Source organism: Flavipsychrobacter stenotrophus, assembly GCF_002954265.1.
Lineage (GTDB): Bacteria > Bacteroidota > Bacteroidia > Chitinophagales > Chitinophagaceae > Flavipsychrobacter > Flavipsychrobacter stenotrophus.
The window spans coordinates 977,390-1,035,060 of sequence record NZ_PPSL01000002.1 but is presented as its reverse complement, the minus strand read 5'-3'; the positions used below and the strand labels follow the sequence as shown (position 1 = coordinate 1,035,060).

General features: G+C 44.0%; 47 protein-coding genes and 1 tRNA gene (2 of these 48 running past the window's edge). 20 read left to right on the top strand and 28 right to left on the bottom strand.

Features of this window, described 5'->3' with window-relative positions; translation table 11 throughout:
• Nucleotides 1-140, bottom strand: partial view of a dihydroorotase gene (locus tag CJD36_RS09725; RefSeq protein ID WP_105038936.1) — the 5' end (the start) only. The gene continues 1,192 nt to the left of window position 1, outside the view; the window shows 140 of its 1,332 coding nt (coding positions 1-140); its start codon is at nt 138-140; its stop codon lies off the left edge, out of view.
• Between the two features lie 81 nt (nt 141-221).
• On the opposite strand from CJD36_RS09725, the gene CJD36_RS09720 reads away from it, so the two are divergent.
• Complete coding sequence (locus tag CJD36_RS09720) at nt 222-1,994, top strand: hypothetical protein (RefSeq protein ID WP_105038935.1); 1,773 nt, start codon at nt 222-224, stop codon at nt 1,992-1,994.
• 39 nt (nt 1,995-2,033) lie between these two features.
• Here the strand turns inward: CJD36_RS09720 and CJD36_RS09715 are convergent, their stop codons facing one another.
• Both CJD36_RS09715 and CJD36_RS09710 read right to left on the bottom strand, forming a co-directional pair.
• Nucleotides 2,034-2,441: a hypothetical protein gene (locus CJD36_RS09715; RefSeq protein WP_105038934.1), complete on the bottom strand. Its 408-nt coding sequence runs from the start codon at nt 2,439-2,441 to the stop codon at nt 2,034-2,036.
• A complete protein-coding gene (locus CJD36_RS09710) occupies nt 2,431-3,030 on the bottom strand; it encodes an archaeosortase/exosortase family protein (RefSeq protein ID WP_161499263.1) in 600 nt (199 codons plus the stop codon). The genes CJD36_RS09715 and CJD36_RS09710 overlap by 11 nt, the downstream gene beginning before the upstream one ends.
• Before the next feature lie 139 nt (nt 3,031-3,169).
• On the opposite strand from CJD36_RS09710, the gene CJD36_RS09705 reads away from it, so the two are divergent.
• Nucleotides 3,170-3,823, top strand: a complete 654-nt coding sequence (locus CJD36_RS09705) for an NUDIX hydrolase (RefSeq protein ID WP_105038932.1) — start codon at nt 3,170-3,172, stop codon at nt 3,821-3,823.
• Here the strand turns inward: CJD36_RS09705 and CJD36_RS09700 are convergent.
• Nucleotides 3,807-5,495, bottom strand: a complete 1,689-nt coding sequence (locus tag CJD36_RS09700; protein WP_105038931.1) for a S41 family peptidase — start codon at nt 5,493-5,495, stop codon at nt 3,807-3,809. The genes CJD36_RS09705 and CJD36_RS09700 overlap by 17 nt on opposite strands.
• Before the next feature lie 164 nt (nt 5,496-5,659).
• Between CJD36_RS09700 and CJD36_RS09695 the strand changes: the two genes are divergently transcribed.
• Both CJD36_RS09695 and CJD36_RS09690 read left to right on the top strand, forming a co-directional pair.
• Nucleotides 5,660-6,313 carry a hypothetical protein gene (locus CJD36_RS09695; RefSeq protein WP_133162581.1) on the top strand — a complete coding sequence of 218 codons (654 nt, stop codon included), beginning with the start codon at nt 5,660-5,662 and terminating at the stop codon, nt 6,311-6,313.
• A 68-nt stretch (nt 6,314-6,381) separates the two neighbouring features.
• The gene (locus CJD36_RS09690) at nt 6,382-7,326 is read left to right on the top strand and encodes an isoaspartyl peptidase/L-asparaginase family protein (RefSeq protein ID WP_105038929.1); all 945 of its coding nucleotides are present in this window, start codon (nt 6,382-6,384) and stop codon (nt 7,324-7,326) included.
• A gap of 132 nt (nt 7,327-7,458) precedes the next feature.
• On the opposite strand, the gene CJD36_RS09685 is transcribed toward CJD36_RS09690, so the two are convergent.
• From CJD36_RS09685 to CJD36_RS09660, 6 genes are all read right to left on the bottom strand, one after another.
• On the bottom strand, nt 7,459-9,855 hold the full coding sequence (locus CJD36_RS09685) for a TonB-dependent receptor (RefSeq protein WP_105038928.1): 2,397 nt from the start codon (nt 9,853-9,855) through the stop codon (nt 7,459-7,461).
• Nucleotides 9,856-9,955: 100 nt separating this feature from the next.
• The gene (locus CJD36_RS09680; RefSeq protein ID WP_105038927.1) at nt 9,956-10,669 is read right to left on the bottom strand and encodes a head GIN domain-containing protein; all 714 of its coding nucleotides are present in this window, start codon (nt 10,667-10,669) and stop codon (nt 9,956-9,958) included.
• Between the two features lie 563 nt (nt 10,670-11,232).
• Nucleotides 11,233-12,438, bottom strand: a complete 1,206-nt coding sequence (locus tag CJD36_RS09675; protein WP_105038926.1) for a hypothetical protein — start codon at nt 12,436-12,438, stop codon at nt 11,233-11,235.
• An 875-nt stretch (nt 12,439-13,313) separates the two neighbouring features.
• Nucleotides 13,314-15,089: an STN and carboxypeptidase regulatory-like domain-containing protein gene (locus CJD36_RS09670; RefSeq protein ID WP_133162580.1), complete on the bottom strand. Its 1,776-nt coding sequence runs from the start codon at nt 15,087-15,089 to the stop codon at nt 13,314-13,316.
• A 36-nt stretch (nt 15,090-15,125) separates the two neighbouring features.
• Nucleotides 15,126-16,112: a FecR domain-containing protein gene (locus CJD36_RS09665; protein ID WP_161499262.1), complete on the bottom strand. Its 987-nt coding sequence runs from the start codon at nt 16,110-16,112 to the stop codon at nt 15,126-15,128.
• 10 nt (nt 16,113-16,122) lie between these two features.
• A complete protein-coding gene (locus CJD36_RS09660; RefSeq protein ID WP_105038923.1) occupies nt 16,123-16,689 on the bottom strand; it encodes an RNA polymerase sigma-70 factor in 567 nt (188 codons plus the stop codon).
• A 340-nt stretch (nt 16,690-17,029) separates the two neighbouring features.
• On the opposite strand from CJD36_RS09660, the gene CJD36_RS09655 reads away from it, so the two are divergent.
• Nucleotides 17,030-17,863 carry a hypothetical protein gene (locus CJD36_RS09655; RefSeq protein WP_105038922.1) on the top strand — a complete coding sequence of 278 codons (834 nt, stop codon included), beginning with the start codon at nt 17,030-17,032 and terminating at the stop codon, nt 17,861-17,863.
• Between the two features lie 70 nt (nt 17,864-17,933).
• Complete coding sequence (gene alaS, locus CJD36_RS09650) at nt 17,934-20,558, top strand: alanine--tRNA ligase (RefSeq protein WP_105038921.1); 2,625 nt, start codon at nt 17,934-17,936, stop codon at nt 20,556-20,558.
• Between the two features lie 593 nt (nt 20,559-21,151).
• On the opposite strand, the gene CJD36_RS09640 is transcribed toward alaS, so the two are convergent.
• On the bottom strand, nt 21,152-21,946 hold the full coding sequence (locus CJD36_RS09640) for a class I SAM-dependent methyltransferase (protein ID WP_105038919.1): 795 nt from the start codon (nt 21,944-21,946) through the stop codon (nt 21,152-21,154).
• A gap of 306 nt (nt 21,947-22,252) precedes the next feature.
• On the opposite strand from CJD36_RS09640, the gene CJD36_RS09635 reads away from it, so the two are divergent.
• The 7 genes from CJD36_RS09635 to CJD36_RS23230 all read left to right on the top strand — a co-directional run bounded on the left by CJD36_RS09635 (nt 22,253) and on the right by CJD36_RS23230 (nt 30,376).
• Nucleotides 22,253-22,414 (top strand): lmo0937 family membrane protein, encoded by a 162-nt coding sequence (locus CJD36_RS09635; RefSeq protein WP_105038918.1) that lies wholly within the window; start codon nt 22,253-22,255, stop codon nt 22,412-22,414.
• A 117-nt stretch (nt 22,415-22,531) separates the two neighbouring features.
• Entirely contained in the window at nt 22,532-23,653 is a 1,122-nt protein-coding gene (gene dnaN, locus CJD36_RS09630) for a DNA polymerase III subunit beta (RefSeq protein WP_105038917.1), read from the top strand.
• A gap of 112 nt (nt 23,654-23,765) precedes the next feature.
• On the top strand, nt 23,766-25,466 hold the full coding sequence (locus CJD36_RS09625) for a hypothetical protein (RefSeq protein WP_133162579.1): 1,701 nt from the start codon (nt 23,766-23,768) through the stop codon (nt 25,464-25,466).
• Nucleotides 25,467-26,836: 1,370 nt separating this feature from the next.
• Nucleotides 26,837-27,133: a hypothetical protein gene (locus CJD36_RS22990; protein WP_133162578.1), complete on the top strand. Its 297-nt coding sequence runs from the start codon at nt 26,837-26,839 to the stop codon at nt 27,131-27,133.
• A gap of 466 nt (nt 27,134-27,599) precedes the next feature.
• A complete protein-coding gene (locus CJD36_RS09620) occupies nt 27,600-28,730 on the top strand; it encodes a hypothetical protein (protein WP_105038915.1) in 1,131 nt (376 codons plus the stop codon).
• Between the two features lie 345 nt (nt 28,731-29,075).
• A complete protein-coding gene (locus CJD36_RS09615) occupies nt 29,076-30,041 on the top strand; it encodes a hypothetical protein (RefSeq protein ID WP_133162577.1) in 966 nt (321 codons plus the stop codon).
• 188 nt (nt 30,042-30,229) lie between these two features.
• A complete protein-coding gene (locus tag CJD36_RS23230) occupies nt 30,230-30,376 on the top strand; it encodes a hypothetical protein (RefSeq protein WP_161499261.1) in 147 nt (48 codons plus the stop codon).
• Between the two features lie 380 nt (nt 30,377-30,756).
• On the opposite strand, the gene recJ is transcribed toward CJD36_RS23230, so the two are convergent.
• From recJ to CJD36_RS22985, 4 genes are all read right to left on the bottom strand, one after another.
• Nucleotides 30,757-32,466 (bottom strand): single-stranded-DNA-specific exonuclease RecJ, encoded by a 1,710-nt coding sequence (recJ, locus tag CJD36_RS09605; RefSeq protein WP_105038912.1) that lies wholly within the window; start codon nt 32,464-32,466, stop codon nt 30,757-30,759.
• Nucleotides 32,466-33,836: an FAD-dependent oxidoreductase gene (locus CJD36_RS09600; protein ID WP_105038911.1), complete on the bottom strand. Its 1,371-nt coding sequence runs from the start codon at nt 33,834-33,836 to the stop codon at nt 32,466-32,468. The genes recJ and CJD36_RS09600 overlap by 1 nt, the downstream gene beginning before the upstream one ends.
• 187 nt (nt 33,837-34,023) lie before the next feature.
• Nucleotides 34,024-34,494, bottom strand: a complete 471-nt coding sequence (locus CJD36_RS09595; RefSeq protein WP_105038910.1) for a hypothetical protein — start codon at nt 34,492-34,494, stop codon at nt 34,024-34,026.
• 300 nt (nt 34,495-34,794) lie between these two features.
• The gene (locus tag CJD36_RS22985; RefSeq protein ID WP_133162576.1) at nt 34,795-35,259 is read right to left on the bottom strand and encodes a hypothetical protein; all 465 of its coding nucleotides are present in this window, start codon (nt 35,257-35,259) and stop codon (nt 34,795-34,797) included.
• Nucleotides 35,260-35,352: 93 nt separating this feature from the next.
• Here CJD36_RS22985 and CJD36_RS09580 point away from each other — a divergent pair, with 93 nt between their 5' ends.
• Complete coding sequence (locus CJD36_RS09580; RefSeq protein WP_105038907.1) at nt 35,353-37,455, top strand: ComEC/Rec2 family competence protein; 2,103 nt, start codon at nt 35,353-35,355, stop codon at nt 37,453-37,455.
• Here CJD36_RS09580 and CJD36_RS09575 read toward each other — a convergent pair.
• The 4 genes from CJD36_RS09575 to CJD36_RS09560 form a co-directional block, all read right to left on the bottom strand.
• Nucleotides 37,436-38,419, bottom strand: coding sequence for a cytochrome-c peroxidase (locus tag CJD36_RS09575; protein WP_240609329.1), 984 nt, complete (start codon nt 38,417-38,419; stop codon nt 37,436-37,438). The two genes, CJD36_RS09580 and CJD36_RS09575, sit on opposite strands and share 20 nt — an antisense overlap.
• 75 nt (nt 38,420-38,494) lie before the next feature.
• Complete coding sequence (gene gloA2 / locus CJD36_RS09570; protein ID WP_105038906.1) at nt 38,495-38,884, bottom strand: SMU1112c/YaeR family gloxylase I-like metalloprotein; 390 nt, start codon at nt 38,882-38,884, stop codon at nt 38,495-38,497.
• A gap of 38 nt (nt 38,885-38,922) precedes the next feature.
• A complete protein-coding gene (locus tag CJD36_RS09565; RefSeq protein ID WP_105038905.1) occupies nt 38,923-39,600 on the bottom strand; it encodes a hypothetical protein in 678 nt (225 codons plus the stop codon).
• 28 nt (nt 39,601-39,628) lie between these two features.
• Entirely contained in the window at nt 39,629-41,353 is a 1,725-nt protein-coding gene (locus tag CJD36_RS09560) for a tetratricopeptide repeat protein (protein WP_105038904.1), read from the bottom strand.
• Between the two features lie 304 nt (nt 41,354-41,657).
• Between CJD36_RS09560 and CJD36_RS09555 the strand changes: the two genes are divergently transcribed.
• A complete protein-coding gene (locus tag CJD36_RS09555; protein ID WP_105038903.1) occupies nt 41,658-42,788 on the top strand; it encodes a GEVED domain-containing protein in 1,131 nt (376 codons plus the stop codon).
• A gap of 70 nt (nt 42,789-42,858) precedes the next feature.
• On the opposite strand, the gene CJD36_RS09550 is transcribed toward CJD36_RS09555, so the two are convergent.
• A complete protein-coding gene (locus tag CJD36_RS09550) occupies nt 42,859-43,887 on the bottom strand; it encodes a dipeptide epimerase (RefSeq protein WP_105038902.1) in 1,029 nt (342 codons plus the stop codon).
• 79 nt (nt 43,888-43,966) lie between these two features.
• Between CJD36_RS09550 and CJD36_RS09545 the strand changes: the two genes are divergently transcribed.
• Nucleotides 43,967-45,616, top strand: coding sequence for an ArnT family glycosyltransferase (locus CJD36_RS09545; protein WP_105038901.1), 1,650 nt, complete (start codon nt 43,967-43,969; stop codon nt 45,614-45,616).
• 61 nt (nt 45,617-45,677) lie between these two features.
• On the opposite strand, the gene CJD36_RS09540 is transcribed toward CJD36_RS09545, so the two are convergent.
• Both CJD36_RS09540 and CJD36_RS09535 read right to left on the bottom strand, forming a co-directional pair.
• Nucleotides 45,678-45,905, bottom strand: a complete 228-nt coding sequence (locus tag CJD36_RS09540) for a hypothetical protein (RefSeq protein WP_105038900.1) — start codon at nt 45,903-45,905, stop codon at nt 45,678-45,680.
• A 115-nt stretch (nt 45,906-46,020) separates the two neighbouring features.
• A complete protein-coding gene (locus tag CJD36_RS09535; protein WP_105038899.1) occupies nt 46,021-47,682 on the bottom strand; it encodes a DUF349 domain-containing protein in 1,662 nt (553 codons plus the stop codon).
• A 214-nt stretch (nt 47,683-47,896) separates the two neighbouring features.
• On the opposite strand from CJD36_RS09535, the gene CJD36_RS22980 reads away from it, so the two are divergent.
• The gene (locus CJD36_RS22980; RefSeq protein ID WP_133162575.1) at nt 47,897-48,397 is read left to right on the top strand and encodes a hypothetical protein; all 501 of its coding nucleotides are present in this window, start codon (nt 47,897-47,899) and stop codon (nt 48,395-48,397) included.
• A 52-nt stretch (nt 48,398-48,449) separates the two neighbouring features.
• Here CJD36_RS22980 and CJD36_RS09520 read toward each other — a convergent pair whose 3' ends face one another.
• From CJD36_RS09520 to CJD36_RS09505, 4 genes are all read right to left on the bottom strand, one after another.
• On the bottom strand, nt 48,450-49,880 hold the full coding sequence (locus CJD36_RS09520; RefSeq protein WP_105038896.1) for a glycine--tRNA ligase: 1,431 nt from the start codon (nt 49,878-49,880) through the stop codon (nt 48,450-48,452).
• Between the two features lie 72 nt (nt 49,881-49,952).
• Entirely contained in the window at nt 49,953-50,987 is a 1,035-nt protein-coding gene (locus CJD36_RS09515; protein ID WP_105038895.1) for a CgeB family protein, read from the bottom strand.
• Entirely contained in the window at nt 50,969-52,312 is a 1,344-nt protein-coding gene (locus tag CJD36_RS09510; RefSeq protein WP_105038894.1) for a hypothetical protein, read from the bottom strand. The genes CJD36_RS09515 and CJD36_RS09510 overlap by 19 nt, the downstream gene beginning before the upstream one ends.
• A 210-nt stretch (nt 52,313-52,522) precedes the next feature.
• Nucleotides 52,523-53,494, bottom strand: coding sequence for a DUF4476 domain-containing protein (locus tag CJD36_RS09505; protein ID WP_161499260.1), 972 nt, complete (start codon nt 53,492-53,494; stop codon nt 52,523-52,525).
• A gap of 203 nt (nt 53,495-53,697) precedes the next feature.
• On the opposite strand from CJD36_RS09505, the gene CJD36_RS09500 reads away from it, so the two are divergent.
• Both CJD36_RS09500 and lpxB read left to right on the top strand, forming a co-directional pair.
• Entirely contained in the window at nt 53,698-53,988 is a 291-nt protein-coding gene (locus tag CJD36_RS09500) for a hypothetical protein (RefSeq protein ID WP_105038892.1), read from the top strand.
• A gap of 3 nt (nt 53,989-53,991) precedes the next feature.
• On the top strand, nt 53,992-55,089 hold the full coding sequence (gene lpxB, locus CJD36_RS09495; protein WP_105038891.1) for a lipid-A-disaccharide synthase: 1,098 nt from the start codon (nt 53,992-53,994) through the stop codon (nt 55,087-55,089).
• A gap of 61 nt (nt 55,090-55,150) precedes the next feature.
• Here lpxB and CJD36_RS09490 read toward each other — a convergent pair.
• Nucleotides 55,151-55,226, bottom strand: a tRNA-Ala gene (locus CJD36_RS09490).
• 64 nt (nt 55,227-55,290) lie between these two features.
• Between CJD36_RS09490 and CJD36_RS23405 the strand changes: the two genes are divergently transcribed.
• Entirely contained in the window at nt 55,291-55,461 is a 171-nt protein-coding gene (locus CJD36_RS23405; protein ID WP_170067822.1) for a DUF6728 family protein, read from the top strand.
• A gap of 68 nt (nt 55,462-55,529) precedes the next feature.
• Here the strand turns inward: CJD36_RS23405 and CJD36_RS09485 are convergent, their stop codons facing one another.
• Nucleotides 55,530-57,671, bottom strand: partial view of a DUF7619 domain-containing protein gene (locus tag CJD36_RS09485; RefSeq protein WP_105038890.1) — the 3' portion only. The gene runs 606 nt beyond the window's last position; 2,142 of the gene's 2,748 nt are visible here — the last part of the coding sequence; its start codon lies beyond the right edge, outside the window — the gene reads right to left on this strand; the stop codon is at nt 55,530-55,532.

The window sequence follows — 57,671 nt, the reverse complement described above, 5'->3', positions numbered from 1 at the left end:
CCATTTATCTCCTTATAGTTGCCTGCAGGTGTGATGTTGGTGTCAATTTTATCTATAAGACCATCTTTCAACAGAATGTCTGATACCTTGCTGATACCTTCGTTTACTATGGTGACGTTTTTTATTAATATCGTTGTCATGTTGTTATATGCGGCGTATTAGTGAATAACGCTTAATTTTACCACGCAAATCTACAATTTACATATCTGTAAAACGCCTTTATGCAGAAAAAAGCCTACCTCGCTCTTGCCCTTGCTTTATCAACTTACTGTTCTACTGCCCAAACGACCTATATAGCCACCGGATCTGACAACTACCTGCTGCTGGATAGGTTGGAAACAAGGTCGGGGAGGCTATGTGATAGCCTGAACTTAAGTGACAAACTGGAGTCAAGGAAGAATGCAGTCCATTTTGCCGAATCTATGCAGAGCTGGGCCGCCGACACTACCCGCAAAAACCCATTCAGCAAAATAGACCTGTATAATATGCGTATGCTTGTTGCCGAGCATGGTGAATGGGCGGCTGATGAGAATGGATTTATAAAAGGAAAACATACCCTGTGGGGCAAGATATACAAAGACCGTTACAACATGGGCTATGTAAAGACCAAGGACTTTTTACTGATCATAAACCCGGTGCAGAATTATGTTTCTACACAAGAGGCCAACAGTGGCGGGGGTAGCGTATCGGTAAAAGGACTGAGCGGATATCACCTTTACGGTAGCTATGACCTTGAATTTCGCGGATGGTTCGGTAAGCGTATAGGTTTCTATACTATGCTGACTGACAACATAGAATCTATGCCGGGATACGTATATAATTATGCTATGAAAGATGGCAAGTACATGGCAGTGCCGGGTGCCGACTACTTTTTTGTGCCTAAGTCAAGAGGTGCAAACTTCTCTTACTTCAATGCAAGTGGTTACGTAGACTTCGCTGCTGTGAAGGATAAGGTGAGTGTTACCTTCGGGTCGGGTAAAAACTTTATAGGCGATGGTGTTACGAGCCTTTTCCTGAGCGACTTCTCATCTAACATGACCTTCCTGAAGTTGCGTGCAAGAATATGGAAACTTAACTATGAGAGCTTGTACCTGCAGCTAACGGGACAATACAATAAACAGGCAGGCGATCAGCTATATGCGCACAAGTATGCCACCATGCACTTCATATCATTTAATGCAAGGCCATGGCTGAATCTAAGCTATTTTGAGTCTATCATATTTGACCGTGCTAATGGCTATGAGCTCAACTACCTTAATCCGGTAGCGTTTACGCTTGCGGCTAATAATTTTAATGGCAGTGCAGACAAATCGCTCATTGGCTGGTCTTTTAAAGCCATAGCAGCAAAGCATCTGCAGTTTTACGGGCAGTTCATGCTCAACGAATTCAAGGCATCGGAACTTGTATCAGGAAAGGGATGGTACGGTAATAAGTACGGTTATCAGCTGGGTGCCAAATATTTTGATGCGTTGGGCGTAAAGAACCTGGACCTCCAGGCCGAACTGGATGCGGTACGCCCTTATGCATATGCTGCCAAAGACACTATTGCCAACTATACCAACTTCAACCAGCCATTGGCCGATCCTCTTGGATCGGGCTATATAAAGATGATAGGTATCGCCCGCTACCAACCCGCAAAAAACCTGATGGTAACACTTAAAGGCATGTACTACGTGCATGGCGTAGATACAGGCGGTGCAAACCTGGGTAACGATGTATTCAAAACATATACTTCACGCCCTAAAGACTATGGGATAAAGATGGTTAACGGACCAAAGAGCCAGGTAATGAGCATTAATCTGAACCTGTCTTACCAGGCATCGAGAAACCTGTTTATTGACCTAGGTACTGTTTACAGGAAATTCGATAATGCCTCGAAAGTGTATAACGGTTATTCTTCTGTAGGTTACGATCCTGCCGGGCCACTAACTACCAGTTATGTGTACCTGGGCATAAGGCTTAACTCCGCCAGACGAGATTATAACTTCTTCTAATAAAATTTTGGCAAATACTAAAAGGGCTGATCACCATGATCAGCCCTTTTTATTGTGTGTATCAGTGGTTCGGGATAATTGTTTGGACAACACCGTAAACAGGTAAAAAACAAGAAAAGGGAGCGGCTCTGTAAACCTGTTGCGCAGGCCTGCACCTGTGCGTTTGATCAGCTCATTGTGGGTGAAGTGAAATAGCACACCGCTGGCCAGGAACAATAGAAGTACTAATGCATATAATCCCAACCATAGGCTATTGACCCACTTATCATGTTGGCGCCAGTTAATATAGCCTATACCCGCTGTTAGTAAAAATGCTATGATATGAACGATCTGGTTAACCGTTGGGCCAAAGGCATTGTTATGCACAGAGCCAAAATAATCAACATTGGCCCAGCTGAATAAGATGATAACAATAAAGGAAATGATAAATAGCGCTCTACCCCGCATGTACAGTTGCTCTTTTCGTTTTGGTATATTCCATCCAAAGGTAGAACACAAGAAGATATACAGCCGCAGTAAAAATATAGTGGTGGCTGATATCTACCCAACCCCTGTGCGCTATATTCAGCCAGCCTATCAAGGCACAACGGATAGTATTGATGATATAGATGTAAGGTAGGCCCATTAAAATGAACAATCCCCGCCTTTTGGCTGTGCCGGGAAAGCAGAATAAAAAAGAAATAAAGAGCACATAAATATCCAGTCCGTTGCAGGGATCGAGTATACCCAATACACCACGTCCGTTTATAGTAATAATGGCAGATGCGGTAGCATTGTTGTGTGTATAGACAGCACCAACATTGTCATAAAATGCGGACATAAACTTCGCAGTAGAGTAGGCTGTTGCATTGGTCAATTGCCTGTCTGGAACTCTGATCGGATCGAGCACAAAATTATACAGCAGCTGCCACACTATAAATATAAGCGCGGCCTTTAGTAAGAATGACCTTACCAGTGGTGGAACCTTGTTGTATAGTGTTTTGATGTCGGCCAATGAATAACATAAGAAAGAATTTACCCTTTCATACGACTGCAAAGGTATTATGTTTTGCTCTATTATTTTGTGAACCTACCCTTATACTACATCTACCTACGTGTAAAGGTTACAGAACGGGCACTTCTGATCAGAAAAAAACATGAATATATTGACTAGTTAATACCTTTGACAATAGAACGTGGAAGAACAGCAGATAGACCAAATAAAGAAACGCCTGAGGGAATCCCTGCCGGGCAGTAAAGCCCAGGAATTGATGATGGGCCGTGTAAGGCCCATGCCTATGGCAGTGCCCGCTAATGCCCGACCCAGTGCGGTGTTATGTCTTATTTTTCCACTAAATGGTGAGCCTCATATTCTATTCATGAAACGCAGGGAGGATAACACCCCGCACAGCGGCCAGGTGAGCTTTCCGGGTGGCAGCTATGAGCAGAATGATGCCGACTACCGGGCAACCGCCCTTAGAGAAGCAAATGAGGAAGTGGGTATAATGGCGGCCGATGTAGATATTCTTGGCGCGCTTACCTCGCTCTACATACCTGTGAGCAATTTTAATGTATATCCCTATGTAGGCTTTTCGGCACAAAGGCCAGCCTATAACCTAAGCCAGGCTGAGGTATCTTATATTCTTGAAGTTCCGGTAAGTGATCTGTCCCATCCGTCGAGAAAGGAAGTAACGCACGTCACCTCACCCGCCATGCCCGATGTAAAGCTTAAGGTAAATGCCTATGTACTGCAAGACAGCACAATAATATGGGGCGCTACAGCTATGATATTATCAGAGCTGGAAGCGGTGTTGCGCGATGCTGGCCTTCTGCCTATTTCTTCACTTTAAGTAAGGCGTCAAATTCGGCACTTGATGCTATTAGCGCAACTGCCTTATCCAGTTCTTTATCGTGCTGCATATTTTGCGCTATGCGGCCTTTGCTGAAGTAATAGCGGGATACGATCTCGTTCTCCAGCATTTGCTTTACTGCCTCTTTGTTCTTCTGCAGGTCTTGCTTTTTATCGTGAGATAGTTTAGCCTTCAGTGCATCAAATTCAGCCTTGGTATCGTCGTAGTACTTTTCTTTTACCGCTATCGCTTTTAATGAATCCAGTTCTGACTCGGTCTCTGTTTTATAAGAATAATCTTTCTTGTCCAGCCATTTTGTAAAGTCGGCGAACTCTGCTTCGGTTAATGAGAATTTTGTTGGGTCCGCAATTGATTTATGCTTGCCGGCATAGTCGGTTGCGTAGTCAAACAGGTAATTCTTTACGTAGAGTGTAATAGCTAGCTGACTGGTAGGATCGTCTTTGATCTTCACGTCTGGCTCTATGCCTCCGCCGCTAAGCACGGTACGGCCATTGCGGGTTTTGTATGATTTCTTTAGGGAGTCGGCAAACGTACTTACAGAGTGGTCTGCATTGCGGTGAGTATAGTCGAGCGCCTGTATACAACGGCCACTGGGCGTGTAATAGCGGGCAATGGTGAGTTTAAGATGCGCATTGAAACCCAGAGGACGGGTTACCTGCACAAGCCCTTTGCCATATGAGCGCTCACCAATGATCACGCCCCTGTCGAGGTCTTGCATAGTGCCTGCCACGATCTCTGACGCTGATGCAGAAGACTTATTGACCAGTACCGTGAGCGGAAGATCTTTGTTCCAGACCGTACCTGCTGTTTTATAGTCTTTGTCCATATCGGGTATCTTGCCACGCGTGGTTACCACTGTCTGGTCGCGGTCTACAAATATGTTGCAGATATTCACGGCTTCATCTACCAATCCGCCCGGGTTATTCCTTACATCCAGCACAAGGCCTTTCAGAGCAGGTTGTGCTTTCTTCAGACTGTCGTAAGCATTTCTTACCTGGCGCGCACAACCCTGCGTAAACTGAGTGAGCTTCACATAAGCAATATCTTTACCCGGACCAATGAGCGAGGCGTAAGGAACACTGGATATTTCAATTTCACCGCGGGTAATGATCTTGGAAGATTCTACACCGGTGTAAGCATCTTTGATCTTTAAGGTAAGTTGAGTGCCGGGAGATCCTTTTAATAGAAGACTCAGATCATCTACGCTCTTTCCTTTTACCTGTTGATTGTCTACCGATATCACCACATCGCCGGGATGCAGACCTGCCTTTTGTGCCGGGCTGTTCTCGTAAACATCGCCTACAAATATATCATCGCCCTTGCGGTGCATATTAGCGCCAATGCCACCATACTTACCCGTGGTCATGAATTCATAATCCTCCACATCAGACTCGGTAATGTAGTTGGTATACGGGTCCAGGTCATCCAGCATAGCGTCAACCCCCGTTTTTACCAGTTTGCCCGGTTCAATAGGATCAACATAATAGGTGTTCAGCTCCTTGAAGAGGTTGGTGTAAATATCGAGATTCTTGGAAATTTCAAAATAGGGATCATCTGCCGAGCGGGCATGTATAAAAAAGAATGCAGTTGCCGATAGGGCAGCACCCGCAATAAATCCGTTTGCTTTAGTCAACTTCTTCAAAAAAATCATGGCACCAAACTTGTTATAATATCAACAAGCAATGTACGAATTCTACAGCTTTAATGGTCGGAGTGTAAATATAATTTAACCAAAAGTGTTGTGAATAAAGCAGATTGCGTAAATTGTATCCATATTTTCTATATCTCAATTGCCCTGAATTACCAAGACAAACAATGAAAAACAAAGTACTCTTTTTACTGTCATTTCTTCTCCTTTCTGTGGTCGTTGCCATGGCACAGTGCCCGTTTACTGAAGGGACTGTAAAGTATAAAGTGGAGTTTAAGAACAAGGCCGAAGCAACGTTTACCGGTACTTACATATTCACGTTCAAGAATGGCTTTATTAGAAAGGAACTGAAACTGAGCAATGGTTTTGAGAATGTGGAGTTGATCAACACCAATGACAATACCGTCTATTCGCTGAGATCTAATAATGGCAGGAAATACGCCATACAGCTATCTATGGACGAAATGAGCAGCAGGCAGGAACCTTATAAAGGATTTACTATGCTGGAAGATCCGGACAAGGAAAAGGTTATTGCGGGCAAGAAGGCCATGAAAACAGTATTGGTCTATAAAAACGGATCGAAGGCTAATTTATATGTTAGCCTCGATTGGTACCCTGACAAAACTATCACCTATGAACGCTTTCCCGATTCCCGCTTTATGCCATTAGAGTACACTTACTCCGATGACGTAAAAGGGTTTACCATGCACATGGTGGCTGAATCGGTAAGTCAGTCGCCGGTAGAGAACGCTGTCTTTCGTATTCCTGCCGACTACAAGATGATCTCTAATGAGGAGTATAAGTTGCTGAGTCAGCAATAGGCGATTTTTCAATTTCCTTCCACAGATAAAAACACTACTTTTATCTTCTTACACAGAAATAAAGGTATATGACACAAAAATATTGCATTGCCATACATGGCGGTGCGGGCACCATTTTACGCAGCACAATGACCCCCGAACTGCAATTGCAGTATGAAACAGGCTTGCAGAATGCCATAGATGCAGGTTATAAGATACTGGAAGCCGGCGGTAGTGCCGTTGATGCAATAGAGGCAGCTGTCACCAGCCTTGAAGATTTTCCATTGTTTAACGCCGGCAAAGGCAGCGTATTTAACAACAAGGGTATGCAGGAAATGGATGCAGCGCTAATGGATGGTAAAACCCTGGCTGCGGGCGCAGTATGTGGTATAGCACATGTAAAGAACCCCGTACAAGTGGCCAGGGCTGTGATGGAGCATAGCGGCCATGTAATGCTGGCCGGTGTGGGAGCAGAAGAATTCGCAAGGGCACAAGGCATGGCTATGGAAGAGGATGCCTACTTCTACACCGAGCAACGCTACCAGCAGTGGCAGCAGGCACTGAAAGATGATGTAGTGCAACTGGACCACACCGTTAAGGAAGAAGAAAAAACGGACAAGAAATTTGGCACAGTAGGAGCTGTAGCCCTCGATATGAATGGCAATCTGGCCGCAGCAACCAGTACCGGCGGATTGACCAACAAAAAATTCGGACGTATAGGAGATAGCCCCGTAATAGGTGCAGGCACGTATGCCAACAACGATACCTGTGCCATATCCTGCACCGGTGTTGGCGAGTTGTTCATCCGCTCGGTAGTGGCATATGATATCTCCTGTCTTATAGACTACAAAGGCCTTTCATTGAAAGAAGCCTGCGACATAGTAGTGCATGATAAGCTGGTGGAAATAGGCGGCGAAGGCGGCCTTATAGCCTTGGACAAACATGGCAATATTGAAATGCCTTTTAATAGTGAGGGTATGTACAGAGCTTGCAAAACAAGTGAAGGCAGGAATGAGGTATTGATCTATAAATAATTGAAATTGTCAGTGAATTACAAAAATAGCCGTCACACATGTGGCGGCTATTTTAATGACAGGGGCTATAGATCTCTTTGACTAATGTTGATAGGGCGTAGGTCACCAAATATGTCCACTATTTAGTTGCTTTTAGAATGTATACCTGATCATAGGAATAGGGAAGAAACTCTGCTGATACACGGTCACAATTTTACCTGCTTTTGCGTCATATCCCTTGGTAAATACGTTCTGGTTGTTGGTGATGTTCTGCATATCCAGGGCTACTTCCAGTGTACTCTTTTTGTATTCCTTGCGGTAAGCGATCTTTACGTCTGCCCTCAGGTACGGAGATTGTTTTTCTGAAAATGCCTGCTCTACTTTATATACAGCCTTGCCTTCTATACGCGACTGGTCAAGGTCTATAGGTGTAAGGTACCTGCCGCCAACGGTAGTTAGCTTAAGATTGAGTGCTAATACGCTTCCTTTAGTGCCCAGCTTAAACTCTTTACCTGCCAATGCATTGAACACATAATTGGTATTAAAGGCTGTATTGCGCTCTACACCATCGCTGCCCTTGTAGTAAGACTGAAACAGTGACGTGGTAAACAGGAAGTAGTATCCCTTGTTAAAGAAACGCTCAAGTGTTATCTCCGCACCATAGTTACGACCGGTGCCTTTATTCGCCAGGCTATCTGCAAATGAGTTATTGAAATTAGCACCTGAATTCACTTCTGAGTATGCTGATGAAGTACGTTCAACCGGGATATTTGCCAATGCCTGGTAGTAGGTCTCTGCTTTCAGTCGCAGGTTTTGGGTTATGTTCCAGTCGTAAGTAAGCACAAAATGATTACTACGCGTAAAGCCAAGATCTTTGTTGGTATAGGTGATGCCGGTTGCTGTTTCAGTCTGTGCATAATAGGTGTACAGATTCTGCGCCTGGTGGTGCAATCCATAGCTTGCACTTAATGCCTGCTTACTGTTGAATGCATACCTAAAGCTAAGGCGTGGCTCAGCGGCTATCGAATTACTTATAGTAAGGTATTGGAAGTGCATACCGCCTACTGCTGCAAAATTGTTGGTAAATCTGTGTTTCCATTGTGCATATGCCTGCGCCAGTCCATAGTTGCCTTTATTGTCCACGTATACTTCATCGGGGCTGCCAGGGTGCAGTTGCTTGTCGTTAAGGAAGAAGTTGGTGTGGTCATAGGTTATACCAGCTTCCACATTATCCTTTGCACTCAGCTTATGTGCTATCATCCATATAGCCGACATTTTACCGGTGGTGAATTTATGATAGTAGGTTGGCGTAACAGAGTTACCTATGTAGCTAAGCGAATCTTCATTGTACTTTTCGTAAGTAGAGGAATACCCAAGAGTAAGGCGGGTAAAGGTTTTCGACGACAGACGCTGCTCATAGCTGAGTCCTGTTATTGTTGTAGCATACCTGCTCATCTGGTTGGCATAAGGATCGCCGCCATAAAGTTCTGTTTTTGTGCTGTCTACATCTTTGCCCAGGAAATCTATCGAGCTTAGTCCGGCAATACCGAACAGACTCACCTTGGCGGTCTTGCTTACTTGTGTTGTTATTTTATAGTTCAGATCCTGGTAGAAGGGTGTCGCAGAGCCTGTGCCAAAATTGATACCCAGTGTCTGGAACAACCCTAGTGTCGAATACCTGTAATTGATAAGATATGATGTGTTCTTCTTCTTGCCCAGTGGCCCTTCCGCACCCAGCTCAAAACCATTGAAACCTACCTGCGCCATAAACTCCTTCTTATCCTTATTGCCGTCTCTTAGTTTGATATCAAATACCCCGGCTACCGCATTGCCATATTGCGCTGGAAATGCACTGGTGATAAAGTCAGACTTATCGATGTTATTGTTGTTGATCATGCTTACCGGTCCGCCCGTACTGCCCAATGATCCGTAATGGTTAGGATTAGGAATGTTCAGTCCACCCAACTGCCACAGCATGCCTGATGGAGAATTACCTCTCACCACTATGTCATTAGTAGCATCATTGCCAGATGCTACACCGGCAAAGTTCGCCGCCATACGCGATGGGTCACCCAGTGCACCGGCATACTTTTTGGTTTCTTCTACGTTGAATGAGCGGGCGCTTACCTGCGCCATATCATTGTTGGTGCGCGTTTTGTCTTTGGCCTTGTTGTACACTACCGTTACTTCGTTCAGTTTATGCAGGGCCTCCTGCATGGCTATGTTCAGGTTTACTTCCTTGCCTGCAGTAACGATCACGTCATTGATCACGCGGCTCTCATAGCCCATATAGGTAAGCTTGAATGTTTGCCTGCCAATTGGCACGGCAATCTTAAAGTGTCCTGCTGAGTCAGTAACGCCTCCATTGAGTGTGACACCTGTATTCAGTTGCAGAATAACTACACCCGACAGTGGTGTTCTCGATGCTTCATCGTATACGTTGCCCGTTACATTTTGCATGGTGGGTGCCGGTGCATCCTGCGCTATTGACACGTTGGTATTAGTGCATATAGCTATAAGGAAGAAGATATAAATGCTGATCTTATTCATGGTAGTGTGTGCTTTTTAACAACCTGCGATACCTGTAGTATTGCAGGCTGTCTATTATGTCTTGCTTGTAAGACAATATGTTTTCGATGATGAAGTGTTTTCAGTAGTGAACTACTTTACCTGATCCTGAAATAGAAGAATGTACACTTGGATTGCCCATGCAATATACATCACCGCTACCGGAAATATTTACTGTAAGGTCATCATTTACATTCACCTTTGTAGTACCCGATCCGCTTGTGCGGGAATCAACCGTTCTCGCATAGATGTTAAACAGGTCAATTGTGCCGCTGCCACTAATCTGTAGTGATTCGTTTCTTACACTACCTGCACCAATGTTGATATTGCCCGATCCACTGATGTTGCCATATAGATTGGTGCCGGTAAGTTGTGCCACATATATATCGCCCGATCCGTTTACTTTCAGACTTAAGTCGCTGGAGATGATTGGCTGTAGTACCTTTAAAGTGCCCGATCCGTTAATACCCAGGTTGTAAGCCGATGGCGCGCTTACATACGCGGTCACGCGTGTGTGTCTGCCTATATTGGCCAATGGTTCAAAGTGCATCTGTAGCACACCGTTCTCTACATAAGTTTGTATGTGGCTGATGATGTTCGACTGTCCTACTATTTCTACTTTAAATACAGAATCCTGGGTGAAATAAACATCACCATCTATGCCTGCGTATATACCGGTAAAGCCGGTGATATTAAGCTTCTGTGATACTACAGGACCGTCGCCTGAAATTTTGTTGCATGATGGGGTTACGAAAAGCACTGCTGCGCAAAGGAGAGAGAAAATTACTGTTTTCATTGTTACTTGTTTTAAGCTGTTTTAAGTTGTTTAAGTGTGTATAATTTGTTGTTATGTATAGATGACAATTGTTGAGAGAGATACCCCTATTTACTTTAAAAATTATTTCTGTTTTTCTTTTGTATCCAAATCCTCATCTCTAACCGGCCATTGCAAGGCACGAAGTAATCTCACGCAAGGACGTATTCGTTTTACATTCCCAACACCAACTAATCGTGTCATTGCGAGGAACGAAGCAATCTAGTATCGGGACGTATTCGCTTTACATTACAACACCACCCCCATCGGGTCATTGCGAGGAACGAAGCAATCTAGTATCGGGACGTATTCGCTTTACATTACAACACCACCCCCATCGGGTCATTGCGAGGAACGAAGCAATCTCAGGCAAGGACGTGTTCGTTTTATATTCCCAACACCACCCTCATCGCGTCATTGCAAGGATTGAGTTTATCCCGCAGAATTGCGGGAAAGCAATCTCACGCAAGGACGTATTCGTTTTGTGCCCACAGCACCACCCCGGGAGTAAACCAAGCATAGGTATTTATGCAACCACCTTTTACTTATATATGTACCTGCACGCCGCCAACAACACCAAAATGAAGATCTTGTTTATAGCTGTAATAGTTGCTCGACCATATGGTATTGCTTACGCCATAATTGTCAAGACGGCGGGAGTAAGCACCATAGTTGATAGAGGGTCCTCCGTATAATTCTACGCGGGCAATTTTAAAAGATGGGTATATACGCACTCCTGTATTGATGAAGTACTTGTTGTTAAATCCCGAGAGGGTATTCACTGCTGCTTCCACATTTATCCTGAAGTGTTTGGTCATGAGCAGATGGGCGCCTAGTCCTGCGCCTATTGCGTAAAGACCATCACTCTTATAATTGTTGATACCCGCACCTACCATGCCGTACAGCACCCTGCCGCCTGATCTGAATGTAGCCATAGTAGTGCCCGTTTCATCAACACTTACACCTATTGCCTTCTCGCCTTTCTTTATCAGGTTGATGAGACCAATAGGATAATCGCTGCTATCTGCAATATTCATAAATCCCGATAGCTGCACACCTTTTACTTTTTTCGCTACGTTTATAAAACCGGCTATTTGCGCACCTTCCACATTGCGTGCGGTGTTGATGAATCCCGAGATCTGGGTGTGTACGTTCTGTGCTTCATTACTGAATCCTGCCACCTGCACACCATTTACCGTACCCAAAGCTGTATTGTTGAAACCGGCAAACTGTCCGCCGCGCACAGAGTCGGCAATGTTGGTGAACCCCGCATACTGCACATTTACATTCCTTGCCTTGTTCACAAATCCCGCATACTGTAAGCCATTTACATTGCCACGAGCTACATTGCAAAACCCTGCTGTTTGCATGCCATTTATGTTGCCGCACACATTGACAAACCCTGATGCCTGCATGCCCGTTACCTGACCTTTTACTATGTTTACCACACCCGCTGCCAGCACACCTTTTGCATTACCACCAACAACATTTACCACGCCGGCCGCAACCATTCCACTGGCACTATCTTTAATGGTGTTCGATACGCCTGCAAGGCACAGCCCATTCTCTGAAGCGGACACCCCGGCTATAGCATTAAGAGAAAGTAGGTTGTTATACTGCCCCGCATGAACACCATTAGTGCTCAGCGGATATACCAGCCCTATATTTACATGTTGATGTGCTGTTTGTGCGTACGGTGTTTGCGTAAAACCAAGTATAAATGCTGCAAGGGTTAAGATCTTCGATGTCATAATTTCTGTTGTTTGAAATATGACAGCCAACAGTGTTTATACCCCTATGCAGAGAATTAAATTACTTGTTAATAGAGGCGGGTATTATAGCCACAACTAATAGATTTGACAACTTTTTTAAAAGTTGTCAAATCTTGCGCTCTGTAACTGTAGTAATGCCAAATAGACCTTACATATCGGTATCGGCTAATGTCATTGCTCCTTTGCGTAGGTGAATGTCATTGACCTACGCAAAGGAGCAAGCTCTGAAAGAGCGTCCTCAATAGCGTAGGGCGTTTTAGCCCTACGTCAGAAACCACCACAACATAAAAGCTCTGAAGGAGCGCAATCGGTATAGAAGAACCCTTAAGTCAATGTCATTACGCCGTTAGGTGCAAAAGCTTTGTAGCCTATATCTTTACCTTTTACACAGCACCCCGTAGGTCCGCAACAATCGTAACGGTACCGACTTCTAATATCTGAGCAGTATGGGTAGGCACTCGTAATTGCGTCTCCGCATAATCCCAATTATACATTAAAGGGCAGCATTCAATACATGTCATTGCGCAGTAGGTGCAAAAGGTTTGTAGCCTCACATATCCCCTCCATTACACGCGAGCCATAGTTTCGCGCCCGATCAAATCAATTGCGTTTTTTTAATGGCAGAAATTTAAAGCTTTTGGTCAAGCTCTTAATGCCCGCCTACCGTTAGGCAGGAACGGCATAAATAGCGATGGGTTTCAACCCCCTCCATTTTGTGTGGCGCTAAAAACTTGTCATGATGCCGAAGGTATCATATGTCTATAGAAAAATCAGATTGTAATTGGGGTCGATGCCGAAGGTATCGCATATCTGATTAAGCGAATTTCTTTAAACTATAGAATTTCACCTTCACCCTAAAAAATATTGATCCCAGCTTGCCAGCCTATCCACGAAGACACCTTGGTACCTTTGTATACTTCATACAATTTATCATCAGGACTGAGCGTCTGATACCCCGGCTTATACGGACCTCTAAATGGAACACCGAGTGATATAGATGGTCCAAAATGAACGGAAAGCTTTTTCGTGATTTCGAATATAAATCCTGTGCGGAATTTAATGATGTTTGGAGTTGTAGTATCGGCCGTGTACATAGCAGCTGTTGTTAATTCTGCAAGGAATGCTGTCTTTGGGGTTATGCGCCTTTGCGTTCCTATACCATAGCCCAACCCAAAAGCCTTTCTGTCGGGGTTAATATTAAAGCTCACCGTGTAGATTCCATATAGCTTCTTATTACCGCCCTGGAAAGATATGTTCGTGTTGAATACTTCATTGGTAGACAAGCATAAGGTATGATAGCCCTTCTTTACGATGTTCACAAACCCTATGCAGTAGCCATCTACCGTATCGGCAATATTCACAAATCCTATCTGCACACCCTTTACCTTTTTAGCGCGGTTGAAGATAGCAGATGCCTGCACTCCGTTCACATCTCCCTTGGCCACGTTGATGAGGCCCGCCATTTGCAGCCCTTCCACATTGCCATAGGTTTTGTTTCTTATGCCCGATAGCTGAAAACCTTCCATAGCCATGCTGTCTTGCTGGTCGTTTTCAATAGTGTTAGCAATACCTGATAACTGGAATCCCTTATAGCTCCCATCAACGTAGCTCTTTATGCCGGCCACCGTCATACCTTTTACACTACCCTTTATGCGGCTGTGTATACCCGAAATTTGCAGACCATTCACGGAATCATTTACCCTGTTGGTTATCCCCGCTATCTGCACGCCATCAGTGTTGCCGCTTACTACATTAAATAGCCCCGCTACCTGCACATATTTTACATCCTTCTTGTCAATGTTAAAGAGTCCACCCAGTTCAAAGCCATCTACGCCCGCAGCATAACCGCCAAGAGCATTGAACGAAAATGTATTCACCACCTGCCCGCTCAGTTTGCCATGAGAACCCAGACCCGGAGTCAGCGAAAATTGAATGGGCTTATCGACAAAGAACTTACCCAGATTGGCGCTCTGCTTACGCAGCTTTGTGGAGAACAGGTGTTTTCCCAGCCATGATCGCTCCACGCCCGTATACCTGTTGATCTCCACTTCCTGCAATGAATGATTGGACGGCGGCAATGATATATTCAGTTGCTGGTCATAACCCTGTGTAAATAGCATGGTAGTGTCTTCATAAAAAGAGCCCATGGTCACGGTCACCTTAGCTACAGGGTATCGGTCGCTTTCCTTTATCAGCAGCCTGAAATGACCATCGGCTGCCGAAAGGGTAGAAGCAAGTGTTTGTCTTTCAAATACACTCACATCACTTATCCCTATCCCTGTAAGCCTGTCCGTTATATACCCCGAAATGGCGTACCATTTCTCTTTGGCCGAAGGCTGTATAATAATGTGGTTGTCACTCTCTTTATACTGGCACTTCTCTCCGAAAATAAGATCGAGTGTTTGCTTAACTGTTTTGTTATGAACAGCAATACTGATAAGGCTATCATTGTTAATAGTGGTACTGATGTAAGAAAAATAAAAGCCTCCCTGGTTGCTGATCGTGTTCAGCACTTCCTTCACCGGCTTTTTGGTTAGTGTTAGCGTTACTTTTTTATCCAGCAGTCCCTGCGCATAGCTATACTGATGGCTAAGTATAGCCACCAGTATAAATAAAAGTAGGTTTTTCACGGTAAGGCGCATGTGCGAAAGGTACGGCAGATGAGGCTATTTTAATATTATTTCGCTGCCGTTTTTTTCCACGGTTGCCCCTGTCAGCATTTTTATATTCTCTAATATAGCATCCAGGCTTTGCTCGTGGTAGGTACTATTAATAGGTATGTTTTTCAGTGTTGGCGTTGCTATAACTATATGCACATCGAATGCCTCATTAAGTATATCCGTTAGTTTATACAATGGAGTGTGATCGCAAACAAACTCCTTTGTTCTGTAGTAGTTGTACAATACGTCAGTGCTGTTTTCCATCACCGGCTTTTGTTCTTGTTTCAGCACTATCGCTTTCTGGTGTGGCAATACTCTTATAGCATATTGTTTCTTGGCCACCTCTACTATTCCTGTTTCTACAACTACCTCTGTTTTATCATCATTGCTCTTCACATTAAATGAAGTACCCACCACCTTTATGCTGCTGTTATCGGCATCAATGATAAAGGGTTTCGTTTTGTCGGGCGTAACATTAAAGAAGGCTTCACCTTTCAGTACCACATGTCTCGTTCCTCCGCTGAATGAAGTAGGGTAGCTTATTGATGAATTCCTGTTCAGCGTCACTACCGAACCATCTGGCAGGGTGGTGGACATAGCCACATCACCGGCCTGCGTAGTAATGGTACTGCCCGGCCCTGCGGCGAAATAATAAATGGCTCCGCATCCTATCAGCAGCACCAATGCAGCAGCAGCTCTCATCCAGTTGGTCTTGCCCAATGGTATCGCTCTGCCCTTTGGTTGTATTGCTTCCGCCTTCTCTTCTGTCTTCACTTTTGCCATAAAGCGATCCCACGCTTCATTTTCATCAACTGTACTTTGAGACGCCAGGTGCTTACTCTCATCCCATATCAGTTTAAAGTGGTCGAAATGTTTTTTGTTTTCGGCGCTGTCGGCTATCCATTGCTCTACTTCTTGCTGCTCTGTATCTGTAGCTTCACCCAGCAGGTATTTTACCAGCACGTCATCGGTATTTTCCGGTTTTCTGTTCACACTATCCATTTTACAAGGTGAGTAATAATATTATCAATGCTGCCGGCAGAAAGTCTACCAGCTTTCCCCTAAGCAATCTCAGCGCTTTGCCCATCTGGTTCTCTACCGTTTTTACTGATATTCCCAGTTTGTCGGCAATCTGTAGATATTTCAGCTCTTCAAATCTGCTTAGCTGAAATATAGTACGGCATTGTTCCGGTAATTCCTTCATCGCCTCATCCAGTTTTTGCTCCAGGTCGCGGAGGCTCTTTTGATCCGCTGCATTATTTGAATTGCTCATGTTTTGGACTGCATAAGATTGATAAGCTGCTTTTACTTTTACATGTTTCAGGTGATTGAGGCTGTCGTTATATACGCATCTGTATAGGTAGGCTGTGAAAGATTGGTTGATCGTTATTGTCTCCCGGTTCTTCCATATCTTATAAAACATATTCTGTACTATTTCCTCGGCCATCACATCATCTTTTATAATAGTATAGGCATAGGCATGTAGCGCCTTGAAATGCTGCTTAAAGGCAGTCTCAAAAATTGCTGTATTTTCTCTCTTCAATAAAACAGGCCCGCTATCAATTTCCATTATTCCATTTTATGCTAATATCAAATATAATCGCTTTCAATTATCCTTCATTTCTTTCCGCTTATAATAGCAGACAACTAAGTAAAGGAATACCCCTACTCATTCAAAAAAACAATATTCTGTCGAAATTTTTCGACTATTTTTTTATACTTTAGTCCAATTGCTTAATAATATTTTATGTACATTTATTAACTTTAAGTAATTAAATGGCAAAATTCAATAATAAAAGCACTGATTGATAGTACTTTTTGAATTGGCAATAAATTAAATATAAATAAAAGTGAAATTTGTTTTGTCGGGATATCGTTCCATTTCTCTAATAAACAGTTTATAAAATTACATGTCAGAACCTGGGGAGGAGAAGGGCGAAGAACAATTTGACGACCTTCGATTAGAAAATGAAATTAAAAAAATTAAGCTTGCATTAGAGCATGGTGGCCATTTTATATCTCCTATTGATGAAGATCTGCCACCTGAGCTTGAGCGCGAGTGGCTCGACTATGTGCAGCAGTTTGAAGAAGAATTGGCAAAACGTAAGAAGATCCTTGTCTATAATCTTATTGGCCGCCCCCCATATCGCCTGGTCAATAATATCCCCGATGCCGAGATCACCGAAGAATTAAATAAGATAAGGGACGTACTCCACCATAATGCTATTACTGTAGATACTATCAGTAAGGTAGATGACCGTGAACTATACCGTTTTATTACCGATGAGCTCTTTAGGGAAGAGACTAACGACTTGCATATAGAAGGCATGACCACCTGTTTTATCTATGAAGAGTACCATCCCAACCACGACTATGATATCCGTAGCCGCTGCAATGAATTTGTCAATCACATATTAGATAAAAAAAAGGAATGGGCACCCGATTACCTTGGACTTGCGAAGGTGGTAAAGACAAGCAAGGGAGTGCTGACGAATAAAGAAGTTGTAGAAAAGATCATCCATTTCAGAGATGCTTTTAGCAGACTTATCATTCTTGATTTTAAAATAACATCTGTGGTTATCAATGAGGACACTGCAGAGGCCGAGTGTGAAATACGTTATACTGCTACAATGGAAGACGCTGATGAAGAAATGACCTTCTCCGGCGACACTCATTTCGGACTCACCTATACATCTAAGTTGTGGGTGATCTCCAGGCTCAGCCTCCCCGGGCTTCCTCTGTAAAAAATCCATTATTAACCAAAATAGACGGTCGGAGAAATTTGCTTAATTTCGCAGCCTTATTTATATAATAATGCTTACTGCAAACGAGATACGAAGTCAGTTTTTAGATTTTTTTAAAAGTAAAGGGCACGAAATAGTGCCATCTGCCCCCATCGTTGTAAAGAACGATCCTACCCTGTTGTTTACCAATGCGGGTATGAATCAGTTCAAGGATTTTTTTCTGGGCAATGGCACCCCGTCTAATACCCGTATAGCAGACACCCAAAAGTGCCTGCGTGTAAGCGGTAAGCATAACGACCTGGAAGAAGTAGGTGTGGATACTTATCACCATACCATGTTCGAGATGTTGGGCAACTGGAGCTTTGGCGACTACTTTAAGAAGGAAGCAATAGAGTGGAGCTGGGAGCTGCTGACAGAAGTATACAAGATACCTAAAGACAAATTATACGTTACCGTTTTTCAGGGCGATGCTGCTGAAAATCTGCCTATGGACGAAGAGGCTTACAATTACTGGAAACAGTATGTGGCCGAAGATCGTATCCTCATGGGCAACAAAAAAGATAACTTCTGGGAAATGGGCGATACCGGTCCATGTGGTCCTTGCAGCGAGATCCATGTAGATTGCCGTACCGAAGAAGAAAAAGCATTAGTGCCGGGCGCCAAACTGGTGAATGCGGACCACCCGCAGGTGATAGAGATCTGGAACAATGTATTCATGCAGTTCAACCGTCAGAAAGATGGATCTCTGGTAACACTTCCTGCTCAGCATGTAGATACAGGTATGGGCCTCGAGAGGTTAGTACGTGTATTGCAGGGCAAGCAGAGCAACTATGATACTGATCTGTTTACAGGCACTATTGCTGCTATAGAGCAGATGACCGGCAAGAAATATGGTTATACAGATAGCAAGCAGGACGTGGCTTTCCGCGTATTGTCAGATCATATCCGCGCTATAGGCTTTACTATTGCCGATGGTCAGCTGCCGTCTAATACAGGCGCTGGTTATGTTATTCGTCGTATCCTTCGCCGTGCTGTTCGTTACTACTATTCTTACCTCGATTTCAAACACCCTTTACTTTACAAACTGATGGCTGTTTTGGCTAAGCAGTTTGAAGACGTATTCCCCGAGTTGCACAAGCAATTGGATCTGGTAACCAAAGTAGTAAAGGAAGAAGAAGATGCATTCTTACGTACCCTTGAAAAAGGGCTACGCAGAATGGACACACTCATGGCCGACAAGAATACCAGCGGCACAGTAATTGGTGGCGAGAAAGCTTTTGAACTACACGATACTTACGGGTTCCCTATAGATCTTACAGTCTTGATTGCTGGCGAGAAAGGCTACGCGGTAGATCAGCCGGGCTTTGAAGAAGAACTGAAAAAACAAAAGACTCGTAGCCGTGCTGCAACAGCCCTGGATACCCACGACTGGATAGTTGTGCGCGATGCTGCTACTGTAAACTTTGTAGGCTATACCGATCTTGAAGCTGAAGGAAATGTATTGAAATACCGCAAGGTAACATCGAAAGGTAAAGACCTCTACCAGTTCGTACTCGACACTACTCCGTTCTATGCCGAAAGCGGCGGACAGGTAGGTGATACCGGTGAGTTTGTATTCCCTAACGAGAGCATACAGATCATAGATACCAAGAAAGAAGATGGCCTCACCATACATTTCTCCGAAGTATTACCTGATAGTGTTACCGGCCCCGTGCTGGCTAAGGTTGATGCTGGTAAACGCGCTAATACCGAAGTGCACCACAGTGGCACGCACCTGCTGCATGCCGCGCTGCGCGAGGTGTTGGGTACACACGTGGCACAAAAGGGATCTTTAGTAAATGATAATAACCTGCGCTTCGACTTCTCTCACTTTGCAAAGGTGACCGACGAAGAAGTAGCACAGATAGAAAAGATAGTCAACACCAAGATTCGCGAGAACGTACCGGTGGCGATAAAGGAAATGACCAAAGATGAAGCAATAGCAATGGGCGCTATGGCACTCTTTGGTGAGAAGTATGGCAACACAGTTCGCGTTGTAGTTATGGATCCTAATTACTCTATAGAGTTGTGCGGTGGTACACACGTAGGTTCTACCGGCCAACTGGGCTTCTTTAAGATAATTAGCGAAGGTGCTGTGGCTGCGGGTGTACGCCGTATGGAAGCGGTAAGTGGTGTGGCAGCAGAACGTTTTATGAATGAACAATTGGCTTTACTTGACAGCATAGGCGCACAATTAAAGAACAACAAAGATCCGCTGAAAGCCATAGAAAAATTACAGGAAGAAAAGGTAAAACTTGAAGCGCACATAGAGCACCTGGAAGCACGTCAGTTGGTAGGTGTTCGTAATGAATTACTGACCAAAGATGAGATCATCAATGAGATCACGTTCGTAGGCCAGATAGTGAACGTAAGTTCTGCCGATGCGTTGAAGAAGCTCTGCCTCGACCTGAAGAATCACCTCAACGACCTGGTAGTAGTGCTTTGCGCCAACATAGATGGCAAGCCATTTGTAGCAGTAGGTGTAGACGAAAAAGTAAACGCTGCCCGCGGACTGGATGCAAGCAAAATAATAAAGGAAAATGTAGCAGCCCTCATCAAAGGCGGCGGTGGCGGACAGAAAACCCTCGCCACTGCCGGCGGCCAGGACATCACCAACCTGCAACAGGTGATTGATAATGTGAGAGCGATTTTGTAAAATAAAATTATAATGAAATAGAAAAGGGTGGCATTGCCACCCTTTTTTTTTATGCTTAGGCAAACTATTAATCCCTGGCCATTACATGTTATGACCCCGTTAGGGCGTCACCGCTTTGTAGCACCAACACCCACCCAACACTTGCAAGCCGTAGGTTCGCAGCCAATCATAACCGTGTAGTATGCTAATGTTTAAACCCGCCGTTGTTGGTCTTCTGACCAACAACCATCGGGTCGGTTCTCTTTGAGATATATCCAGCCCGAATGTCACGGTGAGGCCCTCGAACCGCGACATTCGCACTGGACGTATTCGTTTTTGTACCTTTTCTGCCGGGTAGCCTGTCAGTGGTAGAGACGCATAATTGCGTCTCCACAGAAGTTGTTTTCGGATGCAAAAAGCCTGTCATTGGCAGGAACGAAGCAGTCTCGCACTGGACGTATTCGTTTTGTGCACCTCTGCCGTTGTCGGTCTCTGACCAACAACCATCGGGTCGGTTCTCTTTGGGATGAGTTCTCCATAGCTCCCTATACATGCGTGCAGACAAATTTTCTTTTGTCAAAATAATTAGCAAAAATATTTTTGTCAAAGCTGCATCACAACCCCTTCCTTAACACCGCAAATATGTAATCGCCGCTATCACTGTTATAATTATCCTTTATCGCCGCAAATTGCCCTGTACTGATATCTTGCTCCAATTGCGCAAGCCCTTCTTGTAGCTCCGCTTCATCAGCCGACACTGCGAATGCGGAAATACCACTTCTTACTGCAGGGTCGAAATACATTTGTGGATGATGTTTACCCGCATAGCAAAACAGATCTTGAAGATCCGGCTGAACAAAATACTTTTCTGTTGTCTGTATTTCAAATCCTGCCTTACACGCAGCCGCCATGGTCGCATCATAGCCAACTTCCCTTCCCATAGTATTTTGTATCATTTTAGGGAAATAATGATTGAGCCAGTAGCCATCCACCTGCTGTGTTGTAAATGTCAGAATAACCACATGTCCACCTGGTTTCAGCACTCTGTATAGTTCTGCAAATCCCAGCTCATGCTGTTGCCAGTGGTGGGTTGTGAAAGTAGCTATCGCCCCATTCATACTTTCAGCTGTCAGCGGTATGTTCTCTACATACCCTTGTAGCCACGGTATACTATTGCTCTTCGCTCTCGCCTCCTGCAGCATGGTCGTAGATGGTTCAACACCAGTGAAACTAAGCCCTCGTGCATGAAGTGCGGTTGTATAATTTCCGGTGCCGCAACCTATGTCCAGATAGCTTCCCCCATCTATGGGTTGCAGCAATTCATACAAATGACCCACAATATACGGGTCTGCCTTTCTCGTTGTATTGTACCCAATTCCCAGACTGTCGTAAAGCGCATTTTTCAACATAATGCAAAATTACTGGCCTTAATTTATTTACTGCTCACTTGCTCTAACTAAATGATCAGATATAGGCATGGAATAAACTGCATTTTAAGCAAATTTTTCTGTTGTTGCTCATCGTCTGCCAAAGGAAGTACCATTACGTGTAATGATGCTGAAGGCATCAGATGTTTATAGAAAATAGATGATTTAAATACACGATGCCGAAGGTATCGGATGTCTATGTATGTAATCAAGCTTTTTAAACCTCTCGCCATTCTCAAAGTCTCATATAATTCAACACTTTCCCTTATTTTTACTCATTCTATTTTTATGGCACTAAGAGGCATTTTATACATTGTTGCCATCATCCTTTTCCTGGGGTGGGTAGCTGGCTATTTCTGGTTCAGAACCGGCGTGCTTATTAACATCCTGCTGGTTCTCGCCGTTGTATCTGCAATAATGGGATTTGTTCGTAAAAACGAGGAAGAATAACCTTTATCTACAGGTTGTTAACACCTATCCACACATTATTCCTATTTATCCACACCACAGTAATAGTCGGCGGGCATGGCTCAAGGATGATTATCTTTGTCTCCAAACATCAATTACATGCGTTTTATTGTAACATCAAATGCCCTGCTCAAAAACCTGCAACAAATCAGCGGTGTGATCAGTTCTAATACCGTTCTTTCAGTACTGGAAGATTTTCTGTTCGAATTAAGCGGCACTACCCTAACACTCACTGCTACCGATCTGGAAACAATGATGAGGGTACAAATGGAAGTAAGCGATGCTGAAGGTAGCGGACGTATCTGCATACCATCTAAGATTCTTACTGAATACCTCAAGAACCTGCCAGAGCAACCGATCAATTTCAATATCAACGAGAACGACCTTTCTATAGAAATGTCGAGTGACATAGGTAAATACCGTATCACAGGCGAAAGAGCTGACGACTTCCCTAAGGAGCCGGCACCGTCTGATACATCTGCGTTCACTATGCCTTCTATCTCTTTGCTGGAGAGCATCAACAAAACATTGTTTGCCGTGAGCAGTGATACCCTTCGCCCTGCCATGACAGGTGTTTACTTCGAAATGGAGCCTAACAGCATCACTTTTGTATCTACCGATGCGCATCGCCTGGTACAGTTCCGCCGCAACGATGTTAACTGCCCTGCAAAAGATGGTTTCGTAGTACCTAAGAAGCCGCTGCAGCAGTTACGCGCTACTTTGCCCCCCGATGCATCTTCATTGCAGTTGGCTTACAACAGCAGCCACCTGTTTGTTACAGGCGAAAAGTTCAGCTTAAGCTGCCGTTTGATCGATGCTCGCTTCCCTGACTACAAAGCAGTAATACCTTCCGAAAATCCATATAACCTTACTATCAACCGTGCCGATTTCATCAGCGCACTGCGTCGTGTAAGCATATTTGCCAACAAGACCACCAACCAGGTCGTATTGGATATCAACGGTAATGCAGTACAGATCAGCGCACAGGATATCGACTTCTCTTACGAAGGAAAGGAAATGCTCAGCTGTCAGTACAATGGCGAGGATATGAAGATAGCCTTCAATGCCAAGCTGATGATAGAACTGATCAACAACCTGGAAGGAACTGAAGTATTGCTGGAACTGAGCACACCTACACGTGCAGGTATCTTCAAGCCGGTAGACACAGTAGAAAATGAACAATTACTAACATTGCTCATGCCATTAATGGTAGGCGTATAAACGATTTAAATTACACTTTTTGATACAGCGGCTGTGTTTACAGCCGCTTTTTTTATGAAATTATATTTACAGTTATGTTCTCAATATATGGACATAAACACACACACTCACTATGATTTACAGGCTCTTGATTTTCATTTTGCTGGTCACCGGCACTTGTTTTGCTCAGCAGCAATTGCAGCCGCAACTGGTCATTCTTGCCCCATATAAGACGATGGTCGGTAAGGGTCTGGAAAAGCAGGTGGCTGATTACAACACGCTGAGTATAGTACAACAGCCGCCTGCCGATAGTAGTGACAACAGTTTTGAAGCAACACTACCTCCATACCTGTTGAGCGCAGTTAAAAGCGAATATGCTTTTTTGAAGCAGGTGGATATTTTCAAAACTATAGCTGTAATGTCCCGCCAGTATCTTCAATACCGTTTTGCTGAGCAGTTGCCCAATGCAATTTTTATTCTCAATAATACACTGTCCGACGGCAGCGTGAACAGCTTGTCCCGCCTGGCTACCGGTAACAGATTTCCCTTTGTGCTCAACTTCCCTACAGCTGAATTATACAGGGAGAAAAATATAATGTATGCGAAAATTGCGGTGAAGCTATATGACAGCACTACCAGAGCATTGGTTATTAATAAGACTTATATAGGCGACTGGCAAAACCACGGTTTCGAATTCGGATGCACCGATAGCTCTATTCAATGTACGATCAACAATGCGTTGTCTCAGATACTCCCCGATGTTATTGCAGAGCTCACTGTAAGATCGCCTGAATTAAAAAGGCAGCAGCACCTGAGGGAAGATGCTATTGCTGTGCTGAACAATGAGTATCTGCAAAAGGGATATAATAAGGATCCGCTGAAAAATATCATAGCCTTTGGAGACGAAAATATAGACCTCAATATCTGTTACCATTCGTTATACAATTATGATAAGACAAAGTTCGTTGCGTTCTTTTTGCAGCAGGTACATCAGGGAGATTTGAAAGACATATTGAAAAAGGACCGGCAGGTAAATATCCAGACCGAAGTGGAAAATGCATTTCCCGATACCATACCTGGCAATTATGCCTATGTAGTATTTGGGGTCAGTTACAAAGGCAAGTGGTATTATGAGAAAAGGAATGTCACTTATTTTGATGGTGTAGATATTGCAGCAGCCAGGCTCAGATTCTTCAGCCAGTTGCTGGCCCTTAATTTCTTTACAGCAGACGCTACTACATTTAACCCGGATTTCTGGGAGACAGGGCTATTTAAAAAAGTGGAAGACCTTACTAAAGAGCCGGAGTGGAATGAGAATAAGAATACGGTATGGAATACCGAAGAAAGGGAGAACAGGCCTTATCTGGGGATGTATGATGTAGTAGCCACTCGCCTTAAGAAGGAACAGGCGGATAGTATTCAAAAGATGGAGCATCGTATAACAGACCGATACCTAGTGCCAATACTCAATAAAGCGGCAAAACCTGTTGGCAAGACTGCCGGTCAGCAGTTTGATCTGGAAAAAGTATCCATGGTATATCCATCAGATCTCAGTAGAATACTGTGCTTTGTCCATGAGGCTGAAGGCCAAAAACAGTCGACAATGATAGTACTTTTACTAAAAGATGGACCGGGTTTTAGAGCTTACGAATGGACTTATCTAAGTCAGGATAAATATAGAATAAAGAACCAGTCGACAGACTTTCTTGATCTTGTAAATACCCTCATCGATTGGAATTTTGCCTGGCCGGCGCTCAATAGTGATCTGTTCTGGAATAAATATGTATTGGCTAGAGACGGCAACAGTTACAAATACCTGAAAGAGCTAAAATAGGTGTTCAACCATTTTTAATGCATACTCTTCGCTGTTTTCGCCTTTGTTGGTCATAAGACCAACAAAGATCCGGCCGATCCTGTTTGAGTACGTAACTATCCGATTCTTCGGTGAAAACTGGAATGAACCTTTACAAACATGTCCATATTTCTAAACCCCCAAACCGGCTCAAACCCGACACCACTGATTCATTCCATCAAATAAAAAATTGTGGACTCTAAAAGTCTGCCTGTTGTAGGTCTCTGATCGACGACCATCGACCAATTCTCTCCGACTTACTGTCGAGAGTTAGCGCAGCGCTCTCGTGACGATACAGTTTATTGGGTCTCTGACAATAAGTGTTCGAAAAGAGTAAAACAGCTCGTGATATGTCCCTTTGGGCAATGTCATTAAGTTAAGGTGATAATAGCATGTAATGATGCCGAAGGTATCAGATGTCTATAGCAGATCTTATAGTAATTTTTGAAACGATGCCGCAGGTATCGGACGTCTAATTAAGCGAATTTCTCTTAACTTAATGACATTGCCCGTAGGGGCTACCGGTTTGTAGTAAAACGTAACAAAAAATGGGCGTTGCCGGTAAGGTCAATGCCATTGACTGAAGCAAATGTACTAGCTCTGAAAGAGCGTCCTCAATAGCGTAGGGCGTTTTAGCCCTACGTCAGAAGCCACCATAACACAAAGCTCTGAAGGAGCGCATTCAATATGGAAGAATGCTTAAGTCAATGCCTTATCTAAGCACAATAGCAACTTTTCGAACACTTATGGTCTCTGACCCGACCATCAGACCGTCTCTCTTTGAGTACGTAACCAAACCTGCTTAACAAAATATCCACATTTCTAAACCACAAATCAACCCCAACCCCAATCGCACAGTCGCATCCCGCCAATTCAAAAAATGTGGATATGTTCATTTGCGCTTAACATTATAGTTACTGACCTTTGTGAGTTAGATTATGAACGTTTCGTATTAAGCGTTACCCTCAAACGCCCCCAGCAGCACCGTCAAAGATTGTCAATGGCAGGCTCTCGAACCGCGACAATCTTTGACCATCGGGCCGATTCTCTTTGAGACACACCAAACCGCTCTTTCGCTTCCCACTCTCAAATTATCGGGCACAATCGGACATAAACCAAAATCACAATCAAATGAAAAACAACAAACTACACCAAATCAATGCCCGATTAGAATTCCATTTCCATCGGGCATTGAAAAAAAAACAACAACGTAGGGGCTGAACATCTTCAGCCCTGCATTAACCGGGCACATATAACGATAACATCAGACATCCTTCGATCCTCTCATCATGAGAGTCAAGGTTCAGACAATACATCGGGCACGATCGGGCACACCCAAAAATCATAACCACATGAAAAACAACACCTTACACCACTCCTATGCCCGATTAGAATTTCATTTCCATCGGGCATTACCTCAAATTTCAAGACAACTGAAGGTGAGCAAGAAGCGTTGGCTGAGCTTGCGAAGAGCGGTCTGGCCAACCACAACGACATGCTGCCCGGCTCCTTTTGCGTGCGGAGCAGTTCGCAAAAGTGCCCGCTTTCTTTTGTTACTTTTCTTTGCGGCAGCACAAAGAAAAGTAAGTAAGCGATTGGACAAAGCAACTGAGCACAACCAAACAGTCATCGGGCACAATCGGGCATAACCCAAAATCACAACCAAATGAAAACCAACAAACTACACTAATCCCATGCCCGATTAGAATTTCATTTCCATCGGGTATCGCTCCCAAAGATCGCCCGTTGTCGGTCTCAGACCGACGACCATCGGGCCGGTTCTCTTTGAGATTGCACCGGGCATCCTGTTATTCCTTTAATCTTATAAATCCTGATTCAGATAACCAACATCGGGCACGATCGGGCATAACCAAAAACCGCAACCAAATGAAAACCAATCAACTACACCAATTCAATGCCCGATCAGAATTTCATTTCCATCGGGCATTCAAAAAAAACAACAACGTAGGGGCTGAACATCTTCAGCCCTGCATAAACCGGGGTTATATCGGAATAACAACCCGTATCCTCCTTTTCCTAAAATCCTGACCATCCTGATTCAGACAAATTGATCACTTTTTATTAAATTTACAAAAACATACATGTATGCTCTCTATGAAAACCAACAAAGCCATAATGCTAACTATTGCCGTTGCAGGCATGCTTAATACCCAATCTATATTCGCCGGAGACCGCACCAAGTGTGGCGACATAGAATACGAAAACATCTATAAACATTTTGTGGGCACTATAGGCAAAGACAAGGTAGTTATAGATCTGCGATGGGGCTATTGCGGCGGATCAAACAATGGCGGCAGCTTCTTTTACAACAGTGCTACCAAAGATTTCAGGTACCTCATGATACAAGAGCCCCTCAGTTATGCGCACAACGTACAGCTCAAAGCAAGCGAATACAGAATAGATGACAACTACTATTCACAAAGCCATGCAGAAGTGCCACACTGGAATTTCTTTATTCAAGGCAACAAACTTACCGGCACATGGCGCAGTGCCGATGGCAAAGACACACTGGCCATAAACCTTACTGAAGATTACAGCAACGCCACCCCTTTAGAAATAATGGCCTATGGCCAGGAAATAAAGAAAGGCAAGGCAAAATACAGCCAGGACGTACACTATAGCTTTATTGGTGTAAAGCCTGCCGACGATATGAAGACAAGAGATGCTGAATTCATCAGTAATATTATGCTGCAGCAGGCTAATGGCACGAGCGTTAACGCAGCATCGTGGGCCGACTATCCCAAAGCTCAGGGACGGAAGGACATAAATACATACAAGGACAACTACAAACCTGACTGGCCTACCAAGAATGTTGGCTATCACAAAGCCTATTGCCACCACTCCATGTTCCCTATGTATAATGAGAATGGCATACTGGTAACAGAATATACCTACTACAACGACAGCTCAAATGGACGCTCATTCCGCAACATAGATGTAGCCAACAAAAAGATCCTTACCACAGCCGATATTCTTACACCCGACAAAGCCACGCTCACCACGCTGTTGCGCAATGAATACAACAATGTAAAGACACCCGAAAACATAGAGAAAATACCGGCAGATAACATAGTGCCTACAGAAAATATCATCATCACTCACAATGGTATTGCGTTCAACTATCCGCAGACTAGCAATTGCTCATCGGAGGTATGGGTATTCCTGTCTTACGACCAGCTAAAACCCATCCTAACTCAAAATTTCAGGGATAAGATGAAGATATAGTACCAATCAAAAAGTAGAACTTGCAATTTGCATGACCCTACTACACACTAATTGATACCCACGCCGGGCGAAGCCTCTTAATTTCTCCACCACTCGTCCTCGTTTGTAACGAGGATGCAACGGCAGGGCGTTTGTAACGCCCGTCAACAATTTCCACGCCCTGCGAAGTCTCGTACTTCCCTCCACCGGCAGGGATCTCTGATTCCCGTCAACCTACCTACACAAACCGCCAATCCACCAAACTCAACTGATCATTATTAGTCATAAATTATTTTCGTTCAATTACTAACGTTACCGGGTAGGCACTCGTCATACTACTTATAACCAACTTAAACCGCTGTTTTTATGAAGAGATCTGTCAATATTGTTATTGCCCTTTGCGTGGCCATTGTCCTGTATTCAGGATGTAAGAAAGAAGATTATCACAACAATACGCCCGTGGTAGTTGTCCCCGATAAAACCAAACTATATCAATTATTCAGTTCACTGCGCGGAACACCACAAACATTTACTGTAACAGCGGGCACCTATCAAACAGTAACAGCAAGCGGTGGTACAAAACTGAAGTTCTACCCCAATTCATTTAAAGATGCATCAGGTAATATCATCACAAGTGGAACAGTTACCCTGCAGATAACGGAAGCCTACAAAGTAGGTGCTATGATCGCCAACATGGCCGTTCCGGTAAGCACTGATGGCAGGCAGCTGATTAGTGGTGGTGAAGTAAAGATCAAGGCCACAATGGGCGGACAGGAAGTATTTGCCAACAAATACAGCACATCTTTCAAACAGCCGGCAACTTCTACACAACCTATGGAACTGTTCATCGGCACTACCGATAGCGACTCTGTAACTACATGGACCCCGGCCGATACAACCGGTTCAGGCACATCAGCAGGAGGCGGAACTACACTTGATACATCAGGCATTACCACAGCCTACTACACGTTCGATTCATGCAATCACTTTAACTGGATCAACTGCGATCATTTTTACTCTTGCGGCTGCACTCTTACAGATATCAACTTCGATATCGTAGATACAACGTTCAACGCTTATAATACCGCTGTCTTTGTAATATTCCCTTCCATCAATTCTGTTGGTAATGCTTATCCAGGTTCCGGTCATGATTTTGCTTACAACAATGTACCGGTCGGCACTACCATAGATATAGTATGTGTCTCAGTAATAGGCACTAACTATTATTACTGCCACCAGACAGGCATAACAACAGCAGCCGGTCTGGTTGTAAACCCTGTTATGACGGCACAGACGCTGTCTTATATTACTGCTGCTTTGGCCGCACTATAACATATTTAGATACCAATACAATAGCCTCTATCCTATTGAACACTCCTGTGATCCCTGACAATTTTAGGAGCTGTAGAAAGAGGCTGCCAGCTGGCAGCCTCTTTCTTTAAAAATATTTTACGGATTACTAACATTTATTGCAAGTACCTCGTCAATATAAGCAGAGCATAAACCCTTCAAGCTATTTTATGGAAAAAAGATTTCGGGTGTTGGTGGCCTTTTATGGTCTGGTAGTATTGGTGATGATGGCAAGTAAGAAAAGTGAAAATGGCAGGAATACGATCAGCCGTGCACCAGAGACCAGAATAGCTGCCTGGGACAAAATGGCGAGATAATAATAACTTATAACTTAAACCCTTTTCGGATTGTTACCTATAACCCCTTATTAGTTCTGGCGATGTAAAAATGGGGTTGTCTACCAAGGCAACCTCCTTTTTAAACTTTTTTTCATCATTTACTAACGCACAGCACAAGTGCTGCGTCATATAAGGTAACAAACACAAAAGTTCAATATAGCAAAAAGATACTATCGTTAAATATGAACCCTGTTTTATAAACCCGTCTCTACTAAAGCCCTATCTAAACCCTGCTTTAGTTTCCTTAACATAGAAGAGTGGCCATCGAAAGACAGCCACTCTTTTTTGATTACGTTAACCACTTTCCTCCTTTTTCCAGTCGAAACCCGATGGTGGTTGTGGTTATTGCTAGGAATGTATCATATGCTTCTTCTCACGTCTATAACCCTTACCTGCAGGCGGGTTGTGCCATTATACTCATTTTCTTCTATACAGAAGACCATGTCAAACGGTCCGCTCTTTACAATGTCATATTTGTCGGCCAGGCCAAAACCTATACCCTCGGTTATTGCCACGCCGTCTTGTTGTGCTACTATACGCAAGTGAGTATCCTTAACCACGCTCGAGTTGCCCTGGTAGTCATAAACCCTGCGGCTCACAAACACCGGCTTCATATTGGCCGGGCCAAATGGCTCGAACTGCTTGATGAGACTGTTGATAGTGGGTTTGATGAGTGCGATCGGTATTTCCGCATCAATGTTTATCTCTGGTGTTTGTTGGTCTTCAGTAATGGTTCGCGCTACTACCTCTTCAAACTTATCTATGAATAGCTGCACCTTATCTGCCCCCATGGTAACACCTGCTGCATAAAAGTGACCACCATAGTTTTCCAGCAGATCGCGGCACTCATGTATAGCCTCGTAAATGTTGAAACCGGCTACTGAGCGGGCACTGCCACTGGCTTTGCCATTGGCCGCGGTAAGTACTATAGTAGGGCGGTAATAGTGGTCAATAAGCCTTGAGGCTACTATACCCACAACACCCTTATGCCAGTGCTCCTGGAAGAGTACGGTTGACTTACGCAGGTAGGCTTTGTTATCACCATTCAGTAATGCCAGTGCTTCTTCGGTGGTGGTTTTGTCTACTTCTCTGCGGTCATCATTGTCTGAGTGTAGCGATGCGGCCAATGATATGATCTTCTCGGCGTCGGTTTCTATAAATAGCTCTACAGCCTTACGGGCATCGTCCATCCTGCCGGCTGCATTTACACGGGGGCCTATTACAAACACCAGATCAGATACGGTAAGGTCTTTGGTAACCCCACCCAATGATTTGAGAATGGCAATAGCCGGGCACGGATCTTCATTGATGCGCCTGATGCCAAAGTAAGCCAGTATGCGGTTCTCCCCATCTATAGGCACTATATCGGCTGCTATGCTGGTGGCTACCAGGTCCAGGTAAGGATACACTTCTTCAAGCGATATCTTCCACTGCATGGCCAGCGCGCATACCAGTTTAAAGCCAATACCGCAACCGCTCAGTTCTTTGTAAGGATACTTACAATCTGCCTGCTTGGGGTTGAGGATGGCATGTGCCAGCGGCAGATGATCATCGGGCAAGTGGTGATCACATACGATCACATCTATACCCAGCGACTGTGCATAGTTAATGAGCTCGGCCGATTTGATACCACAATCCAGCGTAATGATCAATGTATAGCCATTGCCATGAGCGTAGTCTATACCCCGCTTAGATACACCATATCCCTCTCTGTAACGGTGAGGCAGGTAATAGGTCAGTTCACCTTTATAATTCTTCCTGAGGAATGAATACACAACCGATACCGCAGTGGTGCCATCCACATCATAGTCGCCATAGACCATTATGCGTTCATGCCACTCCACAGCTTCACTTATGCGGTCTACTGCACGCTGCATCCCTTTCATCAGGAATGGGTCGTGAAGCTGAGATAATTCAGGACGGAAGAACTTCTTCGCCGCCTCATAATCTGTAACACCCCGTACCGCCAGCAGTTTGCAAACCGCCGGGTGCACATGTAATGATTCGTAAAGACCCTGTACTACCTGCTCATCAACCTCTTTTATCGTCCATCTCTTGTCAGGCTTCATTATGCAAAGTCAAGTTGTTGCACCGCATTGTGATACTCTGTTATGTAGGTATCCAGCTTTGCTGTAAAGCGGCCGTCCTCTACATTTTTAAAGAAGTCGCCTTCCTTCATTATAGCATGCAGCAGGCTGTCTTGTGCTTGTATGCACTGTATTGCGGTATTGTATGGTGTGTGACTGAATGATACCATTTCATATACCGATACAAACTGATCGGGATACCTCTTGCCTAGTTCTTTTTCTATCTTCTTCCTTTCCAGGAAGGCTGTATCGCCCACCTTATCGCGCATTTCTACAAAGTTCTGCAGTGCCAGTGCGGCAACAGCATCACCGTTAGGCTTACGCTTACGCTCGTATTCATTAAGTATGGTGGTCCAGTCTTCGCCATGTACATCCATCAATCCGCTAAGGATCGTACAATCTTCAAAGCCTGCATTCATACCCTGCCCGTAGAATGGAACAATGGCATGAGCCGCATCGCCTATCAAAGCGCTCTTGTCTTTATAATGCCACGGCATTATATGCGTGGTAATAAGTGAAGAAGTAGGATTCGTGAAGAAGTCTTCTATCAATGTTGGCATGAGCGGAACTGCATCGCCAAACTTCTCGTCAAAGAACGCCTTTACCTCTGCTTCTGTTTTCAGCTTTTCGAAAGAGTTGGGCCCTTCAAATGGCATGAACATAGTGCAGGTAAATGTATTGTCTGTGTTAGGCAGTGCTATCATCATATAGTTGCCACGTGGCCATATATGCAGTGCATTCTTCTCCATCATCATCTCGCCATCTTTACCGGCTGGGATGTTCAGTTCTTTATAACCATATTCCAGGTAGTTCTGCGAGCAGTTTACCTTATCCATATGAGTATAGCTTTGGCGCAGTGCAGAGAACGCACCATCAGCACCAAAGAGCAGATCGGCCTGAACAGCTTGTGTGCTACCATCAGGTAATGAGAAGTTGAGCTTGTTATTGGCCACATCTACATTGCTGCATTTGTGCTCAAACTTAATGCTGACACCATTCTGTTCGGCAAGCGTCATCAGGCGTTTGTTCAGTTCGCCACGGCTTACAGAATAGATAGCTTCGTTGTTCTTGCTATAAGACTGGTATGCCTGCGAACCATCGGGCATGTGCAACTGGCGGCCATACATCGGGATGGCAATCGCCTCCAGATCTTCGCGAAGACCGGCAAGCTCCAATCCCTTCCAGCCCCTGGCACTCATAGCCAGGTTGATAGAGCGGCCTGCATAACCCGATGCTGTGCGCATATCGGGGCGGCGCTCATATAATGTAACCTCGTGACCTTTTTTCTTGAGTATAACGGATAACAGCGAACCAACAAGGCCCGCACCTAAAATAGAAACCTGACGTGACATATATAATTAAGGATATTTTTACTATTGAATATCCGTAAATGTACGAAAATCGACGACAGTATTCATAGCGCCAGACCTATGATATTAATCATATATCAGGGCATGCGAAGTCCTTTGGAGATGATAAATATATGGGGAAGCTTGCAGCGTAAACTACGCAATTAGAGTAATCATACTATAACGCCGATCATTTTGAGCCAATAAGTTTAGGAATTATAGTAGCAATAAACGTTAAGCTAATAACACCGCCTATTATCAAACCAAATATAGCCAGCCCCTGTAGCTTTTGCTTTCTGTTTAGTGCCTGTGTGGCTATAATAAAAGCAAGAACAGCAAGAATGATCCCCAGCACGCCAAGTACCGTAGCTATGGTGCCAACTGCGAAGGACAGCGATATGATACTGCACAACGCAAGAACAAATGAAGCAACACTGAGGTCATATTTTTCAGGTTGTTCCTCATGATTATGATAGTGCCGGTGTTTCTTCTTAGTGGCCAATGCCGTTGGGGTGGGTGATTGCTCTGTTGTGGCACTCACAACCTCTGCCACAGATACTTCTTGCGCTTGTGTGTTTGTTACAGGGAAGGCGGCATAACAAGAACTATCAATGACAAACACAGTACAAAGGCAGATCATTATTGCATATAGGACTTTCATAGAAATAGATTTAAAAATACACTTAACATAAAAGATTTGCGAACATACTATTTATCAGCGCAAAAATGAAAACATTGGGCGAATTATTGCCGGTAGCTATTATTGCGAACGCCGCATATGTAGCAAAGCAGCAGCTTAAAATAAAAGTAAGCTTAGTAATGGCTCTTCTAAAACGCCCACTGGATAAGAAATTCATAGCTTATGGACTTTACACATTTTACAATACCTACAATTACTTGTGCACAGCTTCTAGGTGGTTGCAACTCTTACTAATAACCAAAATGCGCTGATTTTTTAAGGTTAGAGGTGTGTTATGATGATCAATGCAAAGATCATGGCTGGCAAAAATGCCATGCCAAATATGGCCAGGCCTCTAAGGCTGCAATGGTTCAATAATGCAGAAAGCCCTGTAGCAAAGCCTATGATAGCACATAATAGGGCAAATAAATACAGCAGAAATACAGCCGCACCAATAGGGGCAAAACACAGGGCAACTAAAATAATAGAACATGCAGTGAATGAACCGGAGACGATAGACAGTGCACTACCACCGCCCCAGCGGGAACCGGCAGATCTGAAATGAGCATGAAGCCATTGCTTCATTGGTACTACAGGCGCTGGTGTTACTTTCCTTTCAAAACTTGAGGCTGCTACTTTGTTGTCTTGAGACAAGGCGGTTGTTGTTGTAATAGGAAAGGCCGCATAGGAATAACGAAAGCTCAATAGCATTAACAGTAAGAGGAAAATATAGCCGATCCGGTTCATAGATTAAGGGTATGATGAGAATTATCAAGCTAATATATAAACAAACGAAGGAACATTCGATAAATTGCAAGGGGTACTTTATTTTAGCAACCCATGAATCGCTGGCCACTGAACAAAGCATATACCTGGGAAAGTGCTCCTTTCCTTAGATTGCTGTTGCCCCTTGCAGTGGGGATAATGGCATACGATAACTTTCCTGAGTGGAACTTGTTTAACGCACTGATAGTTGTTGTCCTGTCGTTTATTGTGCTTTGTATTTTGATGCTGCGTAAAGCCAGCGGTAGTCAGGTAATCTTGTTTGTGGCTGTGAACTGCTTATTAGCCTGTGGTGGCCATTGTATCGCATGGCTAAATGATTCCGGAAGACAACCTTCGTTCTATGAAAGGCATTGCTATAAAGATAATACCACTTGCCTCGCACGGATAATAGCTGAGCCGAATGATAAAGAACATTCATGGAAGATACCTGTAAAAGTAATCAGGGCAATAGACAGTGGAGGTATAACCTATACCAGTGGTGTTGGTATTTTGTACATCTATAAAGATGATTTGCCAATGCTCTACCACTGCGGCGACACAATACTATTGCCAGGCAAGTGGGAGCAAGTAGCGAATGCCGGTAATCCGCATGAGTTTGACCATGCTCGGTATCTGCGACATAATAATATCTGCTGCCAACAGTTTTGTGCAGCTAAGGCTGTAAGGTTGCACGCGCAGCACAACACCGCAGATGAGTCAGCTTCTGAGCGCGCCCACAAATGGTGTATGGTGCAACTGGATAAGTATATTAGTGACGTGCCCACCAAGGGGCTTATACAGGCTATGCTTTTGGGTGATGAAGTGAATCTGGACAATGACACGCGGCAGTCATACTCAGATACCGGCATTGTGCACATAATAGCCATAAGTGGGGGTAATATCATGATGTTCTTTGCAGTTATTGTATTCCTGTTGAGGTGGATAAAGAACAAGAAGTATAACTGGATAGCCTACGTCGTAGCATTGCCCCTTATATGGTTCTATGTGGTTATGGCCGGGGCTTCTCCATCTGCTATAAGGGCAGCAATTATGTTCTCTCTATTGGCGGTGGGTATACTTTTCAGTAAGAATAACAACAGCCTTAATCAGCTCTTTGCCACAGCCTTTATTCTGCTATGTGCGCAGCCCATGTGGCTCTATTCGCTTGGGTTTCAGTTGTCTTTTGTAGCGGTATTGGCCATCATTATATTCTATGCGCCTGCCTATAAGTTTATACAACCGAAGCAGGAGGTAAAGATGTACAAATGGCTGAAGTGGTTGTACCGCAAACTATTTGAAACCATTGCCGCCAGTCTTGCTGCCGAGATATTGGTAGCACCGCTGGTGGTGTATTATTTTCACAATTTTCCTTTGATGTTTCTGGTGGCCAATGTACTGGCATTTGCGTTTATGTTCATTGTCTTGCTGCTGGGCATGCTCATCATTGGTTTTAGCTGGCTGCCTGCGGTGGCAACAATCTTCGGCATCATTAATGTATGGCTCGTAGGTTGCTTCAATTCTCTGTTGAAATGGTTGCAATTATTTAACCCGACTTCCTTCCATTTTCTTAAGCTGACCTTACCTCAATTGGTGCTGCTGTACCTGGTGATAATTGGTGTGGCCCTGCTGCTTTTACGTAAACAAAAACGGGGACTGTTTATAGCATTAGGCAGCATGTGTGGCTTGTTGTTATTAATGTGTATAGGGAAGTGGTATAGCCTGCAACAGGAGCGTTTTGTGGTGTACAATATTGGCAAGACCAACCACATGGAGTTGATAAGCGGCGACCATTATTCGGTTCTTTCGCAGGACACTGTTGCCCCGGCAAAGATCCGCTATGCTACAGAACCCGCACACATACATTGGCAGGCATGGCAGCGAGCAGTAGACACAAGAGACAGTCTTTTATATGTGGGCGGCAAGAGCATATTGATACTGAATGAGCCTGTTTCAGGTGGTCCATTTGAAGTAAATTATGTAGTGATAAATTATCATGCCGATATTAACATAAAACAGCTACATGATGTTTTTCCCGACGCACACCTTGTTATAGGCAACAATTATATAAGGAAAGAACAGCTAGCAATCGTAAAAGCGGCCGGTGATGCAAGTGTAGGGCTGCATGTCGTTGGTATAGACGGCGCTTGCTTTGGGTGGACTAGTTGGCCACCTTTTTAATGAACCGATCATCGGTCAGTGTGAGTAGGAAATTTTCAAGGTCTTGCTTTTCCATCTCTGTAAGGTGTAGTGGATTTTGCAGCAGGGTATCTATATTTATGGGGTGCGGCACTGCTTTGAAAGGATCATCATAATGATCTATCACCTCTCTCAATGTCTTAAACATGCCATTGTGCATATAGGGCCTGGTAACGGCTACATTGCGCAGGCCGGGCACTTTAAATTTACCCAGATCATTCTTGTCTTTAGATATTGCAGCCCTGCCTTCATCTGTAAATTGCACTCCATCATACAGGCCAATGTTTCTGAATTCATCACCCGTAAAATCGGGAGAGAAGTGGCAGTCGAAACACTTGGCCTTTGTGCCCATAAATAGCTCCCTGCCACGTATTGCTGAAGCGCTTATTGCCGTGCTGTCGTCATTCATGTATCGGTCAAATGGGGTATGGCTTGTTTCTAAAGTACGTTCAAATGCAGCAATGGCCGCTTTAAGATTTTCCTCGGTAGGTGGTTCATTGAATATTGCTTTGAACAGCGACGCATATTCTCTGTCCTTATTCAATCTTTTCACAACCTCGCCAATAGGTATGCCCATTTCATTAGCATCTTCAATAGGAAATTTTACCTGCTCTTCAATAGTAGCTGCACGACCATCATAAAACAAATAGGGCCTGCCGCTTAGATTGGTGCATGATGGGGCATTGCGCTTACCCAACCTGCCGTTTATACCCTTGCTAAAAGCAACAGTATCTGCAAAGCCATGCTCGGGAATATGGCAAGATGCGCAACTTAGCTGCCGGGTAGCAGACAACTGACTTTCAAAAAACAGCATTTCGCCTAGCTGTACTTTATTGGCAGGCTTGCCGGTAAAGGATAACGGCGATTTTGGTCTTTTGTTCCCGATAAATGAATAGCATACGATCACCGCCACAAAGGCCATGATCAATGCAAGCACTTTTTTCATCTGTGCAAAAGTACAATAATGCCCCTTATGTGTAGGATGATCTGCATCACAAATTATATGTAAACTTTTGTGCTGTTACAGTTCATAGAACTCAATGGGCAGGTTGTCGGGGTCGGCAATGAAGGTGAATCGCTTGCCGGTATATTCATCTACACGTATCGGTTCGGCGGCTATGTTGTATGCTGCCAGGTGCTGCACAGTGACATCAATATCAGCCACCTGCCACGCCAGATGTCTGAGGCCTGCCGCCTCTGGCCGGGAAACGCGGGCAGGAGGGTGAGGGAAAGAAAATAACTCTATTACATATTGTCCGTTCAATGCCAGGTCCAGCTTATAAGATTGTCGCTCTTCTCTAAAAACCTCTGCCAGCACGGTTAACCCAAGCACCTCGGTATAGAAGCTCTTAGATCGCTCATAATCAGAACAAATGATAGCCACATGATGTATTCCGGTGATCTGCAACATGGAGGGAGATTTGGAAAATGAAGGTACGCAACCGTACTCTATTTATAATAGTAGTACCAGTTGCCCTGGTATCTGTTATCAAAATTCTCTTTGCTATCTAATATCAGTTTCATTTCCTCCCAATGAAAGTAGTTGAACTCATCATAGGGTTTCAAAAGATCATAGTATTCTTTGAGTAATTGTTCGTAGTCAGCGTTGCCTGTGTTTGCCGCCTTCTGTTGTTCAGTAAAGAAAAAGACACGTATATCATTTCCAGGAAAATGTAGTTCCCAAACATCGGGGCCGGTGTACTTTGCCCGTAGTGCAGCAAGTTGTTCCGGCGGAATATTGCTTTGTGCCTCCTGCATAGCAACACTGGAAAAACTATGCGATGGGAAAGCCAATTTTTTACCCGAAATCTTTTGCAACATTGCATTATCTCCGGTTTTATCCAACAGGTCTTTGTACTTTCTGCTCAATAACTTTTCTCCGGATCTTCTGAATAAGGACCCCTTCGAAATTTTCCACCATCGTTGATAATCCTTTCCGTTGTCGAAGATGAGGTGGAGCACCTGAGGAGTACTCTCTTGTATATGTATATACACTACATTCAGCCCCCACTTTTGTTGCATCCAGGCCTTTACTCCCTGCATTGCGCCTGGTTGTTTTGTCTCGCCGCGCTTTTCCGCTTTTGCGAGTTTATAGACTTCATGTTCGGGCGAGTAGAATTGTATCATGGTGATCGTGGTTCGTTACCGCAATTTATTAAAAACTGTGCACGAACTGATCAAGGTTATCCTCTTCGGTGAGGTTGAATTTTTTCTTCAGTCGGTACCTGTTTTTCTTTACACTCTCCGCAGAAATGCCCAGCATACCCGCACATTCTTTATTGTCGATATTTAGTTTTATCAGTAAAAACTGGCGTTGATCTCCTGCGGCTAGTTCGGGGTAGCTCTGCCTTAGCCGGTTTATAAAGCCTGGGTATACTTTGTCGAACTTGATCTTGAATTGTACCCAATCGTCTTCCGTCAGTATTTTTAACTGATAGAGTTCACTTAATTGTTCATTTTCTTCCTGCTGACTGGCGGTCGCCGCAATGGCCGTAAGCTTTACTTCCAGTTCTTCTATAAACTTATTTTTAGCAATGATGTTTTCTGTAAAGTTCTTCAGGTCTTTCTCATTAGCCTCCAGCTCCAGCTTTACCTTTTCTATCAGTAGTCTGTTCTTGCGGTTTCTGTTGGTGAGGAAAAGAATAGCCAGCGCAGCACTAATAAGTATCAGCACCGAAAAAACGAGGTAAGCTATCTTCTTGATCTTGTCTATGTGCCGCAATTCGTTGAGCCGGACGATCTCTTCTTCTTTCTTTTCTGTCTCATACTTAACGTTGATATCTGCTATTGTTTTTACCTTCTCTTCGTTAAACATAGAATCTTTCCATGTTTTGTATTTCTGATAGTAGGTGAGTGCATTTTCAAAATCGCGCTCATCTCTGTAGAAGGTATATAGCTTTCTGTAGCCATTGGCAATAGCATCTTTTTGCCTGCTTTTGAGCGCGTCTTCAATGGCCTCGTTCAGCAGCTTTTCAGCCTCAGGCTTATTGCCGGTTTTCCATATACAATTGGCGAGGTTCTGTTTGATGATAGTTATCTGTCGTATATCGCCCGCCTGCTGCATCAGCAGTAGCGATTCTTTGAGGTTGGCTATGGCACTGTCCCATTTCTTAAGCCCCATATATGCCAGCGATAAATTATTCAGGCTTTCTCCCAGCTCGCGGGCCTTACCGCTTTTACGCCTTATAACCAATGAAGCATAAGAATAGGTAAGCGAACTGTCGAACTTATCTGTGGCGAAATAGCAGGTAGCCAATATGGTTTGCATATATGCGGTCATATATTCATCGCCGCTGGCTTTGTAGTACTTCAGGCAACTTAGTGCTGTATCTATTGCCTTAGTATAATCTTTCTGATAATAGTAATCTATAGGCATTTCGCACTTCATATGCATCACCCCCAATGTATCTTTCAGTTGCTCGTATATTTTCAATGCCTTATATCTGCAGGAGAATGCAGCATCATAGTCTGCCTTATAATGGTAATTGGTGCCGAGCCCGGCCCATACATCTGCCAATTCACGTTGCGCACCCAGTTTTGAATAAATGGCAGCGGCATCCTGAAAACATGAATTCGCCGAATCATACTCCGCAACATAGTTATAGGCATATCCTCTTCCCTTTAATATAAACGCTACCGAGTATTGATCTAGTCCGTTTAGCTTTTGGTAATAATCCAGGTGTTTCAATAATTCGGGGTATCTGTTCTGCTCAGTGAGTACTGCACCCAAACGCATATAAAAACTATCTATCTCTTTCTTGTTATGCGTCCTGATCTTTTCATACGTTTTTACAGGACTCGATGTATCAAAATCTGCGAGACGAATAGGTGCCACGCCCTTGCGTGTGCTACCATTTTCTTTGCAGGAAAACAGAACCATTAGTAAACAAATGAGTAAAAATATAGGGCGTACCCGGCAGAATGACGTCATTGCGTGTAGTCTGAAAATACTATTCGATCTAAACAGAAAAGTGAAATTAAAACGAAAAGACGAGCCTTCGCAGATTCTTTGGCGTCTATTAATAACCAAAAGTTATTAAAAAAGACATTGTACCCCTTATTGTACCCCATCTATATTAGGAATACAGCGCGGTGTAAAGATACATTTGCCCGACCTGAAAATTTGTATCGGGGAAAACATCTTATAATTTTTAAAACCAATTGATTTAAAACAAACAGTTCAGATGAGAAAATTACACCTTTTGTTGTTGGCGGGATCTATGCTATTATCCCAGGTTGTGTGCGGACAGATCACCTCTCCTTCTCCCTATTGCGCTGCCGGTTATGATGATGCCGCAGGATTTGCCGTAGATCATCATATATCCAATGTTACCCTGGGTACGCTGAATAATACCAGCGGGAGCACACAATATGCCGGAGCGCACTATGCTTATTACAACACTATAACAGCGCCTAATCTTACCAAAGGCAGCAGCTACCTATTGTCAATAACACACGACGGAGGAACAACGATACACTTTGTTGCGGTGTACATAGATTTTAATCATAATAATGATTTTACTGATGCCGGCGAAAGAATATTGCAATATACCATCAACGGCGCAGGTACCATACCTAACCCGGCAACTGCTACCGTAGCCATACCAACTACCGCAGCAGCAGGTGTTACCAGGATGCGCGTAATGGTATTTGAAGACGATAATTATACATGGACACTTGGTTCCACCAATGCCACACCGTGTACGGCTGATGCTACGGGATCATTTGACTGGGGAGAAACTGAAGACTACAATGTAAATCTGGTAGGTTCAGTTGCCACCTGCGATACGGTTACCGGATTAACACTATCATCTATTACGGGCACTACAGCACATATGGCCTGGACAGCTGTAACAGGATCGGCAGGATACCAGTATATAGTTAATACTACTGTGGCATCACCAACTACGTCAGGCACTAACACTACAGCTACCAGCGCCAATGCATCGGGACTGCTTGCGGGCACTATTTATTATGCACATGTGCGTGACAGCTGCGGAGCCGGTTCATTCTCTGCATGGGTAAATAAGAAATTCACGACAAGTGTGGGTATCAACGATGTTACCGAAGCGCAGGAAGCATTGCTTAGTGTGTACCCTAACCCTGTAAGCAATACACTTACCGTGCAGGTAAACGGCATAGTAAATGGCAACGCATCATTACAGATAGTAGATGTGACCGGCAGAACATTGCTGGCGGCAGGAGGAATAGCTAACACCAATGCAATAGATGTAAGCGCATTGCAGGCGGGTATTTACCTTATTCAATACAATGATGGTATCAATACGCATGTGGTGCGTTTTGTGAAAGGATAATTTTTGAGGGTTTAGAACGAGAGACGTCTTTACCCGGGGTGCTTCTGAATAAGAGGCACCCTTTTTTAATTTAATTATCCCTCAACCCCGTAAACCTCACGCCCAACCCGGCACGGTTGGCGAGTTTTATATGGCCATTGTCGTAAGTAAGGCCTTCGGCAAGATCTTGTTTCAACAGGAGCGGCCCATCTGCATCTGCTTCATCGAGCAGTGGCATCAGTGTAGCAATGGCGGCGGTGCCTACGGTGCTCTCATTCATATTGCCCATCATTACTCGTAGGCCTAAAGAACGGGCTTCTTTGATCATGCGCATAGCGGGGGTAATGCCGCCACACTTGGTCAGCTTTATATTGATGCCGTCAAAACCTTCTGCACATTTCTTTACATCATCTTCGGTCTGGCAGCTTTCATCGGCATATAGCGGTAATGGCGATAGTGCTTTAAGCTCCTTCATGGCTTCCAGTTCGGTGCGGATGAGGGGCTGTTCTACAAGGGTTACGCCCAGTTGCTGCAACTCGGGGAGTAATTGTTTGGCCTCATCAAATGTCCACCCTTCATTGGCATCTACCCGAAAGGGGGCATCAGTATGCAGGCGCAAGGCGCGCAGTTTGTCTATATCATTGGGCTCACCCACCTTTACTTTATAAACAGGCCAGGGGTGTGCCTGCACTTTGGCGATCATGTTTTCTGCAGTATCCAGGCCAATGGTGTAATCGGTAACGGGTAAGTTCTCCCACTTGATGCCCAGCAGGTGATACAGCGGCATACGGCGCATTTGTGCGAAAAGGTCCCATCCTGCCATATCGAGGGCGCAAATAAGGAAGTGCTGGCCGGGAATAAGGTGATGCAGGAAATGCCAGAAACGTTGCGGATCTATCAATGCATAACGCTCTATCAATCCGCGCTTTGCCTCTAAAGAGGCGATCATATCAGGCACCGTAACATTGTTATAGCTGATGGCCGGAGCCTCGCCATAGCCGGTCATTCCTGCCAGTCCTAATGAGGTAATGAGCGTGGGCTGATGGGTCTTGGTGCCTTTATGTGTGGTAAACGGATATTGGAAAGCCAGTTCGAAAGACTGATATTTTAATTGCAACATTCGATAAAATTGCAACTATTTTTGCAAACGGGACGGGTATGCGTTGTTTTATTACCTCCCCGTGATATATTTCTTACTTATGCCGAAGATTCCATTCTGGATATTTATAGTTATTACCATACTCTACTTCATCGCAGTAAGGGTGGACACGATGGATATAGATGCATCGCAGTACGCCAGTATGAGCCGTGAAATGCTGAGCAGCCACAACTGGCTGCAACTATACGACCGCGGTCAGGAGTACCTCGACAAGCCACCCTTCCTGATATGGATAAGTGCGCTGAGCATGAAAATATTCGGGGTGAGTAATTTTAGCTACAAGCTCCCCTCTATTTTGTTTGCACTATGGGCACTCTATGCTACTTACAGACTTACCAAACTCCTCTACAATGAAAATACCGCTCGCGCAGCCGCACTTATACTGGCCACCTGCCAGGGCATGTTCCTGATGACCAATGATGTGCGCTGCGACACCATATTGCTTAGCTGGGTGGTAACCAGTATATGGCTGATAAAAGAGTGGGATGTGACCCGCAGTTATAAGTATCTGTACCTGGGCTTTGTAGCCATTGGTTTTGGCATGATGACCAAGGGGCCAATAGCATTGATGGTGCCTGTGTTCAGCTTTGCTACAGACTGGGCATTAAAGCGCGAATGGAAGAAGTTCTTCAACCCTGCCTACCTGTTGGGCATTGTGATCATAGCCATAGTGTTATTGCCCATGAGTATTGGTCTGTATCAGCAGTTTGATATGCAGCCCGATAAAGTAGTGAATGGTCAGCAACATGTGTCGGGCTTGCGGTTCTTTTACTGGTCGCAAAGCTTTGGCAGAATAACAGGTGAAAGCCCGTGGAAGAATGGTGCAGACATCAGCTTTTTGTTGCTGAATATGCTGTGGTCGTTCCTGCCATGGGTGTTTGTACTAGTGCCTGTAATCATTGCCAATGTAGTCACTCTTTTCAAGCAGAAATTCAGGCTACAACCCCACCAGGAATGGATAAGTACAGGTGGCTTTTTACTGGCTTATCTGGCTTTAGGTTCATCGGCATACCAGCTACCACACTATATATTTGTAGCCTTTCCATTGGCTGCTATTATTGTTGCGGCAGCTATCGCCGCATTTCTTGATCAACAACAATACAAGGCTATCTTCAAGATATTACAGCCATTTCTCATGACCATTGTAGTACTCATCTTTGGGCTGGTACTATACCTGGTCACGTATATCTTCCCATCTGGCATTCCCGCATTGATATTGTGGATAGCAGGCGTTGCCATTTTATGTTACATAGCCTTTGTAATTAAGCCCACCGGCAAACTACTGTTGATACCGGCCATAGGCATGATCATAGCTAACGTATTCCTCACCAATTTTGTTTACTACCAACTGCTCACCTATCAGGTAGGGCCGCAAGCCGGCAGGTATATACTGGAGCATAAGCTACCCGCCAATGAGATAGCCACCTACAAGACCCGCGACCCACTAAACTCCCTCGACTTTTACGCTCAGGCCATGCTCACCGGCAGCGACTCACTCCCCGATATTGCCGGCAGAAAATACATCCTCACCATGGAAGAGGGTATTACCGACCTGCAACGCAATAACTATAAATACACCACCCTGCTACAAGGGGATCTGTTTAAAGTAAGCGAGCTTACACCCGAGTTTCTTAATCCCAACACCAGGAGTAAGGCCACGAAGAAGTATTATCTGGTCAGGGTGGAGTAATGGTGTTTTATCAAGACATCACTTAAATCTTACTGGTAGCGCGTACCGTACTTTTACTGGCTTACCATTTTGCTACTTCCTTTTCAACATCCTCCTGTGTCAAAAAATCACCGCCATTCATTCGCTGCTCTGCTTCTGCAATCTCAATATTGTATTGCTCCCTGCTTATTCTTTCATTCTTTTCTATTGACGGAAGAAAAGTTTTGATCACGGCCAGAATAGATTTTTTCTGACTAAGGTTAAGTAATGTTATGTACCGCTGTAATTCGTTATCTATTACCTGTGACATATCGCACAATTTTTATCAAAATTAGGTATTAAGTGTAAGACAGACAAAGGGCCAGCCACTTGTCACCAAAATGCCCGGCATTGCCGGGCATTTATAATTTTATAAGAAAGTGTATTTAGCTTGCAGCTTGTTCGGCATTGGCTTCTTCCTTTTCTTTCTGTTGTTCTTTCTCTATTATTTTATTCATGTCTTCAGTTACGGTCACCACTTTCTTTTTCAGGCGATCAAGGTGTTTAGTGCTTTCTTCTATGAGTGCTGCCAGGTGCGTACGCAGCTCTTCTGCCTTTTTACCCGGTGTTATATTCTCAATAGCATTCTTAAAGTCGGCCAGCTTTTCCTCTTCTTCCTTTATCTCGGTATGTGCTGCTTCTATGGTTTTGTGTGCTTGTTCTATGCGGGTTTTACGCGATGCTATTTCTTGTGCTTCACGCTCTTTCTTATAGGCAATGTCTTGTTCTTCGCGGGCCGCTTTCTGTGCATCAAACTGTTGTTTGCGCTGATCTCTGTCGGCATCTTTGCGCTGGAAGAAATGTTTACGCGCACCCATAAAGGCATCCCATATAGTGGTGTTATGTTCACGCGGTACAGGGCCTATGGTCTTCCACTCGTCAAACAGGCGATTCATTTCTACCGTCGTTTCTCCCCAGCGGTTAGAATCTTTTATCTCTTCCGCTCTCTGTAATAATTCCGACTTCAATGCGTAGTTCTGCTCCTGTGTAACACGTATTGCCTCGGTATGTTTGCGGCGCGCATCAAAGAAGGTTTCTACCGAATCATTGAATCGCTTATTGAGCTCATCTGCCTTTTCATGCGGCACGCGGCCTGTGTTTCTCCACTGCTCTTTGAGAGCGCCCATTGCTGTGGCTGTGGCGCTCCAGTCTGTACTGTTGGCCAATGCCTCAGCCTTTTCGGCAAGCTCCAGTTTAATGATCAGATTGGCTTCCTGCTCTACCTGTATCTGTGCAAAGTGGGCCTTCTTCCGGTCAAAAAATATGTTCTTGGCAGTCATTATACGCTGCCACAATTCTTCATTGCGCTTATGTATAGTGCGCCCTGTCGACTTCCATCGTTCAGTTAGTTCATGATATGCCTCCGTGGCGCTTTTCCACTCTTCAGAGTTTTGCAGCGATTCAGCCAGTTCAGCTATTTCTATCTTGAGGTCTAGTGTTACCAGCAGATCTTTTTCTTCTTCATCATGAAAATCGCGTTTCCTGTCCTGAAATTTTTTGCGTGCGTTTTCTATACGCTTCCACAACATGTCGTTGCGGCTCTTATCCAGGAAGCCCGACAGGCGCCATTTTTCGGTAATATCTTTAAATGCCTGTGATGTTTCTTTATACTCAGTGCTGTCTGCGAGGCTTTCGGCCAGTTCTGCCAAAGCCTTCTTTGCAGCAACATTTTCATCAGATGCTTTTTTTATAGAAGACTCCCAGTCGTTAACGAGCTGGGCTGCCTTTTCAAAATCACCTATGGCTACAGTGCTATTGATGAGGCCTTTCAGCTGCTCTATCTTATCGGCCATTTTGCTTTTATCAGTTGCCGCCATCCACTCTATCTCCGCTTCCCGCACTCTCGACTGCATCTCCTCAAATTTTTCCTGCAGATTCTTCAATACGGTTTCTGCATTATCAATGGTGACCACCGCTATCTCGCGCTCCTTTACCAATGCGGTAGGTGTAAGGGTAACGGTACCGTCTTCATCCAGTTTAAATAAATCTTTACCAGGGAATGATTGTTCTTCCCACCACGATATAATATTTACATTTTCCGGAGCCATAACTAAAATTTAAGTATAAGATGTTCTGTTGCAGTCATAAAACTAATGCATTATTTGTAAACCTGCTACATCAATGACACAGAACATGAATATCAACTTATTGTAAACAAAACAGCCCTGTATCCTGTTTAGGTATGGTAAAGGGCTAATAGACCGCAATCTGAATTTGACTTATGTCAAATTGAAAGTGTTTATGACCTTTTACATTTGGTTTATGATCACTACGAACCTATGTTGCTACCGTTATACGGTACGGTTGTCATTAATACTGGCATTTATTGCTTGTATCTTGCCTGCAACCTGCACACCGGCCAGGGCGGCTTTTCCTATATCTGTGTCAGAACAGACAATTATTGCAGATACGGTCAAAACGAAAAACATCGCGGAACCATCAGCCGAAAAACTGGAGCGCAGGAGTACCATTGCCGTTATTTGTTCTTTTTTGTCTATTGGTTTATTTATTGCAGCGGCAATTACCGGCATTTCTGGCTTGCTGCTACCATGGTTTTTACTGGCCGTTGTGGCTATGGTATGTGCCCGCAGCAAGTTTTCAAAAAGTAAAAAATACACTTTTGCTGAAGTAATATCCTTTATTGCTTTTTCACCGGTTATAGCTGTGGTAGCTGCATTTTATGCCGCCGCATTTATTGTTTTTGTGGCGCCGCGTATGCTGGTCAATAAAATTAGGGGAAAGAAGGGTGTTGTATATATGTAAAATGGCCGCCTTTCACAAGACGGCCATTCACTAATTTAAACTGATTATCTTATCAGAACATTGCGATCTTCTCCATTACCAGCTTCTTTACATCTGCCAGGGCTATACGCTCTTGCAGCATTGTATCGCGGTAGCGGATAGTTACTGTACCATCTTCTTTGGTCTGGTGATCTATAGTTACGCAGAAAGGAGTACCCAGGGCATCCATACGGCGGTAACGCTTACCTATGCTGTCTTTCTCTTCATAGAAGCATTTGAACTGTGTTTTGCAATCATTGATCAGATCTTTAGCCAGTTCAGGTAGACCATCCTTTTTGGTCAATGGCAATACCGCCAGCTTTATCGGTGCCAGCATTGGCGGGAATTTCAATACCACGCGGCTATCCTGCTTTTCCTCTGTACTCAGGTCTTCTTCTACATACGCCTCGCTCAGTATCATCATTACCGTGCGGTCCAGTCCTATAGATGTTTCAATAACGTATGGTACATAGTGCTGGTTGATCTCAGTATCAAAGTAGGTCAGCTTTTTACCGCTGAACTGCTGGTGTTGCTTCAGGTCGAAGTCGGTACGGCTATGCACCCCTTCTACTTCCTTAAAGCCCATAGGGAAATCATACTCTATATCGCACGCCATGTCGGCATAGTGTGCCAACTTTACGTGATCGTGAAATTTGTATTTATCAGCACCAATACCCAGACTCAGGTGCCACTTCATGCGGGTTTCCTTCCAGTAGTCATACCATTCCTTCTGAGTGCCCGGCTTTACGAAAAACTGCATTTCCATCTGCTCAAATTCCCGCATACGGAAGATAAAGCCACGGGCTACGATCTCATTTCTAAACGCTTTACCCGTTTGTGCAATACCGAAAGGTATTTTCATACGGCCACTCTTCTGCACATTAAGGAAGTTAACGAATATACCTTGTGCCGTTTCCGGACGTAGATAAACCACGTTTGCTTCATCAGCCACCGATCCCATTTCTGTAGAGAACATGAGGTTGAACTGGCGAACATCTGTCCAGTTGCAGGTGCCACTAATGGCGCAATTGATCTTCTTATCTTCTATTAAAGTCTTCAGTCCTGCAAAGTCATTGGCTTCCAGCAGCAATTCCATTTGTTTAATGATAGCTGCGCCTGCTTCAGCATCCAGTGTTTCTGCATAGCCTTCTATCAGGTGATCTACACGGTAACGCTTCTGACTGTCTTTATTATCTATCATCGGATCGCTGAAGTTATCAACGTGTCCGCTGGCTTTCCAAACCGTAGGATGCATGAATATAGCGGCATCAATACCTACTATGTTATCCTGCATCTGGGTCATGCTTCTCCACCAATAATCGCGGATATTCTTCTTCAACTCTGCACCATACTGACCATAGTCGTATACAGCACTCAGTCCATCATATATTTCACTCGATTGAAAAACAAAGCCATATTCTTTGCAGTGGCCTATAATGGCCTGCAACTTATTCTCATTTGCCATAGTGGCGCAAAAATATAAACATTGGCGGCAATTGCCTAATGGAGGGATATTAAAGAGATAATAAAATGGATATTACATTTTGCTCAGGTAGCCCAGCAACGTTTCAGCCCTCGCATCTAATGAGTGTTCGGCCAGTGCGCGGCGATGGCCGGCCATTCGCACCTTATCGCGCAATTCATCGTTCTGCAGGTAGTATTTTATTTTGGTTACCATCTCTTCCGGCCCATCAAAAAAGCCCGATTCGGTGTCTTCTTCAAAGCACGCCAGCGACTCTTCATTGCGCTCATGCAGCATAAAACCACCAGCACCCGGTATATGGAAGGTGCGCGATGTGATCAGATCGCCTGAAGATGAACCCTCTCTCTGTTCAGAAAGAATACCCAGGTTTATTTTTGAGCATTGAATGGCCATAGCATAGAGATCGCCCAGCACTTCATTGCCCTGTATGCTGTCATTTAGTATAGCAGAAGTTGATTTGAACCATTGTGATCCCCATATCTTCAGATCGATGCCAGGTATTTGTTCTTTTATATAACTAAGCCACTTTTCTTTTTTGGGAGACCATGTGCCTATGAACGAGGCGTCATTACCATAAACGTCCTGTTCTTTTAGCGTTACGGGTATTATACGGTGTATCTCGGGGTCATAACCATGAGGTATAACCTTCATGTTCTTTACTCCATATTTTTCACCCATATCTTTCATCCCAAATGTCTTGGTCGTAAAGATCTGTTCATAATGAGGAATACACTGAGGAATATATGGACCGTGGGCTGTAGTACTTACATCGGGAAAGAAAAGAACCAATTTGCAATTGCGCTCTTTTGCATAGATCAGACTATCCGGCGTTACAAAAGTTCCCTTATATACAAGTAACACCTCTGGAGCAAATAGGTCTATTTTTTTCTTAATGTTCGCGTTAAATTCGGCCACCTGTCGGGTGCGCACAAAGCGCTCCATTATTTTGGTCACCTTATTCTTGCTTTGCAGGCTGATAAAATAAAACTCATCAACTACCTCTATCATGCAACCCTTCCGGCTAAGCGCCTTAAACAAGCCGCCTGCGTTACTTCCTCTCCAAAGTGGTCCTATACAAACTGCCCGCATAGCCTTTTTATTACGACAAATATGATGTAAAAAGATAGAAGTGTAATACTGATCTGCAGATCTCCGCTGATCCCCGCAAGGCTATTCAATAGAATATATCCACCCCAAATTGCACCTGTTAAGTTATAATTGGAGATATAAAATTGGGATGAATTCCAGAGCGTTACAAAAAAACCTCCAAATAAAAAGCAACCGATCGCTAATCCCACCCACCCAAAGTCGAGGTAAAGCTCTCCAGGTACGGTCATGTTCACAGAATTATTTGCTTTTGTTTCCCCTTCTCTCACATAGGCTGTGCCTGTCTCTATCGCGAACCACTGACCTATTGCAATTCGAGGCTTTTCAGGCCATAAAATTCGGGGTACAAGTGCTGCAACCAATGGCTCTGAGGCAAGGCCGCCGTAAAATCCGTTGGTATTTACCAACTTCAGAATAGCGGTGATCTGCCCTATCGTAGAAGCCCTGTCAAATGCACCACCTCTATCTTTGGTGGTTGTGTATGCTTCTAATGGCGCATCTTCTTCTTCATCAGAGCCTCCAAAATATATATTCTGGATACCTACGGCAAAGTTTGATCGATATGCCTCTAATTGGGTAAACCCGTTAAAAAACAAACCTAGCACAACGATCAATGGCAGCGTTCTATAACTCAATAAATAACTAATGTTTCTTTTACCTGCAAAATAACCGATGGAGAATACTATGGTGGGTATTATTATCTCATATCTGAGATATGAATGGAATATACCATTATACGTTTGTAACACTAAAAGAACAATAGCATAATTACGATACTTTTTGTTATCTGTTGAAGCCCACAGCTTCGCAAAGAATAGCACGCCCACATTAGCAAGCAATCCGAATATTTTTGCAAAATTCCCAAGGAAAGATAACAAAGGAAATATCCATGGGGCAAATACCAGAAAGCCAAGCATAATATAAAATATTACATTGCTCTGTTTGGGCGTAATATTTACTGCCACTGAAGGCATCGACCTCTTTTCAAAAAAAGTATACCCTAAAAAGAAAATTGAACAACCTACGCACCAGATCATTACCGCATCGGGGATGTATTCCGGGACAGTAAATATATACATCAGATCTGCCTTATTCTCAACTCTGTCTATTAAAGACAAATTACCGATGTTGACCGTCAATAACGTGGCAAGTGTTATAATATACGGCAATATGAAATATTTTGTATCTCTAACCTTAACATAGATAGCCATACAAGACTCTGCAATTGCCACCATCAACATTGCCGACGGAGATAATACACCACCCAGAGAGATATAAATAAATAAAAAAAATAGATGCAATATCATCCGCGAAAAAAACTGGTTGGAAAGGTAAAGATATAGGAATAATTGATGCCTGATAGTCTCTGACAATATTAAATGGCCATAAACAAGAAAAGAGCGTATTCTCTGTTTTGAGAACGCTCTTTTTCTTGTTTTGTTTCGCACTTATCGGGTTTTATATGCCCGAAAGGGTAATGTCTATTTTGGTTTAGCTATCGCTTGGTATAAAGTTAATTACTGGGCTATAAATTCATTCAACTCCGTTTTGCTGGCGTCGAACGAAAATACATTGGCAACTTTAAAATAGTTAGCTCTATCGGTAGTTTTTGAATAGGCAAATTTAGCGAAATCTAGTTTTGACGCCTCATAAGAGAACATTTTGCATATAGCTATTACCTGGTCGGTAGTTACGCAGTTGGCAGACAATATGCTCTTAGCCGTAGACAACTTGGTGTCTTCAAAAGATGCATTACCAATAGTCTTCTTTGCATCACTAAAGCTGTTCATATCCATAGGGTATCCACAGCCTGCACGCGCTGGCGGTGGCGGTGGTGCATCATTGTATCCTCCGCCCGATGTAGTTGTAGTACGTGTTGTTGTAGTGGTAACCGATGAATTCTGGCTGTAAGATGAATTCATGCCATCATTTACATTCACATTCATGTTCAGTCCGCCGCCATTTACACCATCACCTACATTTACATTCATACTCAGTCCACCACCATTTACATTTACCGATGCGCCAGTAGGGTTAGAGGTAGTTGTTGTATATGTAGTTTGTGTAACAGACGTTGCGTTGCCAACAGGTGCCGCCTGACCATAATGCACGAAATACATATCGGCAGGAGGATTGTAAGCTACGGGAACAGGTGTAGCACTGAAATAGCGAAGTTTCAGCTCGCCATCTTTTGTTCTCTTTATTTTGTAGGTCACATCTGCCCAGTCGCTGGTGGCAGGGTCTTTTACCGGAATGTTTTTAGAAATTTCCGGCTTGCTCTTGTCTTCGAAGAGAATTCTTGCGGAGTAATATTCACTGGACAGCATATCTACGCGTACATTAGTTTGTGCTGCGGCATTTTGTTTTACACCATTCAGAACCAGGAAAAAGCGATCGCCATCTTCAGAGAAAATGGTAATACAACCCTGTGCAAATGATACTATCGGTGCTATGGCGACCAGTAAGCTAAATAGTAGTTTTCGTTTCATAATACATTTGTTTTGTGTGTGCAAGATTAATAAATTTTGTTTAACGTTAGCAATTTTTCTCTCATAAATCAACAAGCGTGCCAAAAAATTTGGCATTAACCGACAAGCTATGTGCTGCAAATTGAGGTGTATTTAACATCCGCTATCCGCCCACGCTAATAAATAGACCCGCACACTTTGTATATTGCACCATATTTTTAATTATGAAATTGAATAGTCCGATTATAGGATTTTTGATAGGCCTTGTGGGGCCCTTCATTGGTTTGCTGATCATGAAATATATATGGTTCAGGCATGATGAAATGGGTGATTACATAAACAGGTTGATTACCAGTAAAGACATTACATTCAAAGTATGCTCGCTAAGCCTGCTGGTAAACCTGGCTCCGTTCATATTTATGAACAGTAAGCGCTACGACCATGGTGCAAGAGGGGTATTTATAGCCACCATGCTCTATGTAGTATTTATTGTATTGGTAAGATACGTGTGGTAAATTATGCGCTACTACCTTATAGCCGGAGAGGCCAGCGGAGACCTGCACGGAAGCAACCTGATAAAGGCGCTTCATAAGCAAGACACCAACGCAGATATACGCTGCTGGGGTGGCGACAGCATGGAAGCCGCCGGCGCTACGTTGGTAAAGCACTACAGAGAGCTGGCGTTTATGGGCTTTGTAGAAGTGATCATGCACCTGCCCACCATCTTGAAAAATATAGACACCTGCAAAGCCGATATACTTGCTTATAACCCCGATGTGCTGGTGCTCATAGACTATCCCGGCTTTAATATGCGCATCGCCGAATGGGCTAAAAAGCGGGGCATAAAAGTAGTCTACTACATATCGCCACAAGTATGGGCATGGAAAGAGAAGAGAGTGATAAAACTGAAGAGAGATGTAGACAAGATGCTGGTGATATTGCCATTTGAAGAAGACTTTTATAAAAAATGGAACTATACGGTTACCTACGTAGGACATCCGCTTATAGAAGTGGTGACCGATGAAAAGAACAAACCTGTTTCTAAACCTTTGTCAGACAAACCCATAATCGCATTGCTGCCGGGCAGCCGCAGTCAGGAAATAAAGGCCAAGCTACCGGTTATGTTGCAAATGATCCCACATTTTCCGCAGTATGAATTTATCATAGCGCAGGCTTCTGCCCAGCCCGATAGCTTGTATGCCGAGCTAATGGGTAATACAAAAGTAAAAATGGTAAAGGCCGACACTTACAACCTCCTAAGGCAAAGTGCAGCCGCACTGGTAACAAGCGGTACCGCCACACTGGAGACCGCCCTGTTTGGAGTGCCTGAAGTAGTCTGCTATAAGGGCAATGCCATATCCTTCTGGCTGGCAAAGAAGCTGGTAAGCATAAAATACATATCGCTGGTAAACCTGATAATGGATAAACCGGTAATAAAAGAGCTGATACAGGAAGACCTTAATGAAACCTCACTTAAAGCAGCACTGAATGAGCTACTCTATGATGACACTTATAAGCAAGCATTGCAAAAAGACTATGCAGAACTGTGGCATAAATTAGGCAACACACATGCATCTACAAAGGCCGCACAAGAGATAATAGGTCTTATCTCTTAAAATTAACCCTGCAGACAATACTAGACTAAAAACAAAAAATCACCCGAAGGTGATTTAAAGCTGGTGGAGAATACCGGATTCGAACCGGTTACCTCTTGCATGCCATGCAAGCGCTCTACCAAGTGAGCTAATTCCCCGATGGGCTGCAAATATAATTATATCCCTGAATAATCCCGTAACTTTATTTCAAAATGGACGATCATGAAAAACGGCGTTTGGAACCAGATTCTCACATATTTCTATATCCGTAAAAGAGATCCTTCCGATCCGAAAAATATCAGTATCAGCATGATGCATGGCATGAACCGCATTTCGCTATTCATGTTCTTAATCGCCATTATTGTTATGTTGGTGCGCTTATTCAAGCACTAATAAGACAACGCACGTAAGGGCTGGGCTCGCCCTGCAACTGGCCGGTTCTCTTTGAGACCCATTAACCCCTACTCCTTCACAACCTTATGCACCGATCGTGCACCATCTTTATCTGTAAGGGTAATAAGATATATGCCCGAAGCCAGGTTGGTTACATTAACCTGATTGTCGCCCTTTACCAATTCACCACGCTGCAGCGTTGCGCCCACAATATTGGTTATGGAGAAGTGCGTAGCTGCGGCAGCATCAATATGTAGTATGTCGGTAAATGGGTTGGGGTAAAGTGTAGCGGAAATATCCTTCTTCACCTCAGGCACGCCCGTAGGCCAGCACCCACCTATCTGGTTATGCTCCTCATTGGTCATCACAACTGCGTTATAGTCGAAGTAGATGCCCACGCGGTTCATAATGTCAGTACCATCTATAAGGCCTGCATTGGTATTAATGGTATAGATAAATGCACCATCACATTCGCCATGGTGGCTGCTATCCAGCAGATTAATATTGGGAAAGTCGAACCGGGCTACCTTATAGCCATCATGGCTCTGTATGTCTATGTTCATTACGTGAGAAGCCATGACCATACGCAATGAGCTGGCATTGACATAAGCCGGCAAGGTATCAAATACGTAGATGTTATGGGCAGTATCATTACCCGTGTTCTCAAAGTGGATAGTGTATTTCAATTGTGTAGGGAGGGTTCCTGAAGTAATACAATTAGGTGTGACCTTAATGAAGTTAGGATCGCATGATGCTTTTACTGTGTCTACAAAAATGATAGTATTGTTTGCCGGATTGATGTCTCCCGATGTTGGCGTTACTTCTATATGTGTTTGTACAGTGTCGCCGGGTGTAAGGTAACCTGTGGCAGGGTTTATTAATACATAATAGAGATCAATGGGAGCAGCGTTAGAGGATGATAATGCTGCCAGATTCCAGGTAACGGAATTGCCTGAAGCACTTGAAGGAGAGGGGCTGGCATTTCCCGAAAAAATGTACTTAGGACTAAAATATAGTTTTACTGTGGCGTTGACTGGCAAGCAGCCATCATTTGCAACATAAATATCACCCCACTGGTCTCGTATTCCAGTTACCGGAACAATAGCATTCACAGACAGATCCAAATTAGTAGCCGTTAGGCAGGAAAGACCAAAATACTCCACTGGGTAGGTAGGGACTATTGCCTGAATTGTATCAGAAATAATACCCCCGGAAGGACATGTTACAGCCATTACACCAGGAATCATGTGAAAGCTATATATATCCCCCGGCGAACAGTAAGCATTATAGGTAAACCCGCTTGTTGCAGAAAGTGTATCTATGGGAATTCCATTAGAATCAACCTGTGTGAGTGATGGCTTTCCATAAAGAAGTTCAGAAGCATCCCGAATACCATTTCCGTTTGAATCGGAGAAAATAGCAACAGGCAATGATCTGCAAAACTCATAAGAATAATTATAGGACATCGAATCTTGCACTACTGCACCTTGATATAGAAGTTGCCGGATTGTATAGACACCGGAATGGGGATAAGTATGGCGTATTATAGTGTATCCGCCCCCCATGTAGCCGGAGGTAATAACGGAAGAATCTGAACTTCCGTCGCCAAAGTATGTTCTAATACTCCTTCCTGAAATGAAGTGTGGGGTGTTTATTTTAAGCTCGGGCCCGTTACAAAAATGTTTTATCGACACAAACATACTGTCAAATACACTGCTTCCCGGGCTGCCATACATCGGCAGAAATGAAAATCGTCGTACCTTATCTGACTGGTTAGAATAATAAACATAGCTATTATTGGCATCGATACAAATCAAATACGGATCAACGAAAGCATTCATTGCAGGGACTCCTTCACCCATATATGCTCCTAGCGTTGTATCTGCCCCGGCTATAGTATTGATTAGTCCTGTCAACACATTTACACGTCTTATCCTGTTTTGAGACCGCTCTGCAATAAATAAGTTACCCATCAGATCGGCCGTGCAACTGTGTACACCTAACAACAGAGCATTGGTCGCCAATACTCCTTCAGCAAGCGAAGTGCCTCCTCCAGCAACAGTAGTTATTATATTGGTCATAGCATCTATTCTTCGCACCTTACTTCCCGTTGACGATACGACATATAAGTTGCCGGCCTGATCCATTGATATACTCTTAATTGAAAAAGAAAGTGTTGCTGCGGTTGCCAATCCCCCGTCACCAGCGTC

Excerpts from the sequence above, each read along its gene's own strand:
- CJD36_RS09545 (WP_105038901.1), top strand. The coding sequence starts at position 43,967 with ATGCCGAAGATTCCATTCTGGATATTTATAGTTATTACCATACTCTAC.
- CJD36_RS09595 (WP_105038910.1), bottom strand. The coding sequence starts at position 34,494 with ATGAAAGTCCTATATGCAATAATGATCTGCCTTTGTACTGTGTTTGTC.
- CJD36_RS09685 (WP_105038928.1), bottom strand. The coding sequence starts at position 9,855 with ATGAATAAGATCAGCATTTATATCTTCTTCCTTATAGCTATATGCACT.
- CJD36_RS09555 (WP_105038903.1), top strand. The coding sequence starts at position 41,658 with ATGAGAAAATTACACCTTTTGTTGTTGGCGGGATCTATGCTATTATCC.
- CJD36_RS09575 (WP_240609329.1), bottom strand. The coding sequence starts at position 38,419 with ATGAAAAAAGTGCTTGCATTGATCATGGCCTTTGTGGCGGTGATCGTA.
- CJD36_RS09625 (WP_133162579.1), top strand. The coding sequence starts at position 23,766 with ATGATTTACAGGCTCTTGATTTTCATTTTGCTGGTCACCGGCACTTGT.
- CJD36_RS09500 (WP_105038892.1), top strand. The coding sequence starts at position 53,698 with ATGAAATTGAATAGTCCGATTATAGGATTTTTGATAGGCCTTGTGGGG.
- CJD36_RS22985 (WP_133162576.1), bottom strand. The coding sequence starts at position 35,259 with ATGAACCGGATCGGCTATATTTTCCTCTTACTGTTAATGCTATTGAGC.
- lpxB (WP_105038891.1), top strand. The coding sequence starts at position 53,992 with ATGCGCTACTACCTTATAGCCGGAGAGGCCAGCGGAGACCTGCACGGA.
- CJD36_RS09720 (WP_105038935.1), top strand. The coding sequence starts at position 222 with ATGCAGAAAAAAGCCTACCTCGCTCTTGCCCTTGCTTTATCAACTTAC.
- gloA2 (WP_105038906.1), bottom strand. The coding sequence starts at position 38,884 with ATGTTGCAGATCACCGGAATACATCATGTGGCTATCATTTGTTCTGAT.
- CJD36_RS09580 (WP_105038907.1), top strand. The coding sequence starts at position 35,353 with ATGAATCGCTGGCCACTGAACAAAGCATATACCTGGGAAAGTGCTCCT.
- CJD36_RS23230 (WP_161499261.1), top strand. The coding sequence starts at position 30,230 with ATGGAAAAAAGATTTCGGGTGTTGGTGGCCTTTTATGGTCTGGTAGTA.
- CJD36_RS09515 (WP_105038895.1), bottom strand. The coding sequence starts at position 50,987 with ATGCGGGCAGTTTGTATAGGACCACTTTGGAGAGGAAGTAACGCAGGC.
- CJD36_RS09540 (WP_105038900.1), bottom strand. The coding sequence starts at position 45,905 with ATGTCACAGGTAATAGATAACGAATTACAGCGGTACATAACATTACTT.
- CJD36_RS09680 (WP_105038927.1), bottom strand. The coding sequence starts at position 10,669 with ATGAAAACAGTAATTTTCTCTCTCCTTTGCGCAGCAGTGCTTTTCGTA.
- CJD36_RS09600 (WP_105038911.1), bottom strand. The coding sequence starts at position 33,836 with ATGTCACGTCAGGTTTCTATTTTAGGTGCGGGCCTTGTTGGTTCGCTG.
- CJD36_RS09695 (WP_133162581.1), top strand. The coding sequence starts at position 5,660 with ATGAAAAACAAAGTACTCTTTTTACTGTCATTTCTTCTCCTTTCTGTG.
- CJD36_RS22990 (WP_133162578.1), top strand. The coding sequence starts at position 26,837 with ATGAAAAACAACACCTTACACCACTCCTATGCCCGATTAGAATTTCAT.
- CJD36_RS09675 (WP_105038926.1), bottom strand. The coding sequence starts at position 12,438 with ATGACATCGAAGATCTTAACCCTTGCAGCATTTATACTTGGTTTTACG.
- CJD36_RS09510 (WP_105038894.1), bottom strand. The coding sequence starts at position 52,312 with ATGATATTGCATCTATTTTTTTTATTTATTTATATCTCTCTGGGTGGT.
- CJD36_RS09660 (WP_105038923.1), bottom strand. The coding sequence starts at position 16,689 with ATGGAAATTGATAGCGGGCCTGTTTTATTGAAGAGAGAAAATACAGCA.
- recJ (WP_105038912.1), bottom strand. The coding sequence starts at position 32,466 with ATGAAGCCTGACAAGAGATGGACGATAAAAGAGGTTGATGAGCAGGTA.
- CJD36_RS09560 (WP_105038904.1), bottom strand. The coding sequence starts at position 41,353 with ATGGTTCTGTTTTCCTGCAAAGAAAATGGTAGCACACGCAAGGGCGTG.
- CJD36_RS09505 (WP_161499260.1), bottom strand. The coding sequence starts at position 53,494 with ATGAAACGAAAACTACTATTTAGCTTACTGGTCGCCATAGCACCGATA.
- CJD36_RS09690 (WP_105038929.1), top strand. The coding sequence starts at position 6,382 with ATGACACAAAAATATTGCATTGCCATACATGGCGGTGCGGGCACCATT.
- alaS (WP_105038921.1), top strand. The coding sequence starts at position 17,934 with ATGCTTACTGCAAACGAGATACGAAGTCAGTTTTTAGATTTTTTTAAA.
- CJD36_RS22980 (WP_133162575.1), top strand. The coding sequence starts at position 47,897 with ATGATCACTACGAACCTATGTTGCTACCGTTATACGGTACGGTTGTCA.
- CJD36_RS09550 (WP_105038902.1), bottom strand. The coding sequence starts at position 43,887 with ATGTTGCAATTAAAATATCAGTCTTTCGAACTGGCTTTCCAATATCCG.
- CJD36_RS09535 (WP_105038899.1), bottom strand. The coding sequence starts at position 47,682 with ATGGCTCCGGAAAATGTAAATATTATATCGTGGTGGGAAGAACAATCA.
- CJD36_RS09700 (WP_105038931.1), bottom strand. The coding sequence starts at position 5,495 with ATGATTTTTTTGAAGAAGTTGACTAAAGCAAACGGATTTATTGCGGGT.
- CJD36_RS09615 (WP_133162577.1), top strand. The coding sequence starts at position 29,076 with ATGAAGAGATCTGTCAATATTGTTATTGCCCTTTGCGTGGCCATTGTC.
- CJD36_RS23405 (WP_170067822.1), top strand. The coding sequence starts at position 55,291 with ATGAAAAACGGCGTTTGGAACCAGATTCTCACATATTTCTATATCCGT.
- CJD36_RS09640 (WP_105038919.1), bottom strand. The coding sequence starts at position 21,946 with ATGTTGAAAAATGCGCTTTACGACAGTCTGGGAATTGGGTACAATACA.
- CJD36_RS09635 (WP_105038918.1), top strand. The coding sequence starts at position 22,253 with ATGGCACTAAGAGGCATTTTATACATTGTTGCCATCATCCTTTTCCTG.
- CJD36_RS09565 (WP_105038905.1), bottom strand. The coding sequence starts at position 39,600 with ATGATACAATTCTACTCGCCCGAACATGAAGTCTATAAACTCGCAAAA.
- dnaN (WP_105038917.1), top strand. The coding sequence starts at position 22,532 with ATGCGTTTTATTGTAACATCAAATGCCCTGCTCAAAAACCTGCAACAA.
- CJD36_RS09655 (WP_105038922.1), top strand. The coding sequence starts at position 17,030 with ATGTCAGAACCTGGGGAGGAGAAGGGCGAAGAACAATTTGACGACCTT.
- CJD36_RS09620 (WP_105038915.1), top strand. The coding sequence starts at position 27,600 with ATGAAAACCAACAAAGCCATAATGCTAACTATTGCCGTTGCAGGCATG.
- CJD36_RS09520 (WP_105038896.1), bottom strand. The coding sequence starts at position 49,880 with ATGGCAAATGAGAATAAGTTGCAGGCCATTATAGGCCACTGCAAAGAA.
- CJD36_RS09715 (WP_105038934.1), bottom strand. The coding sequence starts at position 2,441 with ATGCGGGGTAGAGCGCTATTTATCATTTCCTTTATTGTTATCATCTTA.